Here is a 57,671-nt window from a genome sequence, read left to right as displayed (position 1 = left end):
TCGCTGATTGTCAGCTCCCCATGGCTTACCACTGCCACCTGGTAGTCGTCCAGATACACCACCTCTTTGGTGTACTCTACGATGGGGGTGGCGTCGGAAGCAAAGAAAAATTCATCCTTCCCGATCCCAATCACCAGCGGACTACCTTTCCTTGCAGCGATGAGCTGAGTGGGGTTTTCCTGATCCATGATCACAATGGCATAGGCGCCTACCACCTCTTTCAGGGCGATGCGAACGGAAGCCTCCAGGCTCTGCCCTGTCTCCCTGCGAATCTCTTCGATAAAATGAATGAGCACCTCGGTATCCGTATCGCTGACGAATTGATGCCCTTTGCCCAGGAGATTCTGCCTGATAGAGGCGTAATTTTCTATAATGCCATTATGGATGATAGCAATGGAATGGTCATTAGAAGGATGGGGGTGTGCATTTCGGTCGTTAGGCTCCCCATGAGTGGCCCAACGGGTATGTCCCATGCCCACGGTAGAAGACTTATCTTTGCCCTCCATCAGATTTTCTAATTCTGTAACCTTGCCTTTTTTCTTGTATATATTCAATTGACCATTGTCTACCAATGCCACTCCTGAACTGTCATAACCCCGATATTCCAAGCGCTTCAACCCCTTAACTACAATCGGATAGGCGGGTTGGCCGCCTACATAAGCTACTATTCCACACATATTATTTCTTTATTTAGATGAATTTGATAGAATGCGTATGTTGCAAATTAAGATCAAAATCAGGGCTATTTCAAATGATCTATTTATTGAAATATTTAAAGAAGTGTTTTTGACTATCGTGCACGAACACAGGCATTTTTTAAATTATTTTAATTTAAAAAATATAAATCTTCTCACAGACTCCCCTCCTGTTTTCCTTAAGTGTAGCCGAAGGAATCAAGAACATAAGCCCTGCAGAACGCAGGGGTTTATAGGATTAATTTGGAATTGGCTGGAAAAATAAGGGCAAAAAAATAACGCCCAACCGTCAGGAAGGGCGTTATAAAACGAATGCGTTCAATGCTTAGTTAAGCAAATCGGTATACAGATTGTAGTACGACTCTGAGAATTTTTCATCTTCTTCGTCCAACTCTACACGTTTAGGCGTATCGTTAAAGATTTGATTCAGCAGCTCACCGCAATTTTCTTCGGCTTTCAGCACCGCGTCGGCATAAGCACAGCCAATTTTAACAAATCCTTCGAAATCGGCGCTATGTAAATGGGCAAGTGCCTCATCGCTTACATCCATCGCTTTTGCTTTAGACTGAAGGTCGGCGTCAAATTTATAATCAAAGGCATTATTATGTACGGTAAATACGCTTTTGGTATCCTTAAACATCGGGTCGTTCCGATAAGTTGTTTTCAGGTACATGGGAATCAGGGCGGTCATCCAGTCGTTGCAATGCACGACATCGGGAGCCCAGCCTAATTTCTTAACCGTTTCGAGTACTCCTTTGCAAAAGAAAATAGCCCGTTCGTCGTTGTCATCATAAAAATTGTTTTCTTTGTCTACGAAAACAGATTTACGGTGGAAATAATCGTCGTTGTCGATGAAATAAACTTGTAATTTAGCGTTTGGAATAGAGGCAACCTTGATAATCAAAGGTTTTTCTTCGTCTCCAACGGTAATATTTATTCCTGAGAGTCTAACTACTTCATGAAGCCGGTTTTTGCGCTCATTAATAAGACCAAATCTTGGGACCAAAATCCTAATTTCGGCTCCTCGCTCCTGCATAGCTTGTGGCAATCGGCGCACGTAATCCGCTACATCGGAAGTTTGAAGGAAAGGATTTATTTCACTGGCTACATACAAAATTCGTAGTTTCTCCATTAGATCATTAGCAGTTTGTGAAAAAAAGTTTTGCAAAATTATACAAAAAAAATCGCATTTTCAAAAGATATTCCAAACTAATTATGATATTGCAGGCATTTTCCCTGGATTCAGCCGGGCTGTATTGCCGGCGGATCAGGCATTCAACCCTGTTTTAAAAGAATAATGGGGCCAGTCCTGGCGGCTCTTCTTTTCTCCTTTATCCGAGTACTACAATTTTGCTAAATGCACGTTTTTACCACTGTCTCTGAATTACAAGTCCATCTAAAGCAAGCGCGTAACCAAGGACAACAGATCGGCCTGGTGCCCACCATGGGGGCACTTCATCAGGGCCACCTCTCCCTGATAAGCCAGGCCCTGGCGGATAACGACCTGGTGGTTTGCAGCATTTTTGTAAATCCAACCCAGTTCAATAACCGGGAAGACCTAGCCAAGTACCCCCGGACAGAAGAACAGGATCTGGACTTGCTCCGCAAAGCGGGCTGCCATATCGCCTTTGTCCCCGAGGTAGCTGAGATATATCCAGTCCCAAGCCAGCTTCGGCTAGACTTCGGACCTCTGGAAACGGTGATGGAAGGAAAATCGCGCCCAGGGCACTTTAATGGAGTAGGGATAGTCGTATCCAAGCTCTTTCATATTACTCTGCCTGACCGCGCTTATTTCGGGCAAAAAGACCTACAACAGGTAGCCATCATAAAGCAGCTCGTAGAAGACCTGTCCTTCCCCATCGACCTGGTGGTGGTTCCCACCTTGCGGGAGCCTACTGGCCTGGCACTTTCTTCCCGCAACCAGCGCCTGTCAACCATAGAGCGGCAACGAGCTCCTCTGGTATTTGAACAACTCTCGCTGGCCAGGCAGCACCTGGAAGAAGGTATGCCTATAGCAGGAGTCAGTGAGGCACTTGTAGCCTACTTTGCCTCTACTGCCGACTTCCGGCTCGACTATTTTGAAGTGGTGGACCCCAAGACCCTCCAGCCTCTTGAGCGCTACAACAAAAGCCAGGAAGCGGCCCTATGCATCGCCATTTACCTCGGATCGGTGCGGCTAATAGACAACCTACTGATATAGCAAAGGCCGCTCAACCAATGCTGAACGGCCTTCTGAATCCTATATATTGGGAATTAAAACTTCCTTTTCTAAGTCATTATAATTTCCAGTCGCCCCGGTAGTCGCGCTTTACAAACTGATTGCCCTCTTGGAAATTGGTAATCTTCATAGTCTTGCCATCCCAAAGCAACTTCTTGCGCCCCGGATAATCAAATCCCTTTCCATTCTCCCGGGCCGTGCGGTAGTTATAGCTGCGGATAGCCAGGTTACCCATCAACACGGTCTCGGTAAGTGGGCCGGAGTAATCGAAGCTAGAAGTCAGGGCCTTATGTTCCTTGCTGTTAAAGCCTGCCTTGCACGCATCGGTCCAGGAGGTCTGGTGACCATATTCGGGCATGGGCGAGTATTTATTCTCGAAAGCACCTTTTTTCATCTCAATTTTCTCACCGTTTTTCATATAGATTTTCGGATTGCGGCCATAGGTACCACAGGTCATCACTCCTTTTTCTCCGATCATCAGCACCCCATTGCTACTGTCATCTTCTCCTAGTGGTTCGTCGGCCGGAATCCAGTCGGGATGGAAGGGGCGCAGGCCACCATCATGCCAGGTCATTTTCAATTCCGTCTTGTTCACTTTGGTGGCAGGGAAACGGATTTCAACCCTTGAGGACGGAGGGCATCCTTCTGGTATATATTCTGGGGTCCAGTCCTTGATAAATACCGATCCTACGCTACATTCTACTGCCGTTGGGTAGTCCAGCTCCAGAATGCGGAAAGGGGAATCGATAAGGTGGCAGCCCATATCACCCAGGGCACCGGTACCAAAGTTCCACCAGCCTCTCCACTTAAAGGGATGGTAGGCCGGCGTGTAGTCTACGAAATCGGCAGGCCCAATAAACAAATCCCAATCCAGAGTACCTGGCACTGGTGCTTTTTGATCGGGAACGGGAATGCCCTGGGGCCATACCGGACGATTCGTCCAGATTTCCACATCGCTTACTTTCCCGATCATTCCTTTCTTAAACCAGTCCACCATTTGTTGCTGCCCAGGGTTAGAAGCACCCTGATTACCCATCTGCGTAACGGATTTGTATTGTCGTGCCGCTTCTGTCAGCTTTCGGGCCTCATAAATATCGTGTGTCAGGGGTTTTTGTACATACACATGCTTACCAGCCTGCATAGCCGCCATGGCGATTACCGCATGCGTATGATCGGGCGTACTGATTACTACGGCATCGATGTCCTTGTCCATCTCCTGGAGCATCTTGCGGTAGTCCTTATACTGCTTGGCAGCTGGAAATTTATCGAAACATTTTTTGCCATAATTAAAGTCCACATCGCAGAGGGCTACTACATTTTCTGCTCCGTTATTCCATGCATTGGTAATATCGGAAAATCCCTTTCCGCCAACGCCAACAGCTGCCAGATTCAACTTATCACTCGGGGCAGTAAACCCCTTACCAAGAACATGGCGGGGCACTATAAAAAAGCTACCCAAGGCAGCTGCCGTACTTTTTTGGAGAAAATCGCGGCGGGAAACCTGATTTATTTTTTTTCCTTCACTCATGACTGATTAGTTAAAATATACGTATGCGATCATAAAAGCATTTAGCATGTTTTTCATACTGACATTATCATCGTAATAACGGCCAGTAGAACAAAAAGTACTACGACCTCCTAAACTAATATTTTCTCTTAGTAAATGCCAGCAAAGAAGAAATAACAGGAATATTTAGGGGACACTTTTTTTGCCAAATCAGGAAAATGAACCCATAGTAGTCCAAAACCGTTTTGAAGGCTAGGGTATTATCCCTTAACTTTGTACGGAATAATCCTATTCAATTTCATTTTCAACGAGAAGCACTCAGGAATGCAAATAACACTCATGAAGTCTAAGATACACCGGGTGAAGGTGACTCAGGCTGAACTTAATTATGTAGGAAGCATCACCATTGATGAAGATCTGATGGACGCTGCAGGCCTGCTCGAGAATGAGCAAGTACATATCGTCAATAATAATAACGGCGAGCGCTTTGTCACCTACGTCATCAAAGGGGAACGTAAATCGGGGATGATTTGTCTGAACGGGGCGGCAGCACGCAGGGTACAGATCGGAGATATTGTGATCATTATCGCTTATGGCAGCATGAGCGAAGAAGAGGCCAAGACTTTCAAGCCTAAGGTTGTATTTCCAGACCATAATAATCAATTGGTTTAGCCCGCCACACCTACCTCCACTCCTGACTATATGAAAAGCATACTCCGTTACATTATTTCTCTTGGACTGGCCGGTGGGCTGATCTGGTATGTTTTCAAGGACATTGATCTGGCTCAGATGCTCGATCGTTTCGTAGAAGCCGACTGGAAATGGATTGTGCTATCCTGCATCTTTCTGCTGGGGGCTCACGTCACCAGAGCCTGGCGCTGGAATATGCTTATGGAACCTTTAGGTTTTCGCCCCAGCCTTACCAATAGCAGCGTATCGGTGCTGACCGGCTATTTCGCTAACTATATAGTTCCAAGAATGGGGGAAGTAACCCGCTGCGGTACGCTCAACAGGCTGGAAGACGTCCCCGTTAATCAGAGCTTTGGCACGGTTGTCGCAGAACGGATATTCGACGTTATAATCCTATTGATTCTGATTGGCTTAAATTTCATCCTGGAATTTGACCGATTAAGTACATTTTTCACGGACCTTATTCAGAGTAAAGCGGGAGGCCAGGCGGGCCCTAATCCGGCCTGGTGGCTGGCCATCCCGGCCCTGGCCCTAATGGCCGGCGCCTGGGTGCTGCTCAGGAACAAATCATTCCAACAAAAACTGTTGGCTAACAAGCTGATCGCAAAGATTGTAGAATTCGCCCAAGGCATGTTAGAAGGGCTACTTACTATAAAAAAACTACGTAACCCCGGCCTGTTTATCTTTAGTACCGTGCTGATCTGGGTACTATATTATCTGGTATCCTACGTACTTTTCTTCTGTATTCCCGAAACTTCAGACCTGGGTCCCCTGGCCGGTCTTACCCTGCTGGTGGTAGGAGCCATAGGAATGACGGCCCCTACTCAAGGAGGAATTGGAGCCTACCACCTTCTGGTAGGGAATGTCATGGTGCTGTATGGGCTTACGAAGGCCGATGGCATCACCCTGGCTACATTTATACACGGAGCCCAAATGCTTTTTATGCTGATCGTCGGTGCCCTGGCATTCTTATTTGTACTGATCAAGCAACCTAAAAAGGACAAAGAGGAAAACTCCATCCCGTTGGCACAATCTTAGAAGCAGTTCTGTATTAAGCTTTATGGCATACAAAATCCGGTTCTGCTAGCCTGCAGGAGTCTTCTTGTCGTATTACAGGCAGCTATTACCAATCTATCCCCTTACATTATTTCTTAATTAGAGCTCATGGATCCCAACTATTCTACAGAAAGCAAAATTCAAAATCTGGAAGCCGCTATGGAGACTATAGCAGGCTGGCAACAGGCCGGACAAAAGGTGGTATTCACCAATGGATGCTTCGATATCGTTCATTTAGGACATATAGATTATCTGGAAAAGGCACATGCCCTTGGCGATCGCCTGGTGCTAGGCCTGAATACCGATGCCTCCGTAAGCCGCCTTAAAGGCCCCCTGCGTCCGGTGGTCAATGAGTATGCCAGGGCTAGATTGATGGCGGCTTTGACATTTGTAGATGCTGTCATTTTGTTCGATGAACCCACTCCCAGTCAGCTTATCGAAGCTGTAAAACCTGACATTTTGGTAAAAGGTGACGATTATACAGTCGAAACAATCGCTGGATCAGATTTTGTATTGGCACGTGGTGGAGAGGTAAAAACCATTGCTTTAGTACAAGGTTATTCCACTTCGGCATTGATCGAAAAGATAAAACAAGGCTATTGACAAAGTTGACAGCGTATTAAAAATATGCCATCCCTTTATATATCTTAGCGATCTATAGCGTTTCAATTATAACTAGAACCCAAAAAAGATACGATTATGGCAGGTGCATATTTTATTGGTATTATCGTCATGGCCATCAGCATGTATGTGCAGTGGCGATTAAAGAAAAAGTTTGAGGAGTACTCTCAGGTAGGTCTAAGTAACGGTATGAGTGGCAAGGAAATTGCCGAAGCCATGCTCAGGGCCAGCAATATCTTCGATGTTCGGGTGCTATCCGTAGAGGGCCGGCTTACCGATCATTATAATCCACAGGACAAAACGGTCAATCTAAGTCCGGACGTTTATCATGGACGTAGTGTAGCCGCAGCGGCTGTAGCCTCCCACGAGTGTGGACATGCCGTACAGCATGCCACGGCTTACGCCTGGCTGGGCATGCGTTCTAAAATGGTCCCTTTCCTGACCATTTCCTCGAAATATATGCAATGGATCATCCTTCTGGGGATTATCATGATCAATACATCGGTGATTCCTCTGACCATTGGTGTGGCATTATTTGCGGTAACTACCCTGTTTAGCTTCGTTACCCTACCGGTAGAATACGACGCGAGCAACAGGGCGCTGGCCTGGATCAAGTCCAACGGCATCGTTAATGAAAGAGAATATGTGATGTCAGCAGATGCGCTGAAGTGGGCAGCCCGCACCTACCTTGTGGCAGCATTGGGTTCACTGGCTACCTTGCTTTATTATGTCAGCTTGCTGATGGGTCGTCGCGACTAGGCAACATAAATAACTATAAACGAAACAAGACCGGTCGAAGCGACCGGTCTTGTTTCGTTTATAGACCTAGACTCATTTTAGAAATGATTTTGGCCCTATATGATTTATCGTATATTATCTCCTAAAATGGCAGCACCTCATGCCAGGATTATGGCTATAATTCGGCCAGAGAAATTTTCAGAAATTGTTGAGCCAGAGCATCCAACTTAGCAGTATTTCCGGTGAAGTGATAGGTGCGGTGGATATGAGAAAGACTCTCCTTGTGCTTTAGAAACTGCACTGAAGAGCTGGATTCCAGTTCATAAAACGGCCCCATCTGGCTACCATCTTCGAAGGGCCCATCGTTATAGGCATTCAGGACATCGCCCTGGTACGGATCCTGATGATGTTCCCAGGTCGACTTAAGATAGTGGCCCTCTGGATTCAGATCGCACTGAACCAAGGTGAGCCTACCCGCTGCGGTATCGTAGCTCCCCAGAAAGGGGGTAGCATTGCCAGGTCTAAGGCCGATTTTACTTCGGCATTTCCCATCGGCGGACAGAAGAATGGTTTGCCCCTCTACCTCCAGTCGTTCGGCAGGAATCGGTCCGAAATAGTCAGTCGTGAGCCCCTGCCCCGGCTCTCCTTCGAATGGAACGAGTATTGTGGCATCTGCAGACGACTGAAACATTCCTAGTATCCAGATCCCCAAAGCTCCAGTATTCCTGTTCCAATCCTCACCCAGATTGGTAAGGCTGTTGACCGATTCATAGCCCACCATTTCCAGGTCCGACAAAGTCCCTATCTGGAGATATCGGGCGGCCTCTTCCCTACTCAGCACCCTTACCTCCCTACCAATACGCAGGTCGAAGCGGGTGCCGGAGTGGTTTACCAGGCTGGTATCTTTACTAAAAACGGCCCAGTGTGGCCCCTGATTGACCGTAACAAAAGGCTCTGTATCGATAACGGACGGAGTCTGCCAATGGTCAAAGGTAAAGGGGGCTCCGGGGGCGAAATAGATGGAATACTGCCCACCTTCAGGAGAAAGCCATAGTCGGTCCTCTCCTCCATAGGCATGCATATGCGGAAGCTTCTCGCCCGACTCTATGAGGTCGTAATTGACCCACCCATAACTAGCTCCCTGGGAACCTCCAGCGGTGCTCGTCATCACCCGCCCCTGAAAGGCAGGCAGAACGGCAACCTGAGCCCCGGGATTATCGGTCGCTTGTAGCAGTAATACTTCCTGATATTTTCGTAAAAACTGGATATCACTTTCAAATGTATGTACGGACGGTGTCATGTTATGGTCAGATTATTGATAGTCTTAGGTTGCATTATTACTTGTTTTCATCTTTGTATACGCCATTTCAATCTAGGAAGGCCTCTGAGCCAAATATTTTAAGCTCCCAGAGTTTCTCCGGTAGTTAATTCAAAATTGGAAGGTCTTATACACAGAGATATGTAAACCAGTATTGGTGGGTAATAGCTTGCCCCGGTCAAGAGCCAGGGCCGCTTTGGCATAGATCATCTGGCGGGGACTAATGAGGGCATCTCCCGAAACTACCCAGGAAGTCTGTCCTATCACCTTATCGAAAGGATAGTCGAAAGTACCCTTATTGCGAGTATGTGACACCTTGGTCTGCAGCATAAGCCGGGACGATATCTGCGCTTCAGCGGCCACATAAAATACCTGCACCCGATTATTGGGGAAATAAAAGGGACGGCCCTGCACCAGTTCCTCGCGAAGCTGATGGCCGGGCAATATAAAGGGTGTACCGATTCCCCTTCCCCGGTACGACCATCCCTCCTGATACTGGGAATGGTTAAAATAATTGTCATTTCCCTGAAAAATGGAATTCGGCTTCAGAAAGCTACTACCGCTTTGAGAATTAGTGGTCAAATATTCGACTACCATATTTTTTAATCGGCTAGCAGTACGCGGCTTCCAGCTAAGACCATAAAGGCCATCGGGCAGGTTTTGCAAGGCCGCCCCTGAGACATCTTCGAAAGGATGTTGGTGGTATAGCAACCATTTGCCCTTAGGAAGGCTCCAGGACAAAGCCAATTGATAGGTTCCTACATGATTGCCAATGCGATAATCCTGATCGAAAGGTGCCAAATCGGCTGACTGTCTGGGGCGAGTGCCCAATAAAATATTATTCCAGTACTTCAAAGAGGAGGGAAGCTTTCCATCCTTGGCCAAATCGGGGCGGGATAACAGGTATTCTGCTTGCCCTCCCCATATAGCTTCGTGATGTGCTCCCATATAAAGTTGTATAGCCTTATCATCTCTCCCTAATCGTAGAAAGAGATATTTCTGATGATAATAAGATTTTTTGATGTAGGTGCCGTTATTCACCCCCATACCAATACCTCCGTTTAGCGCCAGCATATCATTCCAGAAAGGCAAAACACTAAAACCCTTAGTCGATACCAGCAGCCGGGGCATGGGGAGGGCGTTAGGCCCGTGAATAATAGACCCGGACGAAAGTGTGCTGTCTTGCAAGCCAATAGGGTTTTTACTCCTTCCGACACTCAATATCGCTTTACGATAGCGCAGGCTAAACTCTGCTTCGGGCAACACTCCCTGAGGTTTTCCACTACCTATATTAAGTATGGGCTCCAAAGCAAAGGTATAGCCCCAGTTTTTCTTAGTGGCCGTTTGACTGGTGTCGTCGGGGGCAAAAGGCATAAAAACACGAAACCGATATACGTTCGCCACACTACCCGATGGAGTGGTTCCATATTGATTTGCCATTAGCCAGAAAGGAGCCTGTACTCCGGTACTGGCAAAACCACCAACGGAAACAGTAGTATGTAAGGCCGACTTAGTGGACTGCGCCCTTGCCGGGTCGATACAGCCGCCGATACAGCCTAAGAGCCAAACGCCCAGGATAATATAAATACACTTCATTGGTACCGACATATGGGCAGGGCCCGGAACTACCACCCCAGATGGTGGATTTTTATTCAAATATGTCGCTTTTTAGTGGCTTCCACAAACAGGTAGGCGGCCACAATAATAACTTAATCTGCCAACCTGCCTCCCCATTTTAGGAGCCAGTCCGGTTACAGCCAGAATTGGTCTGGTTATAGACCCTATTGGTGCAGGTAATTGCCATATCCCACCACTAATACAGACAGGATAATCACTAAAATGCCCGTTAAAATGGTCAGTAAAGTTTTTCTTTTTACTCCCTTCCACTCGTTGAGAATGAGTCCCCAGGTATTGGCCACCAAGATAATAAAAGCCATATGCAGAATCCAGGAGCTGGGACCATTACCCAGCTTGCTTTCGCCCATACCGTAAAAAAAGAACTGCAAAAACCAGGTAGTACCGGCCAGGGCCGAAAACAAATAATTAGCGCCCAAAGGAGTTGTCGAATTGGTATAGTCTCCAAAACTGTTATTTCTATAGTTCAGATACATGCACCAGAGGAAGTTGGTTGCGAGCCCTCCCAGCATGATTACAATATAAGTAACGTTATTCTGGTAGAGAAATTCACCCGACTCCATCGGGTTCATCGACTTCCAGAGGCTGTTGGCCTCTTCCGCCATAGATTTTCCCGAGTCGATCCCGAAAGCGAAACAAGCACTTAATATACCAGAAATTATAGAAACGAAAAGTCCCAGTCCCAGCTTAAATTCACCATCGTCGGCCACTGCTCCGGCTCCTTTCAGATCCTTATCTTTCATAGATCCTGCCCAGCCACAGATGACTATTCCGATCACACAAATTAGCAAACCCAGTAATACCATCTGCCCCCAGGTATTGGTAAACAAGTCTACAATGGTATCCTTTCCGGGGCTTGGCACATAGTAATAATATATGGAAGGGATGAGGGCTCCAAAGACGGAACAAAGCCCAAGGATGATACTGCTGCCCAGGGATACCCCCAAATACCGTACGCCCAGCCCATAGGTAAGTCCACCGATACCCCATAATACCCCAAAGATGAAGGTAACCCATAGTACCGTATCGCTGGCACCACGGAGTATCTCCATAAAGTCGGGTATGGTAAGGTAGGCTGCCAACGGCGGCACCACCAGCCAGGAGAACAAGCCTCCGACGATCCAATAACTTTCCCAGGACCAGCCTTTTACTTTTTTGTAAGGGATATAAAAACTCCCGGAGGCGAAGCCGCCGAGGAAATGAAAGAGTACACCTAAAATGGCCTGCATAAAATAAAATATATTGGATGAAAGGACGCGGAAGATTGATTCTATCCACTAATTACCCGGAAAGATGCAATAGTAAGAATTAACGTCCATCCTGTACCGTGCTGGTCAGCAAACCTTTCTATTTTATAAACCGTCCAATATTTTCCTTTGTAACCAACTGAAAAGGAATCAAAGTCTGTTGCTCCACTGGCTCTCCTTTGGCCAGTTTCAGGGCCGTCAGGACGGCCTGGCTTCCCTGCTGCTGGGCATTTTGAAAGACGGTTGCATCTAAGCTTCCTTTTTTAACGGCATTTAAGGCATCCGGAATGGCATCGATACTCACCACAATAATTTTATCCTTTTTGCCAGCGGCCTCCAGGGCTTTAACGGCACCCATACCCATTTCATCGTTATGGGCAAAAATTGCCTGGGCTTTCTCGCCATAGGTCTGCAACCAGTTCTCGGTAAGCGACATGGCCTTGGCCCGGTCCCATTCTCCGCTTTGCTCTGCTAGAAGCTTTAATTTAGGATTGGCTCCCATTAGTTCCTTGGCACCCTGGTCGCGTTTTATCTGAGCGGCCTGCCCCATATAGCCGTGCATGATCAGGATATTACCTTCGCCGTTTAGTCTGTCCTTAATGTAAGAGAGCGCAATACGGCCTGATTCTATATCATCGGAACCCACGAAAGCGTCTGGTGCAGCGCTGGTCTCAGAGTTTACATTGATGATGGGAATATTGGCCTTCTGGGCCAGCAAAATGGCTGGAGCGCTGGCTTCCACCTCACAGGGGTTCATAATAATGGCGTCTACGCCTTGAGCAATAAAGCTTTCAACCTGCTCCACCTGCTTAAGGGCCGAACGCTCGGCGTCTACCAGGATCAGTTTGACACCTAATGAATCGGCGGTGCGTTCCATTTCGTCGGCGACATTGACGACAAACTCATTTTGCATGCTCAACATGCTCGCTCCGATGATCATCTGATCTCCTTCCGATTCATTGCTCCCCTGATCGCCACAGGCGACCAATCCTGTGAGGGCTATCCCCCCCAGAATAAGTTTGAATATTTTCATATTTTTCTCTATCTATGTCCTTTAACTGGCTAACATAAGTCAGTAAAGGATTAATTCTATTCGCTCTGAAAGAGAAAAAATCACCGAAAACGCTAAGTTTATCAGACTCCCTGCGCCTTCGCACGATCCCAGTAAATATCCATTTCACTCAAACTTAAGTCGTGAAGATCCTTTCCTTCAGACTTGCAGGCCTCCTCCATAAATTGAAAACGACGGATAAACTTCTTATTCGTACGCTCCAGCGCCGTTTCAGGGTTGATATCTACGAAGCGTGCATAATTCACCAGAGAAAAGAGCAGGTCGCCAAATTCAGCCTCAGCCTCTGTTTGGTTAATAGTCATGCCCGAGGCGATATTAAAATGCTCTTTAAACTCCTGCAATTCTTCTTCTACTTTTTCCCAAACCTGGTGCTTTTCGTCCCAGTCGAAGCCTGCCCCCCTGGCTTTCTCCTGAACGCGCATGGCTTTTACCAAAGCCGGAAGGGAGCTCGGTACTCCAGACAGAACCGACTTATTTCCTTCCTTAAGTTTAAGCCGTTCCCAGTTTTGCTTCACAGCCTGTTCGTCCTCGGCTACCACATCCCCATAAATATGCGGATGACGGGAAATCAATTTTTCGCTGATTCCATGAAGTACGTCTGCAATATCGAAGGTATAATCTTTATCTGCCTGGGGCTCCGATCCTATTTTGGCATAAAAAACAATATGTAACAGGATATCCCCCAACTCCTTTCGGATCTCGGGTAAATCGTGCTCCAAAATAGCGTCAGAAAGTTCATAAGTCTCCTCGATGGTCAGATGGCGGAGACTCTCCATCGTTTGTTTCTTATCCCATGGACATTTCTCACGCAGGTCGTCCATAATGGTTAACAGCCGGTCAAAGGCCATCAGCTGTCCTTGCCGGGATTCCGACAAATCATCAAATTTCTTTTCCATAAAGACAAAGTTAGCTTTTCTTGTCGGCTCCGTTCACGGGAAGGGCGGGTATTTTCAACGAAGTCTGGATCATATTGCTGGAACATTTAGCTATTATTTTCCCCTGCTCATCAACCAGTTCAGCCTCTACATGGATAATATTCCTCCCTGCCCGCACTACGAAAGCATGGGCGATTAGGGTATCACCCAATTTGGCAGCATGTAAAAAATCGCAGTTCAGATTGACGGAAGTATACGCATGTTCACGCCCCAGGGCATAAACCATAGTCCCGATTACATCGTCGAGGATGGTAGCCGCTATCCCTCCATGGAGTACCATCATCGGGTTAATCATATCGGGACCTATAACAAAGGACATTTTCATGGCCCCGGGCTCTATTGCCAGTAGCGTGCCGTTCAGCCATCTGCCCACAGGAGAAATGCTCTGGCTCATGCTTTGGCCTATAAAGGACTGAAAAAAACGCAGCCGGGAGTCGTCAGTTTGGACTTCTGAGTTAGCTTGTTGCATGGGTAGTTAATTATATTTAGTTACAAGATAAACTACTTTGTCTCAAATAGTAATTATCTGAGATAAATACATGGTATTGTGTCAAATTTAAGGATTTTATTGGTACGTATTAAAGGTTATCATTACCTTTGCCGGAGTTTTGAAGCGCCAAATTAGCATAGTAATATATGAATTTTACCTTATCCCAAGTACCGGAACGTAGCGTACAACCACGAGAGAGTGGAATCACCATGGTAATGGACAAGGGACTCAGTGTTCGCCAGGTGGAGGACATGATCTCTTCTGCAGCACCCTATATCGATATTGTGAAACTAGGATGGGCTACTTCTTTTGTAAGCCCCAATCTTGAAGAAAAACTAGCCGTATACAAAAGTGCCAATATTCCCGTTTACTTTGGAGGGACGCTCTTCGAGGCATTTGTAGTGAGAAATCAATTTGACGATTACCGTAAACTTCTCGATAAATATGATCTAGCCTATGCGGAAGTATCGGACGGATCCATAGAACTCCCCATGGAAAAAAAGTGTGAATTTATTCATACACTTTCCAAGCAGGTAACTGTTTTGTCGGAGGTAGGTAGTAAGGATGAAAATAAAATTATCCCACCCTATAAATGGATCGAGCTGATCAAGTCGGAACTGGAAGCGGGCGCATGGAAGGTTATCGGGGAAGCCCGTGAATCGGGAAATGTTGGTCTGTTCCGCGCCAGTGGAGAGGTTCGTCAGGGGCTCGTGGAGGAGATCCTTACCCAGATACCTTTCGATCGGATGCTATGGGAAGCACCTCAGAAGTCGCAGCAGGTATGGTTTGTAAAACTATTAGGCGCCAATGTAAACCTGGGCAACATTGCTCCTAATGAGCTTATTCCCCTTGAAACCATTCGCCTGGGCCTACGTGGCGATACATTCAACCATTTCCTGAATGCAAAGACCAAGCAAAAGTGGAAAATCGATAAATAGATATTAAATCTTGCTTTCCAACCATCACACACCGTATTATTCGAACCAATCATAAATTAGCTATGGATTTTATCACCCAGTTTATTGACATTTTCCTTCATCTGGACAAGCATTTGTTTCAGATTGTAGAGGACTATGGTACGCTTACCTATGTCATTTTGTTCCTCATTGTATTTACAGAAACCGGATTTGTGTTAATGCCACTGCTGCCTGGCGACTCATTACTATTCGCCACCGGAGCTATTGCCGCCTCTACAGGTTCATTGAATGTCTGGCTAGTCATTATCATTCTGATTGTAGCGGCCCTGCTGGGCGACAACCTCAACTACTTTGTGGGAAGCAAGTTTGGTGCCGAAATAAAAAAACGAGAACGTATCTTATTTTTGAAACGGGAATATTTGGAGCGTACCGAAGCGTTTTATGAAAAACATGGTGGCAGTACGGTAATTATGGCCCGTTTCATCCCTATTGTGCGTACGGTAGCGCCCTTTGTAGCGGGAGCAGGAAGCATGAAGTACTCTAAATATATCCTTTTCTGTATCCTTGGAGCAATATTATGGGTTCCTTCCCTTACTTTGCTGGGTTACTTCTTCGGAAATATGGAGTTTGTTAAGAAGAATTTTGAAATAGTGATTTTCGGTATTATCGGGTTCTCTATCCTTCCCATGATTTACCAATATCTTAAGAGCAAGTTTTCAAAACCTGAAACGACAACTGTCTGATTATAATAAACAGACAAAAAAAATCGGGGTTCGAATAGATCGAACCCCGATTTTTTTATGATGTATAAGCTACTATTTCGAAGAATAGTTAGGGGCTTCTTTTTGGATCATAATATCGTGAGGATGGCTTTCACGAACTCCAGCCGACGTGATTTTTACGAATTGGGCTTTCTGTAGTTCTTCAATATTCTGAGAACCACAATATCCCATTCCTGCCTTAAGGCCTCCTACCATCTGGTAAATTATCTCGGACACTTTACCCTTAAAAGGCACGCGACCTACGATACCTTCCGGAACGAGTTTCTTTACATCGTCCTCAGCATCCTGGAAGTAACGGTCTTTGGAACCGTCCTCCATGGCTTCTACGGACCCCATACCCCGATAGGCTTTGAACTTACGTCCTTCATAGATAACGATCTCCCCGGGGGCTTCATCGCTACCCGCCAGCATCGAGCCGATCATGATCGTATGTGCACCTCCGGCAATGGCTTTGGTCATATCACCTGAGAAACGCACGCCTCCGTCGGCAATAACAGGAACTCCGCTACCTTCCAGGGCCTGAGCGGCCAGCATTACTGCCGACAACTGAGGCATCCCTATACCAGCGATGATACGGGTGGTACAAATACTACCAGGCCCCACACCTACTTTTACGGCATCGGCTCCAGCCTCGGCAAGTGCCAGGGCAGCTTCGCCAGTTGCCACGTTTCCGGCAATAACGTCCAATTTAGGGAAACGCTCTTTGATACTTTTAAGGGCATCGATAACCCCCTTGGAATGGCCATGAGCCGTATCCAGGCTGATCACGTCCACACCCGCTTTCACCAGGGCTTCAACCCGCTTAAGCAAATCAGGGGTGACACCCACAGCGGCACCTACCCGTAGGCGGCCATATTCGTCTTTACAAGCGTTGGGATGCGATTTTCTTTTGAGAATATCCTTGTAAGTTATCAGCCCTGTCAACCGGTATTCGGCGTCCACGATCGGAAGTTTTTCGATTTTGTACTCCTGAAGGATAGACTCGGCATCGTCCAGAGAAAGTCCTTCAGAGGCTGTAATCAGCTTTTCCTTAGTCATAATCTTGGTCACCGACTTGGCCTTATCCTTTTCGAAACGAAGGTCACGGTTGGTAAGTATCCCTACTAGCTTATGGGTCTCGTCGATAACAGGGATGCCACCGATTCTAAATTCACGCATGATCTGCTGGGCGTCGCCCAGAGTAGCGTCTTCGGAAAGGGTTATAGGATCGAGAATCATGCCACTTTCAGACCGCTTCACCTTACGTACCTGGTCAGCTTGTGCTTCTAGGGACATGTTTTTGTGAATAATACCAATTCCACCTTCCTGGGCCATGGCAATTGCCAGATCCGATTCCGTTACCGTATCCATAGCAGCGGAAATAAGCGGAATATTTAATTCAATGTTTTTGGTAAGCTTTGTTTTGGTTGAAGTGTCTCTTGGCAAAACCTCGGAATAACCCGGAATAAGAAGAACGTCGTCGTAAGTAAGAGCCTCGAAGAGGACTTTGGATTGGTCTGTGCTCATAGCAAATAATCTATTGTTATTTGCGGGGCAAAATTAAAAAGAAGTTTGCAGGAAATAAAACCATTTGGACTTTTCCGCTAAATTTATTTTTCTGCAAACCTCCTGAAAGAACCTGCCCCCGGCTGATTTAGGACTACCTCAACAAATTATGTGACCAGAACCCGTACCTTTTTAATTCTACGCTTATCGGCAGATTGTACTTTAAAGGTGATATTGCGATGCGTAGCAATTTCTCCTGTAAGAGGTAAACGTGAAAATAACTCCAGCAGAAGACCGGCCAGGGACTCATTATTACCACGTACATCGTCGAAATAATCGGTTTCCAAATTCAGGATCCGACATAAGTCACTAATGAGAACCTTACCTTCGAAAACATAGGTATTATTGTCTACCTGGGTATAATTCACAGAATCATCCTCGTCGTACTCATCGTTGATGTCACCAAAGATCTCTTCGATAATATCCTCAAGGGTAATGACTCCCCCAGTGCCTCCATATTCGTCGACTACGATGGCCATATGAACCCGCCGATTTTGAAACTCTTTCATCAGGTCGTCAAGGCGCTTGCTTTCGGGAATAAAATAAACCGGTCTTAATAATTTCTGCCATTGAAAATGTTCATCATTATTAATATGAGGCAATAAATCCTTCACATTCAAAATACCTTCTACATGATCCAGGTCGTCGCGATAGACCGGAACCCGGGAATAGCCTGATTTATTGATGCGATCCATTAGTTCGTGGAAATTAAGGTCGATATCGAAGGCGGTTATATTCACCCTTGCCTGCATGGCTTTGCGGGCTATGGTCTGCCTGAAATTGGCCAGCCCTCGAAGCAACTCAGACTCTTCCTCACTTTCGGACTTGCCTTCCAGCCGATCCAGATTCAACTCCGACCCCTTACGTTCTAATATGCCTAAGGAATAGCTCAGCGATAATACGGCACCTGTAAAGGGCTTTAGGAGCATAAACAAAAACTTGGATATGCCTGAAAGTTGAGATATTATATTGGTGGCATTGCGAGCTACCAGATAACGGGAGACCGTGTCCAGCCATAACCAAAGAATAAGACAGCCCACAGCGCCCCAGACCACCCGCGGATCAGACCCCTCAGTAAAGCTTCGCCAGATAAAGATCGAGGCCAACAGAAGACCGAGTATCGTAAATCCGCGTTGTAATATCGACAAAGTGAGCTGCTGAACTTCATCGGGCAGCAAATTAGATTCTTCATCCTTTTTGTCCCATGGATTCTCCATGGCTCCAGCAGTAGCATAGGCCGCACGAAGTCCTGAGAAAAATAAGGAAAATAATAGGAGTAGCAGGATTATCCCCACCTCATATATCGCCACAAAATCAATAGCGGGGGCATATCCTAGAGTCCATAAAAGCGTACTTGCGGCGGGCGTACGCCTTCGGGAAAGGGGGTCTTCTGTATCTGGATCTTCGTTCACTAATATAGATCAATTCGTTTATAATAAGACTTTCGAACCTGGCTATTATCCAGCCTCTCTAGTCTAACTTAAAGTACGATAAAAAGTTTCACTATTCCATACTTGTTATCACCAATTTAAATTAATTCCTTAAAATTTCCTTAATGTTAGTCCATCCGTTTGGCGATCACCGAATAAAAAAGCCTGACTATCCCCCTAGGCATAGACAGGCTTTTAATTCCATGAAGGTATTTGGTTTAAAATTTAGAATGGCAAATCATCGTCATCATTTCCAGATGCCATCGTGGGGGGAACGGCATCCTGCTGCCGCGGCGACTGGGCTGCTCTAGGGGCAGAAGCTCCACTTCCCGCTTCCCCACCTCCACCGGGGGCACTACCCAAAAGGGTCATACTGTTGGCCCGAATGGTGGTACCATAGCGCTGCTGCCCCTCTTTATCGGTCCAGTTATCGGTACGAATTCGCCCTTCTATATATACCTGATTACCTTTTTTAAGATATTTCTCCGCTACCTTTGCCAAACCCTCCCAAAGCTCGATACGGTGCCATTCTGTATTTTCCACCCTTTCTCCGCTTTTATTGGTATAACTTTCTGTGGTGGCAATATTGAATTTTGCCACGGCAGATCCACTTTCCAGATACCGGACCTCCGGGTCAGCGCCCAGATTACCGATTAATATGACTTTATTAACACTTCCGGCCATGATGTTTGTCGATTTTGATTAATTAATGATTTATATCCGATATAATTATTTCCGGGCCAGAACCCTGCTTCGAAGGATTAGCCGGCCCCAGACTGACTCCTGGCAAAAATATCATGCGAAGCCCAGCTCTTTTTAACCGCTATCTATACAAATTTAAACTTTGTTTGTACGGATTCCAATATGAGAGGAAAAATTGAAACGGGATCCTCCTATTCTTCATCCTGCTCCAGAAAACCTTCCTGCCTTAATACCTGATCGATCAAAATGGGCTTGGGAAGGCTCCCGACGCGATCCAAGTCGAAAACACCGTAAGCTTCAGGTAAGGCAGGAAGAGCTTGCTGACCAAAATCGACCTTCCAAAAACGGACATGAAGTTTCTGATGCGTCAACAGATGAACGAAGGCCTTGTCGACCGGCTCAACCACTCCTCCCCGAAGCAGATGATTCAAGCCATAGGACTCTGCAAAATCTTCTAACTGCCCATGAGGCTCCTGGGTTTCGATTTCATAGAAATCATACAGTCCGTTCCAGATACCCTTCCCTACCCGCTCCTTCAGGGCGATCCGCTGGCCATTATACAGGATAAAGTAATTCAGATAACGCGACCGGGCCTTGATTTTTTTGGCCTTGACCGGAAGCCGGTCCTGAGCCTGATGTGCATAGGCGAAGCAACGTGCCTTAAACACACAAACCTCACAGTTGGGAGCCACGGGCACGCATTGCAGTGCGCCAAATTCGATCATGGCCTGATTATAGGTGGCCGGATCGTCCTGAGAAATCAGCGTTTGCCCCAGGGAAAAGAATTCCTTTTTAGCGGCGGGGCTTAGAATATCGGTCTCTATTCCGAATATCCGGGCCATTACCCTATAAACATTTCCATCGATAGCCGGGACAGGCTCATCGAATGCGAAGGAGGCAATAGCGGCGGCAGTATAAGCTCCCAGTCCTTTGAGCTTCACCAATTCCCTGGCTGTCCGGGGGAATTCACCTCCATATTCCTCAACCACCATGCGCGCGGAGGCATGCAAGTTCCGGGCCCGGGAGTAATAGCCCAAGCCCTGCCAAAGCCGAAGTACTTCCTGAAGCGGAGCAGCCGCCAAATCGTAAACCGTGGGATAGTTGCTGGTGAATTTCACATAGTATGGAGTGCCCTGCACAACCCGTGTCTGTTGGAGGATTACTTCAGATAACCATATTTTATATGGATCCCTGGTACTTCGCCATAACAAGTCACGGGCATTTTGGATATACCATTTACTTAATATTTTGTTAAAACACAGTACCTCAACCTTATCCATGTCATCCTCAGTCATTTCGATATACGCTGTTTTATAACCAATTAGAAAAAAAATGAAAACGCCAACCTTTTAAATTACGGTAAAATTAGCGTACCTTTGTGTTCCCAAAAAAATGGAGGAACAAAAAAATACAAGAAATAATATCCACTTAAAGTAAACTATCAAAGTGACCAAGGCAGACGTAATCGCACAAATTTCTGAGAAAACAGGCGTAGAGAAGGGCGATGTTCAACAAACGCTAGAATCGTTTTTCACCGTTGTAAAGGATTCGCTTTCTGAAGGTGAAAATCTTTATGTAAGAGGGTTTGGAAGTTTCATCAATAAGAAACGTGCTCGCAAAGTTGCGCGTAACATTTCGAAGGGTACTTCTATGATCATCGATGAACACTTTGTACCAAGTTTCAAACCTGCAAAAGTTTTTGTAGAGCAAGTAAAAGAAAGCGCAAAAATGAAGGAAGTAGTAGAGAAGTAATTCCTATTATTGACTTTTAATTTAAAATCATGAACAAATCCATTCTCATATCCTGTGTTTTAGCTGTAGGCCTAGCGGGTACGCTGTATAGTTTACCTAAAGTGGTTGTCAACAACAAGGCAGGCGAGATGGAGACCCAGGAGTCCACTGCTGCGGAAGAGCCTGCCTCCTCCGCAGCAGCAGCTCCCAACAGCCATGATGGAGCCAAGTTATCCGCTGAGCAGCAAGCAATTGTAGACCAGTTACGAAACAGTTTCCAAAAGGCTGTGGATCAAGAGAAAGCCTTGGCGGGCATCAAACTTTCTGACCAGTTCAGGGGTTTACAAAAATTTGATAGTGCGGCGTATTATGCTGAACAAGCCAGCTTAATTGCCCCGGGAGTAGAGAACCATATGCGTACGGGAGACCGTTATTACGACGCTTATGGTTTTGCCGTAGACGAACAGAAAGCAAAAAACCTGGGTCAAAAGACGCGGGAATATTATAAGAAAGCCTTAGATTTGAATCCTGGTTTGCTAACGGCCAAGGCCAATATGGCCATGACTTACGTAAATACGCCTAACCCTATGCAGGGTATCATGATGTTACGTGAGGTATTGGACAACGATCCTACTAACGAGCTGGCCCTATTTAATCTGGGCATCTTGTCGATGCGTTCGAACCAATATGCTAAAGCTACGGATCGTTTTCGTCAGATTCTAACGAATAATCCTTCAAATACCAAAGCAAAGTTCTATCTTGGGCTGTCTTTGGTGGAGTTGGGTAAAAATGACGAAGCACGAAAAGTACTTTCAGAAGTAAAAAAAGAGGAGAAGGACCCTATTATTCAGCAAGCAATTGCAGAACTGGAGGGGAGACTTAACCAATAAGTGAAGTAAAAAACAATTAATTTATTATAACCAATAATAATATGCCTTGCGGAAAGAAAAGGAAGAGACATAAGATCTCCACTCACAAGAGAAAAAAACGTCTAAGAAAAAACAGACATAAGAAGAAATAATATATCTATGGTCGGACCTGAGCTATGCCATTTCCGACCATAGATTTTATTTTACACCATTCAGTTTATATCCCGGCTTAGTTGTCGCGCGGGATACTAAGTTTAACTTTACACGGCCATTAGGTTGGTTTTACATTGAGTAACGAATTACTTATCAATTCTACTCAAAAGGGAGAACGTATTGCCCTTTTGCAGGATAAACGTCTATTAGAATATCACGTCGAAGTACCAGATCAGAACTTTACTGTAGGGGATATCTACCTTGGTACTGTGCGTAAACTGGTATCGGGCCTCAATGCGGCCTTTGTTGACGTAGGTTTCGAAAAGGATGCTTTTCTGCATTACCTGGATCTGGGCCCCAACATCAACTCGCTTAACAAGCTTACCAAGGATACCATCGCCAAACGGGTAAATTCAGGGAAACTGAATAACTTCAAGATGGAGCCGGAAATAGAAAAACTTGGCAAAATCGACAAGGTACTCTCTCGCAACCAACCTATTCTGGTACAAATTGTAAAGGAGCCTATTTCTACTAAAGGCCCTCGCCTATCCTGCGATATTTCTATTGCCGGGCGTTACATCGTCCTGGTTCCTTTTTCCAACTCTGTCAATCTTTCCAAAAAGATTACCGATAAACAGGAAAGGCAACGTCTTCAAAAACTGCTTTCTTCTATCAAACCTGCCAATTTTGGGGTGATCATCCGTACCGTTGCTCAGGGCACCGACGTAGACGATCTTAACAAGGATTTGCAGGACTGTCTGGAAAAATGGGAAAATGGGATCAAGAACCTAAGAGAGGCCAAACCCCGCGATCGGATAATCGGAGAAATGAACAGAGCTTCTTCCATTATTAGAGATATGCTCAATGAGTCTTTTGATAGCATCACCGTCGACTCTAAAGATGTGTATGACGATATAAAGGCTTATATTCATAATATCGCTCCCGATAAGGAAAATATTCTAAAGCTTCATAACGGCAAAAATAAAATTTTCGAGCAATTTGGTCTCGAAAAGCAGATCAAATCTCTATTTGGACGGTCGGTAAGCCTACCGAATGGTGGTTACCTGATTATTGAACATACCGAAGCCCTGCATGTTATCGATGTAAATAGTGGCAATAAGTCCAATTCGGAGGAAGATCAGGAAGCCACGGCTTTAAGTGTTAATATCGAAGCGGCGAAAGAAGTAGCCCGTCAGCTTAGGCTGAGAGACATGGGTGGCATTATCGTGATCGATTTTATTGACATGAAGAAGGCCGAGAACAAACGCATTCTTTTCGATACCATGCGTACCGAGATGAAGGGTGAGCGCTCTAAATTCACTGTCCTTCCCCTGTCTAAATTCGGTTTAATGCAGATCACCCGTCAGCGGGTAAGACCGGAAATGAACATTGTAACCCGGGAGGTTTGCCCTACCTGTGGTGGCAGTGGAAACATACAGGCCAGCATCCTGGTATCCGACATTATTGCCAATAATGTAGACTATATGCTTTCCAAGCAAAACGAAAAAAAGATTACTATTTCATTACATCCGTTCCTGTACGCTTACTTTACAAAGGGGCTAATTTCGGAACAGGTGAAATGGTTCTTTAAATACAAGACTTGGGTGACCCTAATGAAGGATTCCTCCTTCGGAGTAGTCGACTTCAAGTTCCACAATCAGTATGGTGAAGAAATAGAAATCATACCGGGGAGCTAGCTAGTTTCCCCATTCATTCCCCTTTCCATTCGGGCCGCCGTTTTTCTCTGAAGGCCCTTACACCCTCCTTTGCATCGGCAGATAACAGTAAGGTATTCAACCTTTGTTGCAGCATACCTTGCCTCTCGGCCGATGGCATCTCATGCAGATCAGCATAAGCACGCATTCCTTCCTGAATAGCTAGGGGAGCCTGCGAGGTTATGAGCTTCGCTAATTCCTCTGCTGTGTCCTGTATTTCTGTATGGGTTACCACCTGGGTAATAAGGCCCATTTCCAAGGCTTCAGCAGCGCTATATGCCCGCCCCGTAATGGCCATTTCCATTATTTTCCGCCCGGATATCAAACCATCTAAGGAAGCCATTACCTGCATGGGCCAGATTCCACGCTTTACTTCTGGAAGACTATACTGAGCCTCAGGCACACTGATAACGAATGTACAGCCACAGATCATTAGGAATCCCCCTGCCAATACAGCCCCTTCCACCTGAGCTATCGACGGCTTTAGCAACCCTGCAAAGGCATCGCCCAATCGCACCGTTTCGGAGGGTCTAGGCAAGGTAGGATTCACTAAATCGGAAGCCGGATCATGAAAGGCATTCAGATCGGCTCCTGCGCAAAAAACGGGACCTCGAGCCGATAGCAACAGACAGCGGACTTCCTTAGAATAATGGGCATAAGCCAGCGCATAGGCAATTTCCTCAGCCATAGTGAGAGTAAAAGCATTTCGTTTCTCGGGCCTGTTAAGCACTATACGAAACACATGTCCGTCCAGATGAGTTTGTATAAACCTGAAAGTAACGGCGTCGAAACTGGCAGTATCTTCTTCGCTATAGAATCGCATAAGACAGATTGTTTTATAAGATGAACGTGGCACCTATGCTGTAGGAAGCACCACTTTTTCAAGCATTTTGATATACTGATGGATACCTGCAGGTATTTCGTGCAAATAGATAAATTCGTCGGCACTATGTGATCGTCCCGAATGGCCAGGCCCCATCTTCAAGGAAGGGCAATCCAGCAAGGCCTGGTCGGAGGTGGTAGGCGAACCGTAGGTATCCCTTCCCATGGCAACCCCGGCTTTTACAATAGGGTGATCCATTGGGATACTCGAAGGACGCAGCCGAATAGATCGGGGAGAAATCTCCGATTCAATATGCGCTTCAATCTCCTCAATAATTTCCTCCAGGGTATATTGGTCAGTAGCCCTTACGTCGATGGTAAAGCTACACTGATCGGGCACCACATTATGCTGCGTGCCAGCCTGAATCATGGTCACCGACATCTTAACGGGTCCTAAGGTGGGCGACACTTTAGGGAACTGATAGCTGGTAAGCCAGTGAATGTCTTTTAAAGCCTTATAAATCGCATTCTCACCTTCGTCACGGGCAGCATGTCCCGACCGGCCCCGGGCCGTACAATCCAGCACCAATAACCCTTTCTCGGCTACAGCCAAATGCATTTCCGTAGGCTCCCCCACGATGGCAAAGGAAATTTCGGGCAATTCGGGAACTACTATTTCTAAACCCTCTTTCCCTGAGATTTCCTCTTCTGCTGTCGCAGCCATAACAATATTATATGCCATCCCTTCCTGGGGATAGAAATGACAGAAGGTGGCAATCAGCGAGACTAAACAGCCCCCTGCATCATTACTACCTAAACCATAAAGCTTTCCATCTGCTATAATGGCTTTGAAGGGATCCAAAGTCCAGGAGGCGTTGGGCTTTACCGTGTCGTGGTGCGAATTGAGCAATATGGTGGGTTTGCCGGCATCGAAATGCTTGTTAAATGCCCATATATTATTTTTCTTCCTACTAAATGGAATATGCTGAGCATTAAAAAATCCCTCTAAAACCTGTGCAGTACCTTCTTCTTCTCTGCTAAAAGACTGGGTTTCAATCAGTGATTTTAATAGATCTAATGCCTTTCCGGAAAGTATATCCACCTTAGCCTGTATGTCGGAATCCAAATTCATAAAATTAATAATTTAGTCGTTGATGAGTAGGTAGTGAGACTACCGAATCTGTCCATTACCTCTTACCACCCATTTTTCAGTCACCAGTTTTTCAAGAGCGAAGGGCCCCCGGGCGTGGAGTTTTTGGGTTGATATTCCTATTTCGGCACCCAGGGCGAACACTCCTCCATCGGTAAAGCGAGTCGAGGCATTGGCATAAACCGCAGCAGCGTCTACCTCATTCAGGAAACGTTCAATGGCAGAAGCATCACTCGAGACGATTGCTTCAGAATGTCTCGAAGAGTGGGTACGGATATGTTCCAAAGCCTGATCCAGGTGCTCCACTACTCTTACCGAGCATTTATAATCCAGAAACTCTCTTCCAAAATCCGCTTCTGTGGCTTTATTCAAATCGTCATATCCAGCTTCTGCCAATATAGCATATGCAGCCTCATCGGCAAACACCTCCACCTTCCATTTTTTGAAGGCTTCCGTTAGCATTGGTAAGAGCATAGGGGCCACCGTCCCATCCACCAATACGGTATCCAACGAATTGCATACTGAGGGGCGGGAAACCTTGGCATTGATAACAATGCGGGCTGCCATTTCCAGATCAGCCGTCTCATCCACATAAGTATGGCATACCCCTGCCCCGGTTTCAATGGTTGGCACGAGGGAATTCTGACGGACATATTTGATCAACCCTTCCGATCCACGGGGGATAATAATATCAACATACTGGGTGGCATTCAGGAGTTCGGTAACAAACTCCCGACCAGTAGGCAGAAGCTGTACTGCCGCTGCAGGAATTCCAAAATTACCCAAAACCTCATGAATCAGCTGGACCAGACAGCTATTGCTATGTTGGGCTTCTTTGCCACCTTTCAGTACACAAGCATTCGCCGAACGAAGGCATAGTGCAGCGACATCCACCGTAACATTAGGGCGCGATTCATAAATCACCCCTACTACGCCCAAGGGTACGGCTATTTTTTTCAGTTCCAGACCTTGCTCTATGGTACGCTCCAGCAAGACTTCTCCCGTAGGGTCGGGCAAAGCGGCTACAGCACGAAGGCTCAAGGCCATATCCTTTACACGTTGGTCATTCAGCAGCAGCCTATCCTTTTTAGGGTCGGCATCATCCATCAAATCCAGGTCCCTTTTGTTTTCGGAGACGATGGTTGAGCTGTTATCCAGGAGGCTCTCAGCAAGGGCTAAGAGCAGATCGGCACGTTGCTGATCGGTGAGCCTTCTCACCGCAATGGCAGCCTGGTGCGTGTCTTTTAGAAGAGGTAAAATAGTTTCCATTTATAATAATACGATATCGTTGGCATGCGCCACTTCAAAATTATTTGTCTTTAGATTCTCTTTTATGGCCTGGGAGGTTTCTCGTGCCCGGGCTACTGCGATCATCTCCTGCCCTGCAGAATAAATTTCTATAATCTCTCCTGCTTCGAAAGCGCCAAATACTTCCAGGACTCCTACAGCCAATAGGCTTTTACGTTTAAGCAAGGCCTTTCCCGCTCCTTCGTCTACCGTCAGATAGCCAGATACCAGCCCCCCACTTCCCAGCCATCGGTTACGTGCCGACAGATTACTCTGACCGGGTTCGAAGAAGGTGCCTGCCTCTCCTTTCAAGCCTTTAAGAATCTCATCGGGCTGGTTCATTCCAAAAATCACCACTTTTATACCCATCCTGGAGGCTAATTTGGCAAAAGTAAGCTTGGACGCCATACCTCCGAGCCCCAGGAAAGACTTGTCAGTTCTGACGAATTTAAATACCTCGTTGACATTCGATACTTTTGGCAGAATCTGGCTAGAACCATCCAGCAGCCCTCCCACGGAGGTACAAAACATGAGCGTTTCGGCACCAAAGCCCACAGCTAATAAGGTAGCAAGTTCATCATTATCCGAAAACTTAAGTTCGCGATCGCTGATCACGTCATTTTCATTTACAATAGGAATGATGTCACTACGCCATAATTCTTCGAAGGTCTGTTTCAGCTGCAAGAACTTCGCCCGATTGGCAAAGTGCTGGCGTTCACAGAGGCTTTGGGCAATATGAATTTTAAATGGGGCAAAAAAAGTGGCATATAGCCCTACCAACAGGGGGTTTCCCACTGAGGCTGCGGCTTTACGCTGGATCATAGTTCCTTTATATCGTTTAATCTGAGCTTTCCCGGCTCCTACGGCACCCGATGAAACGATGATGACGCGATACTGCTTATGCAAACTTGAAACCTGCCGGGCGATCTCGGCAATTACCCGGGTATCGGGCTCTCCCGAGGGCAGGGTAATCGACGCAGTTCCGAACTTAAGGACTAGTATTGGTTTTGACACGTTCAATTTCTATTGTTCAGGTCCTATATTGCCACGAATACCTAACATAGCGACCTGCGGATTCACAAATGATTATATGGCCTTACAAAAGTACCGTTTTATATGAAACCCGCATCCATCCGGGCGGGGCAAATCCAGATTACCCGGTCTAGTCTCCGAAATAAGCTTTAGGATCGAAACTCCGGCGCAGCTTCAAAGCCCGGTTAAGTTTCTTCATATAAGTATCTTTTGAAATTTCTACGGCTCCATAGCGCCGCACGTTCTCATTCATAAACTGGGTATCGAGCAAGGCGAAGTCATTGGCTTTTAGGATGGCGATAAGATAGTGAAAGGCCACCTTGGAGGCATTACTGACGATAGTAAACATCGATTCACCAAAGAAAGCTCCGTTGATGGAAACCCCATAGAGTCCGCCCACGAGCCGGTCGTCCTGCCAGGCTTCTACACTATGAGCATAGCCCAGTTTATGAAGACGAGTATAAATTGCTATAATCTCTTCGGATATCCAGGTTCCCTCCGATGCATCAACCCCTTTCGCTTGGCGAGGTAGGGCGCAACCACGCATTACCGACTCAAACGAGGTGTTTACCCGGATTTCGAATGCTTCCCGGTTCAAAACGGGTCTTAGCGATTTTGCAGGTTTATAAAGTTCAATAGGAATGATGGCTCGGGGATCCGGGGCATACCAATAAATGGTTCCATCCGGATCGGCCATTGGAAATATCCCATTGATATATCCATATAACAGATCGTCTTCGCTGAATTGCTTACTTTCTTCATTCATAACTTGGTGACCACTGCCGGCCGGATACGTCTTAACTGCCGGATAAGGGGAATATTTACGGGTCGCAATTTTTCAATATAAATTGAACCAGAAAAATAATTCATCTGTTCCTTTGTAGTAAATAATATTTGTGCAAGATTTGCATCTTCTTACACGTTAACAAGTACATGAATAACAACGGCATACATACTGTTTTTCATACTACACCTTTCCGATTTAGGTCCTGCCGGACCGTATAATCTTATTTTGCCTATGTGGCAAATGTTTTTCCTCCCAAGCTTTACAATTTAGTTACAGACGTCCCATCGTTTCCGTTCTGGGTATATTTAATTTTGTTCCGATTTTTATCAGAATAATGATCCATGAAAAATACTGAAGTAGTCCCCAAATATATCGTTCAAACAGCCAGTGAAGACCACCTTTCTTTTGCAGAGATTATATGTGCAGAGATGGAAGAGAGTGCAAAAAAGCGAGGTACTGGTATCGCCAAGCGTTCTCCAGTATATATTATGGAGAAAATGGTGGAGGGAAAAGCGATTATTGCCACCACTAATGAGGGTGAATGGGTAGGTTTTTGTTATATAGAAACCTGGGAGCATGGTAAATTTGTAGCCAACTCAGGCCTGATTGTTCATCCCAATTTCCGTAATAGTGGCATGGCCAAAGCCATTAAAGAAAAGGCCTTTGAGCTGTCACGCAAAAAATATCCGAATGCCAAGATTATCGGTATTACTACCAGTCTTCCTGTCATGAAGATCAATTCTGATCTGGGCTACGAACCTGTAACTTTTAGTGAGCTTCCGGCCGATGAATCTTTCTGGAAAGGTTGTGCGAGTTGCGTAAACTACGATGTTCTTACCCGTACGGGTAAGAAGCATTGCCTATGTACCGGAATGATGTACAATCCGGAAGACCATAAAAAAACGACTGTAAAGAAAGAGAGTGACTCTTGGGATTTCTTAAAAGAGTCCAGCCTTTATGAGCGTTGGATGCGCATAAAACGTAGCATATTATTGCGAAGGGAGGAGCGTGCAAAAAAGAAAAATGCCGGGGCTATACTCGTACACTAAGTACTTGATATTTATAAAACAGATTATTTAATCTTAGAATACCTCGCCCGGCCGCTTTTTTAAGCCCTTGCGAGGTATTTTTCGTTACTTTGTATTTTAGAATCGAAACTTTTAACATCATATTTTACCCATAATGTCAAAGCCAAAAGTAGTTCTTGCGTTTAGTGGAGGATTGGATACCTCTTTTTGTGTTAAGTACCTTGCCGAAGATAGAGGCTATGAAATCTATTCCGTGCTGGTGGATACGGGGGGCTTTTCCGATGAAGAACTGAAAACTATTGAAGCCAACGCTTATGCCCTTGGAGTAAAAAAGCACAGTACAATCATCAAAACAGAGTCCTATTATAACGACTGCATCAAGTATCTTATATTTGGCAATGTCCTTAAAAACAATACCTACCCCTTATCAGTAAGTGCTGAACGGATGTTTCAGGCGGTGGCCGTGGCAGAATATGCCAAAGAGATAGGAGCCAATGCCATTGCCCACGGCAGTACAGGTGCCGGAAACGACCAGGTACGCTTTGACATGGCTTTCCGGATCATTATCCCAGAAGCCGAAATCATTACCCCTATTCGCGATCTGAAGCTATCCAGAGAGGCTGAAATCGAATACCTGACCAAAAAGGGCGTAGGACGGGAATGGGCTAAAGCGGCCTACAGCATCAATAAAGGCCTCTGGGGAACTTCAGTAGGGGGTAAGGAAACCCTTACCTCGGACCAATACTTACCCGAAGACGCATGGCCTACTCCCGTTACCAAAACCACTCCCGAAACCTTGCGTATTGACTTCGTAAAGGGAGAACTTACTGGCTTGAATGGCAAGAAGTATGGCTCGGCAGTAGAAGTGATTCAGGCGATAGCCGCAATTGCTCAACCCTTTGGAATCGGTCGGGATATCCACGTGGGTGATACCATCATTGGAATTAAAGGACGGGTAGGGTTCGAAGCGGCCGCCCCCCTGATCATTATCAAGGCTCATCATACCCTTGAAAAACATGTCCTATCCGAACAACAGCTTTACTGGAAAGAACAATTGGCCAACTCTTATGGCACTATGCTTCACAAAGGGCAGTTCGTAGAGCCAGTGATGCGTAATATTGAGACCTTCCTGGCCGACACTCAAGCCCATGTTACGGGTACGGCAATCGTTCACCTGGCTCCTTATCGTTTCCATGTGGAAGGCATAGAGTCACCCTACGATTTGATGTCGGCACAATTTGGCAGCTATGGAGAAATGAATAATGCCTGGACAGGTGACGACGTAAGAGGTTTCTCCAAAGTTGCTTCTAACCAGTCTATGATCTATCAGCAGGTAACTGAGTCCGCTTCTAAAGCATAACTTAGTAACCCATAAAACAAGGAGGGCGGGCGCTCAACACCCGCTCTCATCCCTAAAATTGCCATCGGCGAACGAGGCCGTATAGCAGGAAAAGAACCGATATGAACTCTAAAATTAACATAGGCATCATAGGGGCCGCTGGATATACCGGCGGCGAATTGCTGCGTATCCTTATTCATCACCCCCATGTAGCCATCACTTTTGCCCATAGCAAGAGTCAGGCAGGGAAACCAGTATATGCTACCCACACCGATCTGTTAGGCGATACAGACCTACACTTCTCAGGAGAAAGCACCCAGGAGTTATTGCAGCTGACCAACCTGAATGCCATCTTTCTTTGTTCAGGGCATGGAGAATCTCAAAAATTCCTGGCTCAGCATGACCTTCCTGCTGGCCTGAAGGTAATCGACCTAAGTACCGACTTCCGGGATGAGTCCGGGGAGTTTGTATACGGACTTCCTGAATTGCAACGTGACAGGATAATAGAGGCAGACCGGATAGCCAATCCAGGATGTTTCGCCACCAGTATTGAACTGGCCTTGTTACCCTTGGCTCAGAGTCAGCAGCTTACGTCGGATGTTCATATCAGCGCAATAACCGGAAGTACCGGCGCTGGCCAGGCCCTTAGCCCTACCACGCATTTCTCCTGGCGTAATAATAATATGTCTATCTATAAGGCCTTTACCCACCAGCATCTGAAGGAGATTCGTATGAGCTGGACCCTGCTGCATCCTGGGTTCGATGGTGCCATTCATTTTGTCCCTTATCGTGGAGACTTTACCCGAGGAATCATGGCCAATGTTTATACGCCCTATTCGGGCACATTGGAGGAGGCCAAGGCCATGTACCAACATTATTATGCCCAGCATCCTTTTACCCATGTAAGTGAGGCACCTATAGACCTGAAACAGGTGGTAAATACCAACAAATGCCTTTTGCACCTGGACGTTCATCAGGGACAGCTTTTGGTTACCAGCATTATCGACAACCTCACCAAGGGTGCCTCCGGGCAGGCAGTACAGAATATGAATCTGCTTTTCGGACTTCCCGAAGATGCAGGACTTCGATTGAAAGCCCCGTCGTTTTAACAGCCATATATCTCAAACCAGCGTTAAGTTATGTCACATTTATTTGAAGTCTATCCACTCTACGATATAGAGCCAGTTAAGGCACAGGGAAGCTACCTATGGGACCAAAATGGTATTGAATACCTGGATATGTATGGGGGCCATGCCGTAATTTCGGTCGGTCATTGCCACCCCGATTATGTGGCCCGACTTACTGAGCAACTCTCCAAAATCAGTTTTTATTCCAATTCCGTCCAGATCCCACAACAGGAGGAACTGGCTACTAAGCTTGGGACACTTTCTGGCTACCCCGACTACAAGTTATTTTTATGCAACTCAGGGGCCGAGGCCAACGAAAATGCATTAAAACTTGCCTCTTTCCATACCGGACGTAAAAAAGTAGTTGCGTTTACCAAGGCCTTTCATGGTCGTACGGCCGGAGCTGTTGCAGCTACGGACAACCCCTCCATCGTGGCACCGGTGAACTATAATGAGCACGTAAGTTTCCTCCCCTTCAATGATATCGAAGCCTTACAAGCCGGGATTACCGAAGAGGTAGCCGCCGTAATTGTGGAAGGCATTCAAGGTGTGGGAGGCATACAGGTATGTAGCGACGAATTTTTACAGGCTCTTCGCAAAAGATGCGATGAGACAGGAGCCGCCTTAATTCTCGACAGTGTTCAATGTGGGTATGGAAGAACGGGAAAGTTTTTTTCGCATCAGTTCAGTGGCATCCACCCCGATATGATGACCATGGCCAAAGGAATGGGTAATGGCTTCCCGATAGCGGGTGTGCTGATTGCTCCCCAGTTCAAGGCGAGCTTCGGTCTGCTCGGTACCACTTTCGGGGGCAACCATCTCGCATGTGCGGCGGGCATAGCGGTACTGGACATTATGAAAGACGAACAACTCCTGGACAATGCTACAAAGATAGGAGCGTATTTATTTCATGAAATCGAGGAACTCGGAGGTTATAAGGATCTGCGGGGGCGTGGGCTCATGATTGGTATAGAGTTTGATTTCCCGGTGAAAGAATTGCGTAATAAACTTTTATTCGAACATCATATTTTTACGGGTGTCGCCGGGGCATATACCCTGCGCCTGCTCCCTTCCCTGGCCATCAGCCAGAAGGAGGCAGATCAATTCTTAGAGGCCTACAGGTCTTGCCTGAAAACCTTCCAGCAGTCGGAGCTTAAAGAGGTATAAAAAACCCCCTCACCTGTCTACTACCAACACAATAGGAATGTAGGCAGGTGCTTTTATAAAAAACCGAAACATTGAGCAACTGTAAAGGTCTAAAATTTGTAGTAACTACAGTCAAAACCTTACAGAGCATAATTATACAGGCCTGACCTGCGTTAAACACGAAACATATAAATGAAACATTTTTTATCCTTCGAGGACGTCACCGACCTTAGCCAACTCATTACCAGTGGAATTGTTGCCAAAAGAAATCCTTTTGGAGATCAAGAACTTGGTAAAAATAAAACCATTGGATTGTTGTTTTTCAACTCAAGCTTACGCACGCGTATCAGCACCCAAAAAGCAGCTCAAAACCTGGGTCTTAATGTGATAACGATGAATGTAGGCCAGGATGGCTGGGGATTAGAAATGGAAGAAGGTGTGGTGATGAATGGAGATAAGGCCGAGCATGTTAAAGAGGCGGCCGCCGTTATCGGCAGCTACTGCGACATCATCGGTATCCGATCTTTTGCCTCACTTACCGACCGGGAGAAGGATTATCAGGAAATCGTGTTTCAACAATTTAAAAAATATGCTGGTGTGCCCATAGTAAACCTTGAATCGGCTACAAGGCACCCTCTGCAATCATTGGCAGACTGCATCACCATCGAAGAATTTAAGCTTAAGGAGCGCCCAAAAGTGGTTCTTACCTGGCTTCCTCACTTCAAACCTCTCCCTCAGGCCGTGGCCAATTCTTTCTGCGAATGGATGAACCATGCTGACGTCGAGCTAGTAGTCACCCACCCCAAAGGTTACGATCTTTCTCCAGAGTTCGTGGGTAAAGGTCAGGTTATCTACGATCAGAACAAAGCTTTGGAAGGGGCAGACTTTGTCTATGGCAAAAACTGGTCATCATTTGAGCCTTATGGGCAGGTACTGAACAGCGACCCTAGCTGGATGATTACGGAAGCGAAAATGGCACTAACCGACAACGGAAAATTCATGCACTGTTTACCCCTTCGCCGCAACATGAAGGTTGCCGACGAAGTTCTGGATGGCCCTCGTTCATTGGTAATTGAGCAAGCTGCCAACCGGGAATGGTCGGCGCAGGCGGCTCTGCGCGAAATACTAATCGGTATGAAGTAAGAACAGGATTGCCCTCCACCCCACAATTTATATGTCAACGTTCTAAAAAACAGGGGCTGACTAAGCCCTGCAATATTCATTAACATGCTTGATTCTTTGGAAACTTCTGCAACCAGTAATGTTGAATCCATACGCAAAACCGGTGTACTTATTGTCAACCTGGGAACACCGGACAGCCCCTCGGTTCCGGATGTAAGAAAATATCTCCGTGAATTCCTGATGGATGAGCGGGTGATAGACATACCCTACCTCAATCGCTGGTTATTAATTAACCTGATCATAGCGCCATTCAGAGCGCCTAAATCGGCTAAAGTATATAAAGAGTTATGGCTACCAGAGGGCTCTCCTCTGAAAATTTACGGCTATGCCGTGGAAGAAAAATTACAGAAGGCACTGGGTGAACGTTATGTGGTAAAACTGGCCATGCGCTATCAGAGCCCTAGCATCCCTGCTGCCCTGCAGGAGCTACGTAAAGAATGTTTTACTGATATCATCGTCATCCCTTTCTTCCCGCAGTATGCCTCGGCTTCTACTGGCTCGGTATACAAAATGGTGATGGAGCAGGTGAAAGACTGGGAAGTACTCCCCGAATTACGCTTCGTCAATCGCTTTCTGGACCATCCGAAATTTGTGGAAGGTTTCGTAAATCTGGGTAAGAAGTATATGGCGATGAGGAAATATGATCATTTCGTTTTCAGCTATCATGGCCTGCCCGAACGTCAGATTACCAAGGGTGATGTCACCCATCAGCAATGCCAGTTTGGAAGCTGTTGCGATGTACTCAACCATCGTAATCAGCATTGCTATAGGGCTCAATGTTTCGAGACTACTCGGTTATTGGTAAAAGGGCTGGGACTGAAAGAAGGAGAATACACGACCTGTTTTCAGTCGAGACTGGGCAAAACACCCTGGATAAAGCCCTATACTGATGATGTAATCCCCCAGCTCACGGCGAAAGGTATCAAAAGCGTATTAGCATTTTCACCCAGCTTCGTCGCCGACTGCCTGGAAACCACCATTGAGGTAGGTGACGAGTATAAGGAGCTTTTCGAAGAAAATGGAGGTGAGCACTGGCAACTGGTAGAAAGCCTGAACGATAGCGATATCTGGATTGAAACTCTGGTAGATCTGGTAAAGCATGCCTGATAATAAATTTTAAAATTCATCAACACACTGTAAATCGGCACCATCATGAAAATAACCATTATTTCGACCTCACCCCGCCGTGGAAGCAACTCCTTAAAAGTAGCCAAATATATGGCCCATTGCCTGGCCGATAGTGATCATCAGATACGCATAGCTAATTTTGAGGAGATCGACATCCCCATGGTCGGAAGATCGAGTTTAAAGGCCACGGAACTTACCGAATTTCAGTCGGGTCTCATAGACCTCTGGAAGGAGGCCGAAATGGTGATCTTTGTGATTCCCGAATACAACTGGATCACCAGTGGGGAGCTCATTAACGCCCTGCATCAGCTGGGTCAAAAAGAATTCTCCTATCTTTTCGACAATAAAGTTTTCGCTCTTGCCGGCGTATCCCGAGGCCGTGGCGGCCGACGCCCTTGCACCGAAATAGGAACGATTCTTGGCAAGTTAATCAGCTTTCTAAATCAGCATTCGGTAATCTCTCCCTTAATCCTGGAATCGCACGAGACGCACAACCAGCTCGCGGAGGATGGGACCAGCCTGGGCAACGCTTTTTACGAAAAATCGGCCCAGAAGTTTTTAGACTACTCTTTGACCATTGCCCGGAAATGGCATGGCAAAGAATAACGTCCCAGATCTTTAATTTGAATTTCAGTTTGCCTCTAATCATGATTGGAAATTTCTCATAAGGAGCTAATTGTTGCCCTTTATGAGAAATTCTATATCAGTTATGGATACAGCAAAGCCAATTTTTCGACGGCATAATCTACCTCAGCCTCGGTATTATACTTACTGAATGAAAAGCGAACGTTGGCACGCTGGGAGCCCGGATAAAGCTCGTTGAGCACATGAGAACCCACATCGGTTCCGCTGGCGCAGGCACTTCCTCCCGACACTGCAATTCCATCTATGTCCAAATTGAACAAAAGCATGTCACTGATATCAGATTCGGGCAGGCTTACACTTAATACCGTGTACAAACTTTTGTCTAAGTCGGCCGACAAACCGTTGAAGCTTACTCCATCGATTCGTTGCGCAAGTCGTTCCATCATATATCCTTTCAGGTTTTGAATATGCTTGCGATGTGCGTCCATATCCCGGTAGGCGATCTCTAAAGCCTTAGCCATTCCCACGATCCCATAAACATTTTCGGTCCCACCACGCATATTCCGTTCCTGAGCCCCCCCATGTATAAAAGGATTAAGTTTGGCTTCCGGGCTCATATACAAGAATCCAACTCCCTTAGGGCCGTGGAATTTATGTGCCGACCCCACAATAAAATGGGTTTTTAAGGCTTGCAGATCATGAGGGTAATGCCCCATGGTCTGCACGGTATCGCAGTGAAATATGGCTTGATGGCGAGCACAGATCTCTCCGGCTTCTTCGATATTGAGTAAGTTTCCCAGCTCATTATTTCCATGCATCAGAGATACTAAGGTGCGAGGCTGTCCGGCGAGCAGACGTTCGAGATCTGACAGATCTACCTGGCCCATTTCATCTGTTTTCACGAATTGAAGGGTAATCTGACCGGCCTTGGCCAAAAACTCCAAAGTATGCAACACGGCATGGTGCTCCAGCCTGGAGGTAATCGCTCTGGTCAGTCCAAAGGTTGCTACGCTGGACAAAATCGCCGTATTATCCGCTTCAGTACCTCCCGATGTAAAGAATATTTCAGCGGGAGCAGCGTTAAGAATGGCAGCGATGCTTTTACGTGCACGCTCTAAAACTGAACGTACCTTACGGCCATAGGAATGAATGGATGAAGGGTTACCAAACTGATCCTTCATAATGGGCAACATGGCCTCCAGTACCTCCGGATCGAGGGGTGTGGTGGCGGCATTATCAAAATAGGCGTTCATAGAAAATTATCTATGTTAAAATGAAATCGTTGTAAAACAAAAACAGATGAAACACGGGTGCATCATCTGTCTTTTATAGGTAATCCGATAGCACCAACAGGCTTAACTTCTGGGCTCGGACAGTATTTCTTTGATATCCTGAATTATCTTATTGGCCAGGCTACTAGCGGTAGTATGGGTTTCCGACTCCGAATAGATTCGGATAATAGGTTCGGTATTCGACTTGCGAAGGTGTACCCACTCCCGATCGAACTCTATGCGTACCCCATCGATGGTATTGATGGGCTGCTTGGCATACTTGCTCTGAATCCGTGACAGGATATAATCCACGTTAATGTCTGGAGTAAGTTCGATTTTATTTTTAGAGATATAGTAGCTCGGAAAAGACTTTCGAAGCACCGAAACAGACTTACCAAACTTAGCAAGGGAAGTCAGAAACAAGGCTATACCCACCAGAGCGTCACGACCATAGTGACTTTCAGGATAGATAATTCCACCATTACCTTCTCCACCTATGATGGCATTATTGGCCTTCATGGTATTTACTACATTTACCTCTCCAACAGCTGAAGCAAAATAAGCGCCTCCTGCCTTGAGGGTTACATCTTTCAGTGCTGCTGTAGACGACAGGTTAGAAACCGTGTTACCTACTTTATTTTTCAGCACAAAATCTGCGACTGCTACCAGGGTATATTCTTCTCCGAAAGGAGAACCATCTTCGCACATCAAAGCAAGGCGATCCACATCGGGGTCTACCACGATACCCAGGTTGTAAGAACCATGTTCCAATTCCTGGCTAATTTCCCTTAAATGCTCGGGAAGGGGCTCTGGATTATGCGCAAAATTACCGGTAGGATCACAATTAAGCAGTTTTATCTGATCAGGATTTACCCCTAAAGCTTGCAGCAACATCGGTACAGCGATGCCACCAGTAGAATTGACGGCATCGACGACAATTTTGAAGTTTGCCGCGGCAATGGCCTCTGTGTCCACCAGTTCCAAGGCCAGAACATGTTCAATATGTTTCTGAATATAGGTATCGTCTTGCTGATAGGTCCCCAGCTTTTTTACATCTACAAAGATAAAATCCTCTTCTTCAGCAATTCGGAGAACTTCGGCTCCATCGGCTTCAGAAATAAATTCACCCCGATGATTAAGAAGCTTCAAGGCATTCCACTGAATAGGATTATGGCTGGCGGTAAGGATAATCCCTCCGGCGGCCTGCTCCATTTCTACGGCTAGCTCTACGGTCGGAGTAGTCGAAAGGTTTAAATCTACTACATTCAGACCCACGCCCTGTAGGGTACCAATCACCAATTTACTTACCATCGGGCCTGAAAGGCGGGCATCTCTCCCCAGAATCACCTTTAAATTATCTGGATTCGTGCGACGCAGCCAGGTACCATAGGCAGCTGTAAATTTCACAATATCGATCGGAGTCAAGGCGTCGCCCGTTTTTCCTCCCACAATTCCTCTTATCCCTGAGATAGATTTGATTAACGTCACGGTGCTAATTTTACACTTTAATTTTCCCGACAAAAGTACTAAAATTCCCTCGGTATGGCGTTTTTTTTTATTTAATAGTCAGGATTATTGTGTTATCGGAACTGATATTCAACTCCTAAGCTCGATATCCACCTGGGTCGTCAGGGTTGAACTGCTCTGCCCCTTAAACGTACCCATCACAGGGGCGAGCTGATCGTAGTCGGCCGAAGCCCCCATACAAATATGGTTATTGATTATGGCCTTCCCTTCGGTAGGATCGAACCCTCGCCATCCAGCCCCAGGCAGAAAAACTTCTGCCCAGGCATGGAGCTCATGAGCCTGGAGGGGATTCCCATATAAATAGCCACTCACAAATCGAGCTGCGATCCCCAGACTGCGGCAACAGGCAATATAGAGCCTAGAAAAATCACGACAAGAACCTGCACGTTGATGCAGGGTCTGATCGGGCGGTAAGGCATCGCCAAAAACACGTTGGGAGTAGGCAAAATTTTGATAGATATGCTTGCTGAGATTGACCAGAAAAGGAACGGTTCGCCAGTTGGCCTCCATGGCGATCTTCTGTGCAAAACTGGATACTGCCGGACTAATGTCTATTCGGGACAAATAGGGCGAGAGGTATTTGTAGATCCGGTCTTCATACACAAACATCAAGTTCTTGGTTTCGTAGGGATAGTGTACAAAATCAAAGACATTGAAGGGCTTTGAGGATAGAACCATAGAGGCCTGCACGCTCAGCTGATAGACAGGCTGCTCGGAAAAATAGACCATCTGCTGCACATTACCCTCCGCATCTACATTTCTTACCACCTTATTAGGAAGGGGATCAATTTTCAAGTCGTACTCCAGCAACATCTGGTGCGGATAAGACTTAGGGTATAGATACAAGGTTTGAGGCTCTAAAGTGACCGCATTCGAATAACTATATTGCAGTGTATGCTTAACATATAAATTCATAGGATGTAAAAACCTGAGGATGACAAAGAAGCATACTAAGCAATTATTGATCCATCTGCACTATTTCATCCATTGCACCATCACCTTATCATCCATTTTCTGATGTGCCTCCTCCGTTTCCAGGCCGAAATATAAATCGAAAATTGCCGAATCTATCTCATTATTGGAGATCTGAAAAATATCCAGGAATTTGTGGAGCCCTTGCTTAAAAATGTCTTCGGCTTCGGTAAATTCCAGCTGACTGCGAAGTTTACTAATTTCCCTTTCTGCCATATTAGAATGCCCCCTTTCCGGACTCGAGCCGGCTATAGCATATAGCGACAATTCTGCCTGCCGCACCGAATAGGCAATTGATCGGGGAAATTGCTTATCCAGAATCAGAAATGCTACGATATTCATGGGTGTCAGGGCACTGTGAGTCTGACGGTACATATTATAGGCACTCACAGATTTCAGCACGGCCATCCACAACATCAGATCCAGGGTAGATCCAGAGGTACTCGAATCCTGGTCAAGGGTAAAATATTTAACATCCAAAAAGCGGGAGCACTTATCGGCCCGTTCGATATGACGCCCAAGCCGACCAAAATGCCAGGCTTCATTTCTGGTGATGGAAGAATCTACCACCCCATGAAAAAGATGACAATTCTTGCGAATATCTACGAAATAGGACTGCATATGATCCATGTTCCGGAAATGATCGGGCGAAGTCCCCCTCATTGTAAGATAGAAGGTGTTAATACTTTCCCACATCTCCTTAGAAATCACTTCCCGAATGGTTCTGGCATTTTCCCGGGCTAGATACAGACAGCTGATAATGGAATTGGGATTCCTTTTATCAAAGGTCATAAAATAGATTACATCTTCCTTGGTAGGCTTTTCATAATATTTATAAAATAAATAATGATCGGCTGTAGCGATTAACAAGGGCTCCCACTGCTCATCTATATCGGGAGGTAGGTCGAGGGCAAGGTTAAAATTGACCCCAACGAAACGTGTATAATTCTCTACACGTTCCATATAACGATTCATCCAATAAATAGAATTGGCAACACGACTTAGCATATATTGTAGCGCTATTAAATACGATTAAGAACAAAATTTTAACACTGCCTTACAACCAAAATACATAACATTATTTTGTAATTGCAAGAAATGGCCGATATATTATCCCAGGCCACCCATTTAAAATAACAATTACAAGAGCTTTTAGTACGAAGAATATATGAATAAGTCATCATCTCTACCGGTTCAGGGTCTGCTATGTTCACAAAAGTTTCGGAATCTTACAATTCTTTTTCGTAAAATTGAAACAGAAAGCACCCATAATTTTCATACACTATTTGGTCTACTACTCTTAAACTACATATAGACGTGTCTAAACGAGAAGAATTCATCGCATCCATCCAGAAGTCCTATCAAACCACCAAACCTACTATCCATTTAGGTTCGGGAATCCTGGAGGGAGAAATCATTGCTGATGCCAGGGTAAACTTACCGCTAAAAATGATGAACCGCCATGGCCTGATAGCTGGCGCCACAGGATCGGGAAAAACCCGGACCCTGCAGGTATTTGCCGAGCAGCTCTCCGCGGCAGGTGTACCTGTTTTTATGTCGGATATTAAAGGCGATCTTTCAGGAATTGCTCAGGCAGGCAAAACCAACCCAGCCCTGGAAGAGCGTGCTAAGGCATTAGGCATTGAGTTTACACCGAGAGGCTTCCCGGTAGAACTCTACTCCTTAAGCGGAAAACTCGGTTCGCAAATGAGGGCTACTATTCTAGAATTTGGCCCGATATTACTCTCAAAGATATTCGACCTTAACGATACTCAGTCCGGTGTCCTGTCTATCCTCTTCAAATATGCCGACGATAACGACCTCCCTATGGTCGACCTCAACGATCTTAAAAAGGTATTAAGTTACCTCTCTGACGGGGAAGGTGCCAAAGAAATCAAGGCCGACTACGGATCTATCTCCTCTTCCACGGCGGGCACCATCCTCCGGAAAATTGTAGCCCTGGAACAGCAGGGTGTTAGCTCCATATTTGGAGAGACCTCTTTCGATATAGACGATCTGATCAATAAAGTGGATAGACAGGGAGTGATTAGTCTGCTCAATGTCTCAGACGTGCAGGACAAGCCCGCATTGTTCTCCACTTTTATGTTAAGCCTGCTGGCCGAGCTTTACAGCAAGCTTCCGGAAGCAGGAGACCTGGACAAACCCAAATTGGTGTTCTTCCTTGACGAGGCTCATCTGCTTTTCAAGGATGCACCGAAGGCCTTTCAGGAACAAATAGAGCAGGTGGTCCGTCTGATACGTTCTAAAGGAGTTGGTATTTTCTTCTGTACCCAAATGTCCCAAGACATCCCCGCTTCGGTGCTCTCCCAATTAGGAAACCGGGTACAGCACGTGCTTCGGTCTTTTACACCTCAGGATGCGGACGCCCTGCGCCAGACAGTGAAAACATACCCTCGTTCCGACTATTACACCATCGACCAGGTACTGACCACCCTGGGCATAGGACAGGCACTCGTAACGGTGCTGAACGAAAAGGGAATTCCTACAGAAGTGGCTGCCACCCATTTGGTGCCACCCGCCTCCATTATGGGCCCCATGTCTCAGGCCGACTATGAAAAGCTGATGAATAGCTCTGAGCTTTATCAGAAATACAAAGACCCGATTGACCCGGAAAGTGCCTACGAAATTCTTGCCAAAAGAATGGAAAAAGTAGCCATGCTGGAGGCCCAGCAAGAAGCAGAAAAGATAGAAGCAAAAACGGCTAAGAAAGTCAAAGAAGAACCTAGTGCAATTTCCGAAGCGCTTTCCTCACCTTTGGCAAAACAAATAGGAAGAGAGGTAGTAAGGGGAATCTTTGGTATGCTATTTGGCAAAACAACCTCCACCCGTAGTCGTAAAAAAACCGGGGGACTCTTTGGTTTTTAACAGAGAGCCTGGGGCTGTAAATGCCGCATTCGCAGCCTCAGGCTTATATTCCCTGCATTAAAGTAAGTCGTTTGTAAAAACCGGTTTCATTTTCCAATAGATCGGCATGTGAGCCACGCTCTACAATTTGCCCCTGATTGACTACCAGAATCTCATCGGCATGCTGAATAGTACTCAGTCGGTGCGCAATCACGAGCACTGTACGGTGCTTCATCAATTGGGTGAGTGCATCCTGCACGAGCCGCTCCGATTCGGTGTCCAGCGCCGAAGTGGCTTCGTCCAGAATCAATATAGGAGGATTCCGTAGAATGGCCCGGGCAATGCTGATCCTTTGGCGCTGCCCTCCCGATAATTTCCCTCCCCTATCTCCGATAATGGTTTGATAACCGTCCGGCTGCTCCATTATAAAGGCATGGGCATTGGCTATTTTGGCCGCCTCCACCACCTCCTGCTCAGTAGCTGTTGCTCCGAATAAGATGTTATTATATATACTGTCGTTGAACAGAATAGATTCTTGGGTAACCAGCCCCATCTGTTGCCGAAGGGATCCCTTGCTGATGTCACGCAGGTCATGGCCATCGATCCGGATGTTACCAGCCGTAGGGTCGTAGAATCGCGGGACCATGTCGGCGATAGTCGACTTGCCACCACCCGAAGAGCCCACCAGGGCTATGGTTTTGCCTTTAGGAATCTCAAAAGACAATCTATTGAGTACGGGTGTCCCCGACTCATACTCAAATGTAACCCGATCGAACTCGATGGCATGCTCAAAGCTCTTTATTTCCAAAGCACCTGGCCTCTCTGAAATGACATTTTTGGTATCTACAAGCTCCAGAACCCGCTCGCCGGATGCCAACCCTCTCTGCGTATTGCTAAAGGCGTTTGAAATCTCCTTGGCTGGCCGCATTACCTGAGAAAAAATAGCAATGTAGGTAATAAATTCTGAGGCGGCGAAGTCCGACTGATCGGTTAATACCAGCGTGCCTCCATACAACAAAATAATGGCCACCACGGTTACCCCCATAAACTCCGAAAACGGGGAGGACATCTCCCTTTTATAGGCCATAGACCGAATGGATCTTTTGTAAGCCAGGTTCTCAATGCTAAACTTATTTTTAATAAAACCCTCCGCATTAAATCCTTTAACCACCCGCATTCCTCCAAAAGCTTCATCCATCAGGCTTATTAGTCCACTCAGTCGGTTTTGTCCGTCGCGCGCATCTTTTCGCATCTGCTTCACCATCACGGCTATAAAAGTGCCGGTAATAGGAATGATAATGAAGGCAAACAGTGTCAGTTGAACCGATATACTAAATAGGGCAATTAAATAAATGATAAGCGTAAATACCTCTTTAAAGGCAGCCGAGAAGGTATTGGCTATGGAATTCTCCACTTCCTGTACATCGGTAACTACCCTGGAGATCAGATTACCTTTCCTTTGGCTGGAAAAGAAACCCAGATGCAAATCCACTGCATTGTCGAAGACAGCCTGTCTTAGCTTTGACACCATATTGACCTTAAAATTTTCCAGAAAACGAGCCGAGAGATAACGGAAGATATTAGAAAAAAATACCGCACCCACGATCAGAATGCATACGAATTGCAAAGCCCCTATCCTCCCATTTTCCTGCAGATAGCGTTGAAAGTGATAATCAAACAACCTTTTCGGTAGATCTAAGGACCAACTAAACTCCGGGTGCTGCAAAATGACGGTGGCCTGATCGGCCGCTACCTGGTTAAAAAGTATATCCAATAAGGGAATCAAAAGGGTAAAATATACGATACCCAAAGAGGATGCCAATAATGAACTTATAAAAAAGGGAGCAATAAAATTCCGTAAGGGTCGTGCATACGAAAGCAAACGCCAATATGTTTTCATGGCGCAAAGGTAAGTAAAATCAGGATTCGTCGGTGATCTCGTACACAGTCCTCGAATTACCTGCTTTTATGTCTCCTTTAGTTATTAAGTTCTATACTTATTTGCTTACCCTGGGCTGGAAGTTCAAAGGAACAGTCCTTAAATTGGGGTGCCGAAAAACGGGGCTTGAAATTATTACTAAAACCATAGGGTTCCTTTGGAATTCCTACTAAATTTTTGTCGAGCTCTTCATTATTATTCACATCATGAAAAATGGCTATGGCATAAGTACCTTCCGGTAGATTAAATTCCAATATTTTATTTTTCATACTATTAACAGGAACAATTTTATGCATGTCGGGATTATCACCTCCAAACTTCTCTCCAGGTCGATAGATGGCAATCCAAAGTTTGCCCTGGGCCTTGCGAATAGAAGAAATCTCTACCTTAAGGGTGGAATCCTGTGCAGAATAAGGCTGCCAGAGTAAGCAAATGCTCATTAAAGTAAAAAGAAAATTCATGCACATGAATTATAGTTCAGCAGGTACTGGATGAGGCTATTGTTGCTCCCAAGCTAATACACATCGCTCATTTTTCAAATCTTCAGTATGACCTACCAGGTTCAACCGGCCCTTTTGCAGGGCAAATTCTTGTCTATAACGATCTTTTAGTTCCTTTCTTTTAATGGCTTCCATATATCTCCTTCCATCCTCCTCCGTCTCCAGCAGTAATGGAGGTACCATGGTGGGCATGTCGTCTTCTCCTTTGGCTACCATCGTAACATAGGAGGTGTTGGTATGCCTTTGTACCCCGTTACGCACATCCTCCGCAACCACCCTTATACCAATGATCATAGAGCTTCTTCCTACATAATTTACGGAAGCATGCAAGGACACCAAATCTCCTACTTCTACAGGCTGAAGAAAGTCGACCGTGTCTACCGACACTGTAACACAGTAATTACCAGCATGGCGGGAGGCACAGGAATAAGCAACCTTATCTATTAATGATAAAAGGATTCCTCCATGAATTTTTCCCCCAAAATTGGCATAGGAAGGGATCATTAACTCAGTAAGCGTGGCCTGAGAGTAGCGTACGGAACGTGCCTGCATCGTAATTATGTAATTTATTCAGGTGTAAAAGTAAAATTTTATAAAAGCTTGTCAGAGCCTATCCTCATTAAGAGAGCTTGTCGATAATATCCTTAATTACCTCTTGTAAATAAGCCCCATTATAGGGGCCATACCAGCTCATGGTTTTTGTTTCGTACAAATCTAGGTTGAAATACTTATCATGGGTGATATAGCCGATATAGCCTCCATTGAAACTGGTTACGATTAGATTGAGACCTTTAGTTTTGGCATATGCGTCCAAGCCTGCAACCAACTCTCCGGAAAAATCGCAGGGCATACCTACCATCAATATATTTCCAATGCGGAGGGCCTTTACAAATATAGGAAAATCTCCGAATGCTTTCTTAAAGGCCCAGGGACGAAGTACTAATCCCATCGTAAGACGTGGAGAAGGTTCGCGCATAGGTAAAGGCAGGGTAAGCGATTTGATAGGCACGAGATCGTAGGATGCGGTAAGCGTGTCGGCTGCCAGTATCGCACTTTGCACTCCATAGGCCTGATTTTTCATCTCTTCGTCATCATTTGCGCCCATTTCTATCGGCCCCATGCTCCCTACGGCTCCAGCCATATACATGGCAAAATCATAATGTCCGTTTTCCAATGAGTCTACTAATACGCCGGGATAGTCGCGAGAAAGCACCATATTCTTGGACTGCAGTATGGTAGAATGCGCCGCATAGCTACTCAATATCGCCCGGCGACCATCCGCTCGCGTCACTATGACTGAGCGGATTTCAGGGTCCACCTCTCCTTTCTCACCTACCAGTCGATTGCGGATATCCGTTGTATCAATGGCCTCCGAATATCGAATCTGCGAAGGCGATAGATCCGATTGCGCCAGCTCAATGGAACGAATAATCGCTTCGGACAAGCGATCGACTATGGCTTGGTCGAACTTCCCGGAAAAGAAAAGGCCGGAAATCCCCGTCCCCCACCCGCCGACACTATTATGTGTATGTGTAGCACCGAAAAATATCTGCTCAAAACCCAGGGTCTTCCCTTTTAACTTTTCTTTCACAGCTTCTGAAACCGTCGGAGGAATCAGCAATAAGTCTCCCGTTACCAAGGCGACCCGGGTACTGCCATTATCGATGACCATAGTACGGATGAATACAGAATCGTGCACAGCAATAAATGGCTTGCCCCGCCGATTTCCATATCCGGCCATAGACATAGGTACATCTGGTGTGATGTTGACCTTAGCCCATCCCATGCGCAAATCTCCAGGCTTTTGAGTACTATCGGGCTCCACCCTTTCAATGCTAGCCTTCCAGTCTGCATAGTAGGGCATATTCTTATATGGAGTCTTATCCATGGTTGTAACCATGGTGGCTATAGCCAAAAGAATAATAATTATAAGTACTCCTATCGCCGACAGGAAAAATTTTAAGACTTTCATGAGGAGAATGTATGATCAAAAGAACGTGTAAAGATAATCAAACCCCAACAAAACGTTCGCCGTTATTCCTTAAATGCGAAGATCCTACCGCATTCTTCTACCTAAGGCTTCCACTTTTTTCAGCCATGCCTCCCTTTTACTTTCCTGAGCAGATTTAACCGGGCCAATACTGGTGGTATGTACAGGCGAAATCCCACAAAATTCTAGAGTCATTTTTTTCATGGCATGATATGTAGGACGTCCGTTGATCAACCAATAATACCATTGAGGTTGGTCGAGGGTGGATATGATATGGCCGGTGCGGCCTTTAAGTAACTTATCCCACCATACAGAATTTTCTCGGTATTGAAAAGCGAATCCGGGTAGCATCACCCGGTCCAGAAAGCCCTTCAATAGAGCCGGCACACTCCCCCACCATACCGGATATATCCATACCAGATGCTCTGCCCACCGGATAGACTCCTGAGCGCCAAGCAAGTCGGACTCTAAATCGGTACGCTGGCGATAACCCTTAGACAGATTTAGCTGGAACCTTAGGTTGGAAAGATGCAGCATCCTTACCTCCGCCCCAGCCTGCTCCGCCCCTGTGAAATATGCGTCGGCCAAAGCCTTACCAAAACTTTGGTCGTCGGGATGGCCATTGATAACGAGAATTCTTTTCATAAAAATATACGTAGTTTAAATAATTAACACTGTTTAGCAATTGGTTAAAAAATAACCTGCTTCCGCAGGTAGCCCATGACTTACTTTATTTAAAATAACTTTCCAACAGGCTATGATGACGAACCAGCGCCTGGTCCGATTTTCCCCAGATGCGTATCATGAAAGCTTGTGCTATATTTAAGCCCATAACCCAGGATCCGATCGAAACTGGAATGAGCAAGAAGGATTACTCCGGCCAGTGCCAATAGGGGCGCCCCATAAGCGAAGCCCCACAGCCCTACTATTACCGCAATGCCTTTATGATGGAAGAGATTATAGAAAAGAGCACCTACCTTGCTACCCGACAGGTAACCCAACATGCTCAAATCAGGGAGGAATAGTAAGGCGGGAAAATAGTACCAGGGAAATTCCAAACGGGAAAAAATATAAAGACTTAGCAAAAAAACGGCGAATTCTTCCAATTTCAGTAAATTTTTCATGGAGCAATCAGCTTTTATGATTTAAGAGAGCAACAAATACACGGTACGATTCAGCAAGTCTATCCACGTTCCGATCATCGCTGAAGATCACCAAACGTCCTTTCAAATGCAGGCTTACCAATCCATGAATATAACTCCAGATTGTCAGACCCAGGGCCTCTGCATCGGTACCTTCCGAAAAATATCCCATTTCCAGGCATTCTTTGATGATCAAAGTCAGATAGTCAAAGGATTGCATCCCATTGATCCAGTTATCCTCCTGGCATTCCAAGGCCTCCATGGGAGCTTCCATGATAAACATCAGATCGTAAAGTGCCGGATTATTGAGGGCAAACTGTATATAAAGCGCACCCATCCGTTCCAGTCGTTCCAGAGGGTCCCTAATTTCAGACAACTCCGTGAAAGCTACATTCATCTGACTGAATGCATAGACCTGTATGGCCAGCATCAGTTCTTTTTTGTCTTTATAATACAAATAAATAGTAGCCGGACTGTATTCAATACGATCGGCAATACTCCTGATACTGGTCTTCTCGTAACCATTTTCTAAGAATAATGCTTGCGCGGCTTCCAGTATCAGGGCCCGCATCTCCTCCCTTTCCCTTTCTTTTCTCTCAGATATACCCATATTGCTTGTTGGTAAACGAAGCAAATATACTAAACAGTGTTTATTTTAATAACAATTATCCATAAAAATATTCTTAGCGCCAGGGTCGTGATATTATTATTCTATGAAATCAAGGGCATACTTCCATGGATATCAATAAAATACTTACTTCTGGCACAGGTTTTTATACATTTACACACTAAATACTTAACGCTACAGAAAAAATGAAAATGAAGGGAAAGAGTGTATTCGTTTATGATGTGAATACACCCACAACGATTACCACCATGCTTCGTCCCCGACGTCAGGAGGGACAGTCCATCGTCCGTGAGGGATTTACTTTGGAGCCTTCGGTTCCATTTTCAGAATACATCGATATATATGGCAATCTCTGTCAGCGTAGCATTATGCCAGTAGGCCAGGTAACGATAACCACAGAGGTAGAAGCTCAGGTGGTACCTACCAAAGCCATTCCGGAGCAAGAGCCGGCGTTCGTTCCGGTGGGCGACCTCCCCGACGACACGATGCATTTTATATTACCGAGCCGGTATTGCCAGTCAGACCTACACGATGTACATCAACTCGCCCTTCAGATTACGCAGAATCTCAGCCCTGGTTATCAGCAAGTAGAAGCGATTCGAACATGGATTCATCAGAATATCAAATATCAGTATGGCTTTTCAGATTCCAGCACTACGGCCTTCGACGTATTACATAGCCGCATAGGGGTCTGTCGCGATTTTACTCATCTTGCCATAGCACTTTGCCGCAATTTATGTATCCCCGCCCGAATGACTGTGGGGTATTTGGACGAACTGAAAGAAATGGACCTTCATGCTTGGTTCGAGGTATATTTAGGAGAGGACTGGTATACATTTGACGCAGTGCAAGAAAAGACCTCAGGATATAGAATAGAAATTGCTCACGGGCGTGATGCAGCCGACGTAGCCATGGTGACCCAATATGGCAATAGTGTACTCCGATCGTTAAACGTAAGTGTGGAGGTGGAAGAGGAACCTCAGGCGATTGTTTAATGAGGCGACTTCCCAGTAAGAAAAGTGGAAGGTCTGCTGCAGACAGATCAATACAGAAAGGCCTGCCTGCTGGAGTATAGGCTCTCAGCAGACAGGCCTTTCTGTACCTACATATTATTGTAATTACTTAAAACTTTTCCTCTTCTTGAATTAGCTGGATATTGGCCAATAATTTCACGTCTTCACCTATCACCAAGCGACCCGATTCGGTAAGCTTCAGATAGTTTAATCCAAATTCCTGCCTACCGAAACGGCCAACAACTTCGAAACCCGCCCTTCTTTTACCCTGTTCATCTATCTCCGTCCCCCCAAACTCGGCGTCGAGTTCGATAGGTTTGGTAATACCTTTCAAGGTAAGATAGCCATTAAGTTTGTACTGCTCATCATTGATTTTATGGAAATAGTTGGATCGAAACTCGATATGGGGAAACTGCTCGGCATCGAAAAAATCGGCCGATTTCAAATGTGCATCCCGCATACTTTGGTTGGTATCTATACTATTTACGTCAAGAGAAAAATGTATCTCTGCATTTTCAAAATCTCCCATATCCGAAGTGGCTCCTCCTTTAAAATTTTTGAAAGAACCAGTAATGGTAGAAATCACCAGGTGCTTAATTTTAAACTGCACTTCGGAATGAGCGGGGTCTACAACCCATTTTGTATTTCTCATAAGATGTTTTTTTATAGTTAGTGATGAAAGATCGCAACAGGCAGGCACCGCTGTCCATTTTTTTGATGATATAACCATCAATATGGTTATTTTGTTATTGCTAAAGCAAAAATTATTCCAGAAAAAAATCGGTTCGACCCCGATCGGGGTCGTTGGATTGGGTTACGGGGGAAAGCTATAAACATGGAATCCCTTCGGGATTGCTTCAGGATTACCTTGTACCCGATCGCTCGTCCCAAATGAAAACATCTGTAATCATGTCGGGAACATATGCGCAAATTTACATTTAGGTCGTTTTTGCTGTCAAAGGGCGTGAAAGCCTCATTGGTCATGATTGCGAGACATGCAGACAAGGCTGAAGTAGGTGAGGCTCTACCCTATCAGTATGAATCCGTAGATAGCCATTTTTATGGTTTGATCATGAAACTACATTCCAAAAAAAACCGGAGGAAGCCCCCCGGTATTTTTCACATTATTCCCTAATTCAATCTACAATCAAATTACGTTGAGTTTCTTTCCTACCTTGGTAAAGGCAGCCACGGCCTTCTCCAAATGCTCCTGCTCGTGTCCGGCCGAGATTTGTACCCTGATCCGCGCCTTACCCTGGGGTACTACGGGATAGAAAAATCCGATCACGTAGATACCCTCTTCCAGCAACTGTGCCGCAAAATCCTGCGCCAGTTTGGCGTCGTATAACATAATGGGGACTATGGGGTGCTCTCCAGGTAAAATGTCAAAACCCGCTTCCGTCATCGCCTTTCGGAAATAGCGGGTACTGTTTTCCAGCTTATCGCGCAGGGCTGTAGAGGACGACAGCAGATCGAGCACCTTAATGGACGCACCCACAATGCTTGGCGCTAGGGTATTGGAGAACAGATAGGGCCTCGAGCGCTGGCGCAAGATCTCCACCACTTCTCTTTTGGCTGCCGTGAAGCCCCCTGAGGCTCCCCCCAAGGCCTTACCATAGGTTCCGGTAATGATGTCGATACGACCCATGACGTTGCGGTACTCATGGGTTCCCCTTCCGGTGGCTCCTATAAAGCCGGTAGAATGGCATTCGTCTATCATCACCAGGGCTCCATACTGCTCGGCCAGATCGCAGATCTTATCCAGTTGGGCAATGGTGCCGTCCATGGAAAATACTCCGTCCGTGACGATTAGTATCCTACGACTTCCTGAGGCCGCCTGTAACTGTGTCTCCAGATCGGCAAGATCATTATGTTTATATCGGAAGCGCTTGGCCTTGCACAGACGAATTCCATCGATCAGCGAGGCATGATTAAGTTCATCTGAGATGATAGCATCCTCTCCATTTAATAAGGGCTCAAACAATCCACCGTTGGCATCGAAAGCGGCAGCATAAAGGATGCAGTCTTCCATCCCCAAAAATTCAGCGGTTTTACGTTCCAGTTCCTTATGGATATCCTGGGTACCACAGATAAAGCGCACCGAAGACATTCCATATCCATGGGTCCGGATCGCCTCTATACCGGCTTCTATTACCGCCGGGTGCGACGACAGACCTAGGTAGTTATTGGCGCAAAAATTAAGTACTTCCTCCCCTGCCTGGGTGCGGATCGCTGCTGCCTGAGGAGTGGTGATGATTCTTTCTTTCTTATATAAGCCCGCCTCTTGGATGGCAGTCAGTTCCTCACGAAGTTCTTTTCCTAAATTACCGTACATATTAATGATTGGTTTTAAGTTTTAAAAAATGATTATGGTACAATTTAACCCTTAATCAGTTGATATTTTTTGCGTAGAGCCCCGATCATTTCCCGGGTAGTTTTATCCAGATCATAAGAAGCTCTCCATCCCCAATCGGTACGGGCTGGGCTGTCATCTAAATTATCTGGCCAGGAATTGGCGATTTCTTGCCTGAAATCAGGCTGGTAACTGACCTTAAAGTCAGGTATATATTCCTGAATGTTTCTTGTGATTTCCTTGGGAGAAAAACTCATTGCCGCAAGATTATAACTATTACGCACGGTGAGTCTGCCAGCATCTGCCTCCATAAGGTTGACCGTAGCCTGGATGGCGTCGTCCATATAGATCATGGGCAAGCGGGTCTCTGACTCCAGGAAACAAGTAAAGTCCTCTCCTTTAACCGCCTGGTGGTAAATGTCAACAGCATAGTCGGTGGTACCCCCACCGGGCATGGATTGATGGCTGATGATACCGGGGTAGCGTAACGACCGTATATCTAATCCATAACGATTGAAGTAGTATTGCGACCAATTTTCTCCTGCAACCTTACTGATGCCATAAACGGTACTGGGATTCAACGCCGCCTCTTGCGGAGCTACTCCGGTTATATTGCCACCAAATACGGCAATAGAACTTGGATAAAAAATCTTTTGTATCCCTGATTCCCGGGCTACCTCCAACACATTGAAATAGGTTTTCATGTTGATATCCCAGGTTTTCAGTGGCTCCTTTTCTCCATTCGCCGAAAGTATAGCCGCCAGATGGTATATCTGAGTAATTCCATAGCGCCGAACCGTTCTGGCCAATGCCTGTGCATCGGTTGCATCCAGCAATACGAATATCCCCGTTTCACTTTCCGGTTGCCGCAGGTCGGCTGCTACCACCTGATTTTCTCCATAGATGTCGCGCAGATAGGTTACTAAAACAGATCCTATCTGTCCGTTAGCTCCTATTACAAGAATATTTTCTTTAGCCATGATTCCTACTTTTACAAAAGTACAATTACCTTGCAATTAAGGCATTTGCAAAACTATTTTCAATATTCATCTATATTTGCAGTAAATATTACCGCACTATTCAATCCAATTAGTACATTTTACTTTTTTCAGATATATTTCTATTCATTTACAGAAAATATTATTCCTGCCATGGAACAGTTAGACAAAATTGATGCTAAGATCCTGAGGATCTTACAGAAGGATGCCAAGAAAACAACGAAAGACATTGCCCAGGCATTGAACCTTACCGTATCTCCCGTTTACGAACGTATTCGCAGACTGGAGAGCATGGGGTATATTAAAAATTATGTAGCCATACTGGACAAAAAGCTCATTGACCGTTCGGTAACCACAATCTGTCAGGTATCTATGCGCTACCATAACGAGGCTTTTATAGAAAAGTTTGAACAGGAGATTCAAAACTTGGAGGAGGTACAGGAATGCTACCATATGGCCGGGCAAGTAGATTTTCTACTGAAGATCAACGTGGCTAGCCTGGATGCATATCATGATTTTGTAAAATATAAACTGTCGAAAATTGACAATATCGGAGTGCTCAACAGCACCTTTGTCCTAAAGGAGATCAAACATACCTCGGAATATTATATCTAAAAAAAGCCCCTACATGTATGCAGAGGCCTTTAAATGAAAATTACTTGCATTCCCGTCTTACAGCGCTCTTTTTTTCACCTCAAAAAAGAAAGATTGCGTAGCGGCATTGCCTTCAGGAGTAATACCCTGAACGACCACCTGATATCGGCCAGGTTGATCGGAGCTGAACAATGATGCGGTTGCATGTCCTGAGGCATCGGTGGTTAGGCTTGGAGCCCAGAACAGCAAATTGCGCAGATCGGGAACCCGACTTGCTAATGCTGCCGGACTATCATAGAGAGGAGAATAAAACTCACGTCGCAGTTGCAGGCCTTCATATGGAATAATCTGTACATTATTATCCAGTTCGAACCCACTAAGATCGTGCTGATAGGTGGAAAGGCTCAGTATGCCCGTAAAGGCCATAGGTCCTAGGAAATACTTGGCATTCATTAATTCTATTTTCTTGACTTTAAGGGGATCGAAGGCCATAATTTTTTCATTATTAAAAATGGGAATACCATCCAGTAGCACCATGGGGTCGGTATCATAGACCGTATTGGGTACGAGCGCGTCAACCATTTTAAAATGAAATTCTTTTTGTTTCCGACGCACCAGCACTCCCCGAACATATTCACGTAACACCTCTTCCATAGTAGGGAAACGAGTGTAGGCATCCAGCATATAAAGTTCGTCAGGCTTACCAAAGAATGCCAGCGAATCGGGTATTTCCACGCTCACTACCTTATATTTCTCAGGCAAGTAGGCATTACGGGCCTGCATATTTATAGCCCGGTTTAACAAGGTATTTTCCCATCCCTTATCAAATTCGAATTTTGGCAATAATTTACTAGAGAAAACCGAGACAAAAGGGTTGGTAAGCTCAAACTGGCTGGTACTATCCTCCTGTACGTTAGTCTGTATGGTGAGTTCTTTGGGACCCAAAAATTCTTTAACCTCAAATCTTACCCTTCCGCGTCGATCACTAATAGAAGTATACAGTCTGACGGGGTAATCTGGGGCTGCAAGGAACAGGTCGCGGCTGGGCACAAAGGATCCCGTACTTTTATTAACCAGTTTCCCTTCTATGAAATGCCCATCATATTCAGGCAAAAAATGGAAAGGCGTCTCAGCCCCTGCCAACACCTGCGCCCAGTCGAAGCGCCTCCATCCATGGGTAAGCATCAGAAGGTCGATCTGCGATTTATCCTCTGCAATTTTCGGATGGAAGTAATAGTCTGCATCCTCTACCTGTCCTTTAAGGTCGGAAGTGAGCAGTAGATAGGTATCGAAAGAGACTGGCTGCTGGGCTTGAATGGAGTCTGTAAGATAAATCGCCACCGAAAGGCTGGTCTGATCGACGGGTGTTCCATTGCGAGTAGCCCCTATATCGAGTCCAATTTTTTCCCGCTGCTGGTAGCTTGGCCTACCCACTTTAGCATCTATTTTCAAAGTTTCGGAGGGATATTGAAAGAAAAGTCGCTCACAGAGCGGTTTCCACTGCCCGTCGAAAACAGTGAGATGGCTAATTCCTTCGGCCAAACTTTTCTTATCTATCTTAAACTGTAGTTCCGAACCTTTTACAATCGCCGATTGCATTTGCACTTTCCCCTGTCGGGTGTGCGAAATTAATTGCAACTTTTCCATGCGGGTGTTGGCATGAATGAGAACTTTCACCGCTAATACGTCGCCCAGGTCGGAAAGTTGCATGACCACACCTTCAGGCTGAACATCTGGAAAAGTGAAGGTATGGGTCTGTCCCTGAGCATCCTTTATAGTTGCCGAATAGCGTTGTCCAGCTTCGGGGGTAAACTGAAAGCGTCCTATGCCATGGTGATCGGGCAGGAAGGTGGCTACTACGCTCCTCTCCTGGTTCAAAATCTGTCCTGCAAAGGGGATACCACGACCATCAGTACCTACCGTTCGAAAACCAATAATACTCGGCAATCCAGCCACTAAATGTCCTCCTTCGGGGAAAAATTGCAGGTCATATTCTGGCAATATTCTAGCATCAGGGTTAGGGTCGAAAGCTACAAAAGGATTGACTATCGTAATGGTAGATTCAAAGAAGAAACCTGGATCAAAGTTTTTCATCCAGTTGGTATAACAACGCAGGGTATAAACCCCACTTCCTATGCTGGAGGGAAGCACTACACTTCCATCTCCTTCTCCATTTTTCAGAGCAAATTTAGTTTGGAGCAAAGGGGTCTTTTCACGATCCAGGAGTTCCAGATACCCCACTTTGCTCATATCCAGGGCCTGGTGAGAGGCTCCATCTCGTTGATATGCCTTAAACCAAAGCGTTTCCCCTACTAAATAAAGGGGGCGATCAACATGGACGAAAATTTTCTCCTGCACGGCTCGTTCAGAGTAACGTATCAGGTTCGATTTAATAGGTTCCAATGCTCCATATTGTGCCTGGGTCTCCGTAAATACACAGCAACATAATACCAGCATGGTTGCGAATCGAAAGTGCATTTGGCGAAATTTAGATTGAATGGATGGTATGTTCATTTCTTTATTCGGGAGTCAGAGTTCTATTGCCAAAATGATGGCCTTACATTGGTACCCCCCTGGGTCCGACAATCTGTACAAGACTGGGAGGCGCCCAATACGCTAACATCGTCCAGGTAAGACACCAGTAATCCGGTGTAATCTCTGGCGCAGGTAATATCAGGATTGCCGCAGGCAAGGGGCAGGGTGTCCGGGACACAGTAGGAATAATTCCCCAAACGTGGCGTAACAAATATACGCTTGGTAATTTCTGTCGCTGCCGCAAAATATCCAAAAACAAGTTCCTTAGGGTCGTCAACATTACGAATGTTTCCTGTAACCTGCGAAGGTTGAGGATCAAACAAGCTCCCTGTTCCCTGAGTCGTTTTTGAGAGTTCTGTCCAGTATTCAAAGGCTTCTCGGGTCAGACCGTACTGTCTTACTAGCAATGAATACTTGATCAGGAGTTTCTGGGAACTTACCTCTACCACATTAATGGGCAAGTCACGAATTTCGTCCTTTACGATTTTAATAGTACTGCCGAGTATAATATTGGTAGAAGATCGGGAGCGCCAGCAAGTATAGATATTATCAGGCCGGGTTACGATTTGATTGTCTTGCATCATGATAGTGGAATAGAGTGCCGCATTATATTCGTAAGTCTCTTCGAATTTCCATCGATAAAACCGAGTAGAGCCTGTATCATC

General features: G+C 45.8%; 54 protein-coding genes (2 of these 54 only partly in view). 20 read left to right on the top strand and 34 right to left on the bottom strand.

What is annotated here, in order from left to right:
- Both glmS and X939_RS0110210 read right to left on the bottom strand, forming a co-directional pair.
- Window positions 1-677, bottom strand: partial view of a glutamine--fructose-6-phosphate transaminase (isomerizing) gene (gene glmS, locus X939_RS0110220; protein WP_025763169.1) — the start only. It extends 1,162 nt beyond the left edge of the window; only the first 677 of its 1,839 coding nucleotides appear in the window; the start codon lies at window positions 675-677; its stop codon lies beyond the left edge, outside the window.
- A gap of 343 nt (window positions 678-1,020) precedes the next feature.
- On the bottom strand, window positions 1,021-1,827 hold the full coding sequence (locus X939_RS0110210) for a glycogen/starch synthase (RefSeq protein ID WP_025763167.1): 807 nt from the start codon (window positions 1,825-1,827) through the stop codon (window positions 1,021-1,023).
- Between the two features lie 225 nt (window positions 1,828-2,052).
- Here X939_RS0110210 and panC point away from each other — a divergent pair, with 225 nt between their 5' ends.
- A complete protein-coding gene (panC, locus tag X939_RS0110205; protein ID WP_025763166.1) occupies window positions 2,053-2,895 on the top strand; it encodes a pantoate--beta-alanine ligase in 843 nt (280 codons plus the stop codon).
- 76 nt (window positions 2,896-2,971) lie between these two features.
- Here the strand turns inward: panC and X939_RS0110200 are convergent, their stop codons facing one another.
- Complete coding sequence (locus X939_RS0110200) at window positions 2,972-4,441, bottom strand: Gfo/Idh/MocA family protein (protein WP_025763165.1); 1,470 nt, start codon at window positions 4,439-4,441, stop codon at window positions 2,972-2,974.
- A 303-nt stretch (window positions 4,442-4,744) separates the two neighbouring features.
- Between X939_RS0110200 and panD the strand changes: the two genes are divergently transcribed.
- The 4 genes from panD (at window position 4,745) to X939_RS0110180 (ending at window position 7,546) form a co-directional block, all read left to right on the top strand.
- The gene (gene panD, locus X939_RS0110195; protein ID WP_025763164.1) at window positions 4,745-5,092 is read left to right on the top strand and encodes an aspartate 1-decarboxylase; all 348 of its coding nucleotides are present in this window, start codon (window positions 4,745-4,747) and stop codon (window positions 5,090-5,092) included.
- 30 nt (window positions 5,093-5,122) lie between these two features.
- The gene (locus X939_RS0110190; protein ID WP_025763163.1) at window positions 5,123-6,148 is read left to right on the top strand and encodes a lysylphosphatidylglycerol synthase transmembrane domain-containing protein; all 1,026 of its coding nucleotides are present in this window, start codon (window positions 5,123-5,125) and stop codon (window positions 6,146-6,148) included.
- A gap of 126 nt (window positions 6,149-6,274) precedes the next feature.
- Window positions 6,275-6,769 carry a D-glycero-beta-D-manno-heptose 1-phosphate adenylyltransferase gene (gene rfaE2, locus X939_RS0110185; protein WP_025763162.1) on the top strand — a complete coding sequence of 165 codons (495 nt, stop codon included), beginning with the start codon at window positions 6,275-6,277 and terminating at the stop codon, window positions 6,767-6,769.
- A 96-nt stretch (window positions 6,770-6,865) separates the two neighbouring features.
- Window positions 6,866-7,546, top strand: a complete 681-nt coding sequence (locus X939_RS0110180) for a zinc metallopeptidase (protein WP_025763161.1) — start codon at window positions 6,866-6,868, stop codon at window positions 7,544-7,546.
- Between the two features lie 154 nt (window positions 7,547-7,700).
- Here the strand turns inward: X939_RS0110180 and X939_RS0110175 are convergent, their stop codons facing one another.
- From X939_RS0110175 to X939_RS0110150, 6 genes are all read right to left on the bottom strand, one after another.
- The gene (locus X939_RS0110175; protein ID WP_025763160.1) at window positions 7,701-8,825 is read right to left on the bottom strand and encodes a DUF6786 family protein; all 1,125 of its coding nucleotides are present in this window, start codon (window positions 8,823-8,825) and stop codon (window positions 7,701-7,703) included.
- Window positions 8,826-8,954: 129 nt separating this feature from the next.
- Window positions 8,955-10,499, bottom strand: coding sequence for a capsule assembly Wzi family protein (locus X939_RS0110170; protein WP_044198906.1), 1,545 nt, complete (start codon window positions 10,497-10,499; stop codon window positions 8,955-8,957).
- Window positions 10,500-10,624: 125 nt separating this feature from the next.
- The gene (gene rhaT / locus X939_RS0110165; RefSeq protein ID WP_025763157.1) at window positions 10,625-11,707 is read right to left on the bottom strand and encodes an L-rhamnose/proton symporter RhaT; all 1,083 of its coding nucleotides are present in this window, start codon (window positions 11,705-11,707) and stop codon (window positions 10,625-10,627) included.
- A 118-nt stretch (window positions 11,708-11,825) separates the two neighbouring features.
- Window positions 11,826-12,758 carry a sugar ABC transporter substrate-binding protein gene (locus X939_RS0110160; RefSeq protein WP_025763156.1) on the bottom strand — a complete coding sequence of 311 codons (933 nt, stop codon included), beginning with the start codon at window positions 12,756-12,758 and terminating at the stop codon, window positions 11,826-11,828.
- 101 nt (window positions 12,759-12,859) lie between these two features.
- Window positions 12,860-13,693 carry a nucleoside triphosphate pyrophosphohydrolase gene (gene mazG, locus X939_RS0110155; protein ID WP_025763155.1) on the bottom strand — a complete coding sequence of 278 codons (834 nt, stop codon included), beginning with the start codon at window positions 13,691-13,693 and terminating at the stop codon, window positions 12,860-12,862.
- Between the two features lie 10 nt (window positions 13,694-13,703).
- Window positions 13,704-14,201, bottom strand: a complete 498-nt coding sequence (locus X939_RS0110150; protein WP_025763154.1) for a PaaI family thioesterase — start codon at window positions 14,199-14,201, stop codon at window positions 13,704-13,706.
- Window positions 14,202-14,368: 167 nt separating this feature from the next.
- Between X939_RS0110150 and X939_RS0110145 the strand changes: the two genes are divergently transcribed.
- Window positions 14,369-15,160 (top strand): phosphosulfolactate synthase, encoded by a 792-nt coding sequence (locus tag X939_RS0110145; RefSeq protein ID WP_025763153.1) that lies wholly within the window; start codon window positions 14,369-14,371, stop codon window positions 15,158-15,160.
- 62 nt (window positions 15,161-15,222) lie between these two features.
- Window positions 15,223-15,882 carry a VTT domain-containing protein gene (locus tag X939_RS0110140; RefSeq protein WP_025763152.1) on the top strand — a complete coding sequence of 220 codons (660 nt, stop codon included), beginning with the start codon at window positions 15,223-15,225 and terminating at the stop codon, window positions 15,880-15,882.
- 72 nt (window positions 15,883-15,954) lie between these two features.
- Here the strand turns inward: X939_RS0110140 and guaB are convergent, their stop codons facing one another.
- The 4 genes from guaB to mutY form a co-directional block, all read right to left on the bottom strand.
- The gene (gene guaB / locus X939_RS0110135; RefSeq protein ID WP_025763151.1) at window positions 15,955-17,427 is read right to left on the bottom strand and encodes an IMP dehydrogenase; all 1,473 of its coding nucleotides are present in this window, start codon (window positions 17,425-17,427) and stop codon (window positions 15,955-15,957) included.
- Between the two features lie 146 nt (window positions 17,428-17,573).
- Complete coding sequence (locus tag X939_RS0110130) at window positions 17,574-18,878, bottom strand: transporter associated domain-containing protein (protein ID WP_025763150.1); 1,305 nt, start codon at window positions 18,876-18,878, stop codon at window positions 17,574-17,576.
- 243 nt (window positions 18,879-19,121) lie between these two features.
- A complete protein-coding gene (locus X939_RS0110125; protein WP_025763149.1) occupies window positions 19,122-19,580 on the bottom strand; it encodes a single-stranded DNA-binding protein in 459 nt (152 codons plus the stop codon).
- A gap of 209 nt (window positions 19,581-19,789) precedes the next feature.
- Entirely contained in the window at window positions 19,790-20,893 is a 1,104-nt protein-coding gene (mutY, locus tag X939_RS0110120) for an A/G-specific adenine glycosylase (RefSeq protein WP_044198903.1), read from the bottom strand.
- Between the two features lie 151 nt (window positions 20,894-21,044).
- Between mutY and X939_RS0110115 the strand changes: the two genes are divergently transcribed.
- The 3 genes from X939_RS0110115 to X939_RS0110105 all read left to right on the top strand — a co-directional run bounded on the left by X939_RS0110115 (window position 21,045) and on the right by X939_RS0110105 (window position 24,048).
- The gene (locus tag X939_RS0110115) at window positions 21,045-21,350 is read left to right on the top strand and encodes an HU family DNA-binding protein (RefSeq protein ID WP_025763147.1); all 306 of its coding nucleotides are present in this window, start codon (window positions 21,045-21,047) and stop codon (window positions 21,348-21,350) included.
- A gap of 29 nt (window positions 21,351-21,379) precedes the next feature.
- Window positions 21,380-22,219, top strand: coding sequence for a tetratricopeptide repeat protein (locus tag X939_RS0110110; RefSeq protein ID WP_025763146.1), 840 nt, complete (start codon window positions 21,380-21,382; stop codon window positions 22,217-22,219).
- Window positions 22,220-22,485: 266 nt separating this feature from the next.
- Window positions 22,486-24,048, top strand: coding sequence for an Rne/Rng family ribonuclease (locus X939_RS0110105; protein ID WP_025763145.1), 1,563 nt, complete (start codon window positions 22,486-22,488; stop codon window positions 24,046-24,048).
- A gap of 13 nt (window positions 24,049-24,061) precedes the next feature.
- On the opposite strand, the gene X939_RS0110100 is transcribed toward X939_RS0110105, so the two are convergent.
- The 5 genes from X939_RS0110100 to aat form a co-directional block, all read right to left on the bottom strand.
- Window positions 24,062-24,889, bottom strand: coding sequence for an enoyl-CoA hydratase/isomerase family protein (locus X939_RS0110100; RefSeq protein WP_025763144.1), 828 nt, complete (start codon window positions 24,887-24,889; stop codon window positions 24,062-24,064).
- Between the two features lie 33 nt (window positions 24,890-24,922).
- The gene (locus tag X939_RS0110095) at window positions 24,923-26,020 is read right to left on the bottom strand and encodes a M20 family metallo-hydrolase (protein WP_025763143.1); all 1,098 of its coding nucleotides are present in this window, start codon (window positions 26,018-26,020) and stop codon (window positions 24,923-24,925) included.
- A gap of 39 nt (window positions 26,021-26,059) precedes the next feature.
- The gene (locus tag X939_RS0110090) at window positions 26,060-27,307 is read right to left on the bottom strand and encodes a glutamate-5-semialdehyde dehydrogenase (protein ID WP_025763142.1); all 1,248 of its coding nucleotides are present in this window, start codon (window positions 27,305-27,307) and stop codon (window positions 26,060-26,062) included.
- Window positions 27,308-28,339 carry a glutamate 5-kinase gene (gene proB / locus X939_RS0110085; RefSeq protein ID WP_025763141.1) on the bottom strand — a complete coding sequence of 344 codons (1,032 nt, stop codon included), beginning with the start codon at window positions 28,337-28,339 and terminating at the stop codon, window positions 27,308-27,310. It lies immediately after the preceding gene.
- Window positions 28,340-28,487: 148 nt separating this feature from the next.
- Window positions 28,488-29,123: a leucyl/phenylalanyl-tRNA--protein transferase gene (gene aat, locus X939_RS0110080; RefSeq protein ID WP_025763139.1), complete on the bottom strand. Its 636-nt coding sequence runs from the start codon at window positions 29,121-29,123 to the stop codon at window positions 28,488-28,490.
- Window positions 29,124-29,485: 362 nt separating this feature from the next.
- On the opposite strand from aat, the gene X939_RS0110075 reads away from it, so the two are divergent.
- From X939_RS0110075 to X939_RS0110045, 7 genes are all read left to right on the top strand, one after another.
- Window positions 29,486-30,193, top strand: coding sequence for a GNAT family N-acetyltransferase (locus tag X939_RS0110075; protein WP_025763138.1), 708 nt, complete (start codon window positions 29,486-29,488; stop codon window positions 30,191-30,193).
- A gap of 133 nt (window positions 30,194-30,326) precedes the next feature.
- Window positions 30,327-31,532 carry an argininosuccinate synthase gene (argG, locus tag X939_RS0110070; RefSeq protein WP_025763137.1) on the top strand — a complete coding sequence of 402 codons (1,206 nt, stop codon included), beginning with the start codon at window positions 30,327-30,329 and terminating at the stop codon, window positions 31,530-31,532.
- A 101-nt stretch (window positions 31,533-31,633) separates the two neighbouring features.
- Window positions 31,634-32,620 carry an N-acetyl-gamma-glutamyl-phosphate reductase gene (gene argC / locus X939_RS0110065; RefSeq protein WP_025763136.1) on the top strand — a complete coding sequence of 329 codons (987 nt, stop codon included), beginning with the start codon at window positions 31,634-31,636 and terminating at the stop codon, window positions 32,618-32,620.
- A gap of 30 nt (window positions 32,621-32,650) precedes the next feature.
- Window positions 32,651-33,805 carry an aspartate aminotransferase family protein gene (locus X939_RS0110060; protein ID WP_025763135.1) on the top strand — a complete coding sequence of 385 codons (1,155 nt, stop codon included), beginning with the start codon at window positions 32,651-32,653 and terminating at the stop codon, window positions 33,803-33,805.
- Between the two features lie 171 nt (window positions 33,806-33,976).
- Window positions 33,977-34,927 (top strand): N-acetylornithine carbamoyltransferase, encoded by a 951-nt coding sequence (locus X939_RS0110055; protein WP_025763134.1) that lies wholly within the window; start codon window positions 33,977-33,979, stop codon window positions 34,925-34,927.
- 84 nt (window positions 34,928-35,011) lie between these two features.
- Window positions 35,012-36,073: a ferrochelatase gene (gene hemH / locus X939_RS0110050; RefSeq protein ID WP_025763133.1), complete on the top strand. Its 1,062-nt coding sequence runs from the start codon at window positions 35,012-35,014 to the stop codon at window positions 36,071-36,073.
- A 45-nt stretch (window positions 36,074-36,118) separates the two neighbouring features.
- Window positions 36,119-36,700 carry an NADPH-dependent FMN reductase gene (locus X939_RS0110045; protein WP_025763132.1) on the top strand — a complete coding sequence of 194 codons (582 nt, stop codon included), beginning with the start codon at window positions 36,119-36,121 and terminating at the stop codon, window positions 36,698-36,700.
- A gap of 101 nt (window positions 36,701-36,801) precedes the next feature.
- Here the strand turns inward: X939_RS0110045 and X939_RS0110040 are convergent, their stop codons facing one another.
- The 4 genes from X939_RS0110040 to X939_RS0110025 all read right to left on the bottom strand — a co-directional run bounded on the left by X939_RS0110040 (window position 36,802) and on the right by X939_RS0110025 (window position 41,457).
- On the bottom strand, window positions 36,802-37,932 hold the full coding sequence (locus tag X939_RS0110040) for a cysteine desulfurase family protein (protein ID WP_025763131.1): 1,131 nt from the start codon (window positions 37,930-37,932) through the stop codon (window positions 36,802-36,804).
- Between the two features lie 102 nt (window positions 37,933-38,034).
- Entirely contained in the window at window positions 38,035-39,438 is a 1,404-nt protein-coding gene (gene glmM / locus X939_RS0110035) for a phosphoglucosamine mutase (protein ID WP_025763130.1), read from the bottom strand.
- Window positions 39,439-39,546: 108 nt separating this feature from the next.
- Window positions 39,547-40,392, bottom strand: a complete 846-nt coding sequence (locus X939_RS0110030; RefSeq protein ID WP_025763129.1) for a transglutaminase family protein — start codon at window positions 40,390-40,392, stop codon at window positions 39,547-39,549.
- Window positions 40,393-40,452: 60 nt separating this feature from the next.
- The gene (locus X939_RS0110025) at window positions 40,453-41,457 is read right to left on the bottom strand and encodes an alpha-E domain-containing protein (protein WP_025763128.1); all 1,005 of its coding nucleotides are present in this window, start codon (window positions 41,455-41,457) and stop codon (window positions 40,453-40,455) included.
- A 309-nt stretch (window positions 41,458-41,766) separates the two neighbouring features.
- Here X939_RS0110025 and X939_RS0110020 point away from each other — a divergent pair, with 309 nt between their 5' ends.
- On the top strand, window positions 41,767-43,335 hold the full coding sequence (locus X939_RS0110020) for a helicase HerA-like domain-containing protein (RefSeq protein ID WP_025763127.1): 1,569 nt from the start codon (window positions 41,767-41,769) through the stop codon (window positions 43,333-43,335).
- A gap of 43 nt (window positions 43,336-43,378) precedes the next feature.
- On the opposite strand, the gene X939_RS0110015 is transcribed toward X939_RS0110020, so the two are convergent.
- From X939_RS0110015 to X939_RS0109985, 7 genes are all read right to left on the bottom strand, one after another.
- Entirely contained in the window at window positions 43,379-45,214 is a 1,836-nt protein-coding gene (locus X939_RS0110015; RefSeq protein WP_025763126.1) for an ABC transporter ATP-binding protein, read from the bottom strand.
- 77 nt (window positions 45,215-45,291) lie between these two features.
- The gene (locus X939_RS0110010; protein ID WP_044198898.1) at window positions 45,292-45,714 is read right to left on the bottom strand and encodes a DUF2141 domain-containing protein; all 423 of its coding nucleotides are present in this window, start codon (window positions 45,712-45,714) and stop codon (window positions 45,292-45,294) included.
- Between the two features lie 36 nt (window positions 45,715-45,750).
- Window positions 45,751-46,305, bottom strand: coding sequence for an acyl-CoA thioesterase (locus tag X939_RS0110005; RefSeq protein WP_025763124.1), 555 nt, complete (start codon window positions 46,303-46,305; stop codon window positions 45,751-45,753).
- A gap of 67 nt (window positions 46,306-46,372) precedes the next feature.
- Window positions 46,373-47,725, bottom strand: a complete 1,353-nt coding sequence (locus X939_RS0110000) for a neutral/alkaline non-lysosomal ceramidase N-terminal domain-containing protein (protein ID WP_025763123.1) — start codon at window positions 47,723-47,725, stop codon at window positions 46,373-46,375.
- Window positions 47,726-47,809: 84 nt separating this feature from the next.
- Window positions 47,810-48,388, bottom strand: coding sequence for an NAD(P)H-dependent oxidoreductase (locus tag X939_RS0109995; RefSeq protein WP_025763122.1), 579 nt, complete (start codon window positions 48,386-48,388; stop codon window positions 47,810-47,812).
- A gap of 110 nt (window positions 48,389-48,498) precedes the next feature.
- Window positions 48,499-48,867 carry a DUF4260 domain-containing protein gene (locus X939_RS0109990; RefSeq protein WP_025763120.1) on the bottom strand — a complete coding sequence of 123 codons (369 nt, stop codon included), beginning with the start codon at window positions 48,865-48,867 and terminating at the stop codon, window positions 48,499-48,501.
- A 7-nt stretch (window positions 48,868-48,874) separates the two neighbouring features.
- Complete coding sequence (locus X939_RS0109985; protein WP_025763119.1) at window positions 48,875-49,495, bottom strand: TetR/AcrR family transcriptional regulator; 621 nt, start codon at window positions 49,493-49,495, stop codon at window positions 48,875-48,877.
- Window positions 49,496-49,698: 203 nt separating this feature from the next.
- On the opposite strand from X939_RS0109985, the gene X939_RS0109980 reads away from it, so the two are divergent.
- Complete coding sequence (locus tag X939_RS0109980; RefSeq protein WP_025763118.1) at window positions 49,699-50,508, top strand: transglutaminase-like domain-containing protein; 810 nt, start codon at window positions 49,699-49,701, stop codon at window positions 50,506-50,508.
- Window positions 50,509-50,635: 127 nt separating this feature from the next.
- Here the strand turns inward: X939_RS0109980 and X939_RS0109975 are convergent, their stop codons facing one another.
- The 3 genes from X939_RS0109975 to X939_RS0109960 form a co-directional block, all read right to left on the bottom strand.
- The gene (locus X939_RS0109975) at window positions 50,636-51,178 is read right to left on the bottom strand and encodes a YceI family protein (protein WP_025763117.1); all 543 of its coding nucleotides are present in this window, start codon (window positions 51,176-51,178) and stop codon (window positions 50,636-50,638) included.
- Between the two features lie 495 nt (window positions 51,179-51,673).
- Complete coding sequence (gene kbl / locus X939_RS0109965) at window positions 51,674-52,861, bottom strand: glycine C-acetyltransferase (RefSeq protein WP_025763116.1); 1,188 nt, start codon at window positions 52,859-52,861, stop codon at window positions 51,674-51,676.
- 44 nt (window positions 52,862-52,905) lie between these two features.
- Window positions 52,906-53,859, bottom strand: a complete 954-nt coding sequence (locus tag X939_RS0109960; protein WP_025763115.1) for an NAD-dependent epimerase/dehydratase family protein — start codon at window positions 53,857-53,859, stop codon at window positions 52,906-52,908.
- Window positions 53,860-54,030: 171 nt separating this feature from the next.
- Between X939_RS0109960 and X939_RS0109955 the strand changes: the two genes are divergently transcribed.
- Complete coding sequence (locus X939_RS0109955) at window positions 54,031-54,492, top strand: Lrp/AsnC family transcriptional regulator (protein ID WP_025763114.1); 462 nt, start codon at window positions 54,031-54,033, stop codon at window positions 54,490-54,492.
- Window positions 54,493-54,549: 57 nt separating this feature from the next.
- Here X939_RS0109955 and X939_RS0109950 read toward each other — a convergent pair whose 3' ends face one another.
- On the bottom strand, window positions 54,550-56,949 hold the full coding sequence (locus X939_RS0109950; protein WP_131694714.1) for an alpha-2-macroglobulin family protein: 2,400 nt from the start codon (window positions 56,947-56,949) through the stop codon (window positions 54,550-54,552).
- 59 nt (window positions 56,950-57,008) lie between these two features.
- Window positions 57,009-57,671, bottom strand: the 3' portion of a protein-coding gene (locus tag X939_RS0109945) for a DUF4249 domain-containing protein (RefSeq protein ID WP_229236038.1). Its footprint extends 498 nt past the window's final position; the window shows 663 of its 1,161 coding nt (coding positions 499-1,161); its start codon lies off the right edge, out of view — the gene reads right to left on this strand; it ends in the stop codon at window positions 57,009-57,011.

Origin of the sequence: Dyadobacter tibetensis Y620-1 (assembly GCF_000566685.1) — a bacterium.
GTDB lineage: Bacteria > Bacteroidota > Bacteroidia > Cytophagales > Spirosomataceae > Dyadobacter > Dyadobacter tibetensis.
The sequence above is the reverse complement of the archived record's forward strand: the minus strand, read 5'-3'. Positions and strand labels throughout refer to the sequence as shown.

Bases quoted from the DNA above. Each gene is read 5' to 3' on its own strand.
- X939_RS0110210 (WP_025763167.1), bottom strand. From the start codon at position 1,827: ATGGAGAAACTACGAATTTTGTATGTAGCCAGTGAAATAAATCCTTTC.
- panC (WP_025763166.1), top strand. From the start codon at position 2,053: ATGCACGTTTTTACCACTGTCTCTGAATTACAAGTCCATCTAAAGCAA.
- X939_RS0110200 (WP_025763165.1), bottom strand. From the start codon at position 4,441: ATGAGTGAAGGAAAAAAAATAAATCAGGTTTCCCGCCGCGATTTTCTC.
- panD (WP_025763164.1), top strand. From the start codon at position 4,745: ATGCAAATAACACTCATGAAGTCTAAGATACACCGGGTGAAGGTGACT.
- X939_RS0110190 (WP_025763163.1), top strand. From the start codon at position 5,123: ATGAAAAGCATACTCCGTTACATTATTTCTCTTGGACTGGCCGGTGGG.
- rfaE2 (WP_025763162.1), top strand. From the start codon at position 6,275: ATGGATCCCAACTATTCTACAGAAAGCAAAATTCAAAATCTGGAAGCC.
- X939_RS0110180 (WP_025763161.1), top strand. From the start codon at position 6,866: ATGGCAGGTGCATATTTTATTGGTATTATCGTCATGGCCATCAGCATG.
- X939_RS0110175 (WP_025763160.1), bottom strand. From the start codon at position 8,825: ATGACACCGTCCGTACATACATTTGAAAGTGATATCCAGTTTTTACGA.
- rhaT (WP_025763157.1), bottom strand. From the start codon at position 11,707: ATGCAGGCCATTTTAGGTGTACTCTTTCATTTCCTCGGCGGCTTCGCC.
- X939_RS0110160 (WP_025763156.1), bottom strand. From the start codon at position 12,758: ATGAAAATATTCAAACTTATTCTGGGGGGGATAGCCCTCACAGGATTG.
- mazG (WP_025763155.1), bottom strand. From the start codon at position 13,693: ATGGAAAAGAAATTTGATGATTTGTCGGAATCCCGGCAAGGACAGCTG.
- X939_RS0110150 (WP_025763154.1), bottom strand. From the start codon at position 14,201: ATGCAACAAGCTAACTCAGAAGTCCAAACTGACGACTCCCGGCTGCGT.
- X939_RS0110145 (WP_025763153.1), top strand. From the start codon at position 14,369: ATGAATTTTACCTTATCCCAAGTACCGGAACGTAGCGTACAACCACGA.
- X939_RS0110140 (WP_025763152.1), top strand. From the start codon at position 15,223: ATGGATTTTATCACCCAGTTTATTGACATTTTCCTTCATCTGGACAAG.
- guaB (WP_025763151.1), bottom strand. From the start codon at position 17,427: ATGAGCACAGACCAATCCAAAGTCCTCTTCGAGGCTCTTACTTACGAC.
- X939_RS0110125 (WP_025763149.1), bottom strand. From the start codon at position 19,580: ATGGCCGGAAGTGTTAATAAAGTCATATTAATCGGTAATCTGGGCGCT.
- mutY (WP_044198903.1), bottom strand. From the start codon at position 20,893: ATGACTGAGGATGACATGGATAAGGTTGAGGTACTGTGTTTTAACAAA.
- X939_RS0110110 (WP_025763146.1), top strand. From the start codon at position 21,380: ATGAACAAATCCATTCTCATATCCTGTGTTTTAGCTGTAGGCCTAGCG.
- X939_RS0110100 (WP_025763144.1), bottom strand. From the start codon at position 24,889: ATGCGATTCTATAGCGAAGAAGATACTGCCAGTTTCGACGCCGTTACT.
- X939_RS0110095 (WP_025763143.1), bottom strand. From the start codon at position 26,020: ATGAATTTGGATTCCGACATACAGGCTAAGGTGGATATACTTTCCGGA.
- X939_RS0110090 (WP_025763142.1), bottom strand. From the start codon at position 27,307: ATGGAAACTATTTTACCTCTTCTAAAAGACACGCACCAGGCTGCCATT.
- aat (WP_025763139.1), bottom strand. From the start codon at position 29,123: ATGAATGAAGAAAGTAAGCAATTCAGCGAAGACGATCTGTTATATGGA.
- X939_RS0110075 (WP_025763138.1), top strand. From the start codon at position 29,486: ATGAAAAATACTGAAGTAGTCCCCAAATATATCGTTCAAACAGCCAGT.
- argG (WP_025763137.1), top strand. From the start codon at position 30,327: ATGTCAAAGCCAAAAGTAGTTCTTGCGTTTAGTGGAGGATTGGATACC.
- argC (WP_025763136.1), top strand. From the start codon at position 31,634: ATGAACTCTAAAATTAACATAGGCATCATAGGGGCCGCTGGATATACC.
- X939_RS0110060 (WP_025763135.1), top strand. From the start codon at position 32,651: ATGTCACATTTATTTGAAGTCTATCCACTCTACGATATAGAGCCAGTT.
- X939_RS0110055 (WP_025763134.1), top strand. From the start codon at position 33,977: ATGAAACATTTTTTATCCTTCGAGGACGTCACCGACCTTAGCCAACTC.
- hemH (WP_025763133.1), top strand. From the start codon at position 35,012: ATGCTTGATTCTTTGGAAACTTCTGCAACCAGTAATGTTGAATCCATA.
- X939_RS0110045 (WP_025763132.1), top strand. From the start codon at position 36,119: ATGAAAATAACCATTATTTCGACCTCACCCCGCCGTGGAAGCAACTCC.
- X939_RS0110040 (WP_025763131.1), bottom strand. From the start codon at position 37,932: ATGAACGCCTATTTTGATAATGCCGCCACCACACCCCTCGATCCGGAG.
- X939_RS0110030 (WP_025763129.1), bottom strand. From the start codon at position 40,392: ATGAATTTATATGTTAAGCATACACTGCAATATAGTTATTCGAATGCG.
- X939_RS0110025 (WP_025763128.1), bottom strand. From the start codon at position 41,457: ATGCTAAGTCGTGTTGCCAATTCTATTTATTGGATGAATCGTTATATG.
- X939_RS0110015 (WP_025763126.1), bottom strand. From the start codon at position 45,214: ATGAAAACATATTGGCGTTTGCTTTCGTATGCACGACCCTTACGGAAT.
- X939_RS0110010 (WP_044198898.1), bottom strand. From the start codon at position 45,714: ATGAATTTTCTTTTTACTTTAATGAGCATTTGCTTACTCTGGCAGCCT.
- X939_RS0110005 (WP_025763124.1), bottom strand. From the start codon at position 46,305: ATGCAGGCACGTTCCGTACGCTACTCTCAGGCCACGCTTACTGAGTTA.
- X939_RS0110000 (WP_025763123.1), bottom strand. From the start codon at position 47,725: ATGAAAGTCTTAAAATTTTTCCTGTCGGCGATAGGAGTACTTATAATT.
- X939_RS0109995 (WP_025763122.1), bottom strand. From the start codon at position 48,388: ATGAAAAGAATTCTCGTTATCAATGGCCATCCCGACGACCAAAGTTTT.
- X939_RS0109990 (WP_025763120.1), bottom strand. From the start codon at position 48,867: ATGAAAAATTTACTGAAATTGGAAGAATTCGCCGTTTTTTTGCTAAGT.
- X939_RS0109985 (WP_025763119.1), bottom strand. From the start codon at position 49,495: ATGGGTATATCTGAGAGAAAAGAAAGGGAAAGGGAGGAGATGCGGGCC.
- X939_RS0109980 (WP_025763118.1), top strand. From the start codon at position 49,699: ATGAAAATGAAGGGAAAGAGTGTATTCGTTTATGATGTGAATACACCC.
- X939_RS0109975 (WP_025763117.1), bottom strand. From the start codon at position 51,178: ATGAGAAATACAAAATGGGTTGTAGACCCCGCTCATTCCGAAGTGCAG.
- kbl (WP_025763116.1), bottom strand. From the start codon at position 52,861: ATGTACGGTAATTTAGGAAAAGAACTTCGTGAGGAACTGACTGCCATC.
- X939_RS0109960 (WP_025763115.1), bottom strand. From the start codon at position 53,859: ATGGCTAAAGAAAATATTCTTGTAATAGGAGCTAACGGACAGATAGGA.
- X939_RS0109955 (WP_025763114.1), top strand. From the start codon at position 54,031: ATGGAACAGTTAGACAAAATTGATGCTAAGATCCTGAGGATCTTACAG.
- X939_RS0109950 (WP_131694714.1), bottom strand. From the start codon at position 56,949: ATGCACTTTCGATTCGCAACCATGCTGGTATTATGTTGCTGTGTATTT.